45 protein-coding genes, 2 tRNA genes and 1 other RNA gene (2 of these 48 cut by a window edge) are annotated in these 57,671 nt (G+C 67.5%); 32 read left to right on the top strand and 16 right to left on the bottom strand.

All coding sequences use genetic code 11. The features are described from left to right. A protein-coding gene (locus ABUA37_RS12885; RefSeq protein WP_349899608.1) for a patatin-like phospholipase family protein crosses the window boundary here: on the bottom strand, positions 1–161 show its 5' portion. Its footprint begins 793 nt before the window's first position; the window shows 161 of its 954 coding nt (coding positions 1–161); the start codon lies at positions 159–161; its stop codon lies beyond the left edge, outside the window. A 318-nt stretch (positions 162–479) separates the two neighbouring features. On the opposite strand from ABUA37_RS12885, the gene ffs reads away from it, so the two are divergent. Further along, an RNA gene (gene ffs, locus ABUA37_RS12880) (signal recognition particle sRNA small type) lies at positions 480–576 on the top strand. Positions 577–608: 32 nt separating this feature from the next. Here the strand turns inward: ffs and ABUA37_RS12875 are convergent. Genes ABUA37_RS12875 through ABUA37_RS12865 form a run of 3 tightly spaced genes read right to left on the bottom strand, consistent with a single transcriptional unit; the run spans position 609 to position 3,837 of the window. Beyond that, positions 609–1,790 (bottom strand): MFS transporter, encoded by a 1,182-nt coding sequence (locus ABUA37_RS12875; RefSeq protein WP_349899607.1) that lies wholly within the window; start codon positions 1,788–1,790, stop codon positions 609–611. Further along, positions 1,787–3,163, bottom strand: coding sequence for a sensor histidine kinase (locus tag ABUA37_RS12870; protein ID WP_349899606.1), 1,377 nt, complete (start codon positions 3,161–3,163; stop codon positions 1,787–1,789). The genes ABUA37_RS12875 and ABUA37_RS12870 overlap by 4 nt, the downstream gene beginning before the upstream one ends. Further along, positions 3,160–3,837, bottom strand: coding sequence for a response regulator transcription factor (locus ABUA37_RS12865; RefSeq protein ID WP_349899605.1), 678 nt, complete (start codon positions 3,835–3,837; stop codon positions 3,160–3,162). The genes ABUA37_RS12870 and ABUA37_RS12865 overlap by 4 nt, the downstream gene beginning before the upstream one ends. A gap of 118 nt (positions 3,838–3,955) precedes the next feature. Between ABUA37_RS12865 and pta the strand changes: the two genes are divergently transcribed. The 6 genes from pta to ABUA37_RS12835 all read left to right on the top strand — a co-directional run bounded on the left by pta (position 3,956) and on the right by ABUA37_RS12835 (position 15,335). Beyond that, positions 3,956–6,079: a phosphate acetyltransferase gene (pta, locus tag ABUA37_RS12860; protein WP_349899604.1), complete on the top strand. Its 2,124-nt coding sequence runs from the start codon at positions 3,956–3,958 to the stop codon at positions 6,077–6,079. 122 nt (positions 6,080–6,201) lie between these two features. Beyond that, positions 6,202–9,606: an ABC transporter permease gene (locus ABUA37_RS12855; RefSeq protein ID WP_349899603.1), complete on the top strand. Its 3,405-nt coding sequence runs from the start codon at positions 6,202–6,204 to the stop codon at positions 9,604–9,606. Continuing rightward, the gene (locus tag ABUA37_RS12850; protein ID WP_349899602.1) at positions 9,603–12,386 is read left to right on the top strand and encodes an ABC transporter permease; all 2,784 of its coding nucleotides are present in this window, start codon (positions 9,603–9,605) and stop codon (positions 12,384–12,386) included. Before ABUA37_RS12855 ends, ABUA37_RS12850 begins: the two co-directional genes overlap by 4 nt. After that, a complete protein-coding gene (locus tag ABUA37_RS12845) occupies positions 12,383–13,363 on the top strand; it encodes an ABC transporter ATP-binding protein (RefSeq protein ID WP_349899601.1) in 981 nt (326 codons plus the stop codon). Before ABUA37_RS12850 ends, ABUA37_RS12845 begins: the two co-directional genes overlap by 4 nt. After that, complete coding sequence (locus ABUA37_RS12840) at positions 13,360–14,103, top strand: ABC transporter ATP-binding protein (RefSeq protein WP_349899600.1); 744 nt, start codon at positions 13,360–13,362, stop codon at positions 14,101–14,103. Before ABUA37_RS12845 ends, ABUA37_RS12840 begins: the two co-directional genes overlap by 4 nt. A gap of 107 nt (positions 14,104–14,210) precedes the next feature. Further along, entirely contained in the window at positions 14,211–15,335 is a 1,125-nt protein-coding gene (locus tag ABUA37_RS12835; protein ID WP_349899599.1) for an acetate/propionate family kinase, read from the top strand. 170 nt (positions 15,336–15,505) lie between these two features. On the opposite strand, the gene ABUA37_RS12830 is transcribed toward ABUA37_RS12835, so the two are convergent. Then, positions 15,506–16,402 (bottom strand): type IV toxin-antitoxin system AbiEi family antitoxin domain-containing protein, encoded by an 897-nt coding sequence (locus ABUA37_RS12830; RefSeq protein ID WP_349899598.1) that lies wholly within the window; start codon positions 16,400–16,402, stop codon positions 15,506–15,508. Between the two features lie 293 nt (positions 16,403–16,695). Here ABUA37_RS12830 and ABUA37_RS12825 point away from each other — a divergent pair, with 293 nt between their 5' ends. From ABUA37_RS12825 to ABUA37_RS12815, 3 genes are all read left to right on the top strand, one after another. Then, positions 16,696–18,837 (top strand): DNA polymerase III subunit gamma and tau, encoded by a 2,142-nt coding sequence (locus ABUA37_RS12825; protein WP_349899872.1) that lies wholly within the window; start codon positions 16,696–16,698, stop codon positions 18,835–18,837. A 3-nt stretch (positions 18,838–18,840) separates the two neighbouring features. Beyond that, positions 18,841–19,440, top strand: coding sequence for a recombination mediator RecR (recR, locus tag ABUA37_RS12820; RefSeq protein WP_349899597.1), 600 nt, complete (start codon positions 18,841–18,843; stop codon positions 19,438–19,440). Positions 19,441–19,619: 179 nt separating this feature from the next. Then, positions 19,620–20,885 (top strand): aspartate kinase, encoded by a 1,266-nt coding sequence (locus ABUA37_RS12815; RefSeq protein ID WP_349899596.1) that lies wholly within the window; start codon positions 19,620–19,622, stop codon positions 20,883–20,885. A gap of 49 nt (positions 20,886–20,934) precedes the next feature. On the opposite strand, the gene ABUA37_RS12810 is transcribed toward ABUA37_RS12815, so the two are convergent. The 5 genes from ABUA37_RS12810 to ABUA37_RS12790 are packed head-to-tail and all read right to left on the bottom strand — an operon-like array spanning position 20,935 to position 27,532. Further along, the gene (locus ABUA37_RS12810) at positions 20,935–22,296 is read right to left on the bottom strand and encodes an NtaA/DmoA family FMN-dependent monooxygenase (RefSeq protein WP_349899595.1); all 1,362 of its coding nucleotides are present in this window, start codon (positions 22,294–22,296) and stop codon (positions 20,935–20,937) included. Next, positions 22,293–24,014 (bottom strand): ABC transporter ATP-binding protein, encoded by a 1,722-nt coding sequence (locus ABUA37_RS12805; protein WP_349899594.1) that lies wholly within the window; start codon positions 24,012–24,014, stop codon positions 22,293–22,295. The genes ABUA37_RS12810 and ABUA37_RS12805 overlap by 4 nt, the downstream gene beginning before the upstream one ends. Beyond that, positions 24,011–24,871 (bottom strand): ABC transporter permease, encoded by an 861-nt coding sequence (locus ABUA37_RS12800; RefSeq protein WP_349899593.1) that lies wholly within the window; start codon positions 24,869–24,871, stop codon positions 24,011–24,013. The genes ABUA37_RS12805 and ABUA37_RS12800 overlap by 4 nt, the downstream gene beginning before the upstream one ends. Continuing rightward, positions 24,868–25,911 carry an ABC transporter permease gene (locus ABUA37_RS12795; protein ID WP_349899592.1) on the bottom strand — a complete coding sequence of 348 codons (1,044 nt, stop codon included), beginning with the start codon at positions 25,909–25,911 and terminating at the stop codon, positions 24,868–24,870. Before ABUA37_RS12795 ends, ABUA37_RS12800 begins: the two co-directional genes overlap by 4 nt. Continuing rightward, positions 25,889–27,532: an ABC transporter substrate-binding protein gene (locus ABUA37_RS12790; protein ID WP_349899591.1), complete on the bottom strand. Its 1,644-nt coding sequence runs from the start codon at positions 27,530–27,532 to the stop codon at positions 25,889–25,891. The genes ABUA37_RS12795 and ABUA37_RS12790 overlap by 23 nt, the downstream gene beginning before the upstream one ends. Positions 27,533–27,828: 296 nt before the next feature. Here ABUA37_RS12790 and ABUA37_RS12785 point away from each other — a divergent pair, with 296 nt between their 5' ends. Continuing rightward, positions 27,829–28,887: an aspartate-semialdehyde dehydrogenase gene (locus ABUA37_RS12785; protein ID WP_349899590.1), complete on the top strand. Its 1,059-nt coding sequence runs from the start codon at positions 27,829–27,831 to the stop codon at positions 28,885–28,887. Between the two features lie 38 nt (positions 28,888–28,925). Here the strand turns inward: ABUA37_RS12785 and ABUA37_RS12780 are convergent, their stop codons facing one another. Next, on the bottom strand, positions 28,926–29,822 hold the full coding sequence (locus ABUA37_RS12780; protein ID WP_349899589.1) for an endonuclease domain-containing protein: 897 nt from the start codon (positions 29,820–29,822) through the stop codon (positions 28,926–28,928). A gap of 219 nt (positions 29,823–30,041) precedes the next feature. Here ABUA37_RS12780 and ABUA37_RS12775 point away from each other — a divergent pair, with 219 nt between their 5' ends. From ABUA37_RS12775 to ABUA37_RS12740, 8 genes are all read left to right on the top strand, one after another. Continuing rightward, positions 30,042–31,520 carry a malate:quinone oxidoreductase gene (locus ABUA37_RS12775; protein ID WP_349899588.1) on the top strand — a complete coding sequence of 493 codons (1,479 nt, stop codon included), beginning with the start codon at positions 30,042–30,044 and terminating at the stop codon, positions 31,518–31,520. Positions 31,521–31,770: 250 nt separating this feature from the next. Further along, positions 31,771–33,165 carry an HNH endonuclease signature motif containing protein gene (locus ABUA37_RS12770; protein WP_349899587.1) on the top strand — a complete coding sequence of 465 codons (1,395 nt, stop codon included), beginning with the start codon at positions 31,771–31,773 and terminating at the stop codon, positions 33,163–33,165. 324 nt (positions 33,166–33,489) lie between these two features. After that, positions 33,490–35,235, top strand: coding sequence for an ABC-F family ATP-binding cassette domain-containing protein (locus ABUA37_RS12765; protein WP_349899586.1), 1,746 nt, complete (start codon positions 33,490–33,492; stop codon positions 35,233–35,235). 172 nt (positions 35,236–35,407) lie between these two features. Continuing rightward, positions 35,408–37,555: an intein-containing Rv2578c family radical SAM protein gene (locus tag ABUA37_RS12760; protein WP_349899585.1), complete on the top strand. Its 2,148-nt coding sequence runs from the start codon at positions 35,408–35,410 to the stop codon at positions 37,553–37,555. Between the two features lie 279 nt (positions 37,556–37,834). Then, positions 37,835–39,049 carry a sensor histidine kinase gene (locus ABUA37_RS12755; protein ID WP_349899584.1) on the top strand — a complete coding sequence of 405 codons (1,215 nt, stop codon included), beginning with the start codon at positions 37,835–37,837 and terminating at the stop codon, positions 39,047–39,049. Beyond that, positions 39,046–40,206 carry a hypothetical protein gene (locus ABUA37_RS12750; protein ID WP_349899583.1) on the top strand — a complete coding sequence of 387 codons (1,161 nt, stop codon included), beginning with the start codon at positions 39,046–39,048 and terminating at the stop codon, positions 40,204–40,206. The genes ABUA37_RS12755 and ABUA37_RS12750 overlap by 4 nt, the downstream gene beginning before the upstream one ends. Next, complete coding sequence (locus ABUA37_RS12745) at positions 40,190–40,867, top strand: response regulator transcription factor (protein ID WP_349899582.1); 678 nt, start codon at positions 40,190–40,192, stop codon at positions 40,865–40,867. The genes ABUA37_RS12750 and ABUA37_RS12745 overlap by 17 nt, the downstream gene beginning before the upstream one ends. After that, entirely contained in the window at positions 40,867–41,571 is a 705-nt protein-coding gene (locus ABUA37_RS12740; RefSeq protein WP_349899581.1) for a thymidine kinase, read from the top strand. The genes ABUA37_RS12745 and ABUA37_RS12740 overlap by 1 nt, the downstream gene beginning before the upstream one ends. A 257-nt stretch (positions 41,572–41,828) precedes the next feature. On the opposite strand, the gene ABUA37_RS12735 is transcribed toward ABUA37_RS12740, so the two are convergent. The 3 genes from ABUA37_RS12735 to ABUA37_RS12725 all read right to left on the bottom strand — a co-directional run bounded on the left by ABUA37_RS12735 (position 41,829) and on the right by ABUA37_RS12725 (position 45,594). Beyond that, positions 41,829–41,902: transfer RNA gene (locus ABUA37_RS12735), tRNA-Pro, on the bottom strand. Positions 41,903–41,959: 57 nt separating this feature from the next. Beyond that, the gene (locus ABUA37_RS12730; protein ID WP_349899580.1) at positions 41,960–42,928 is read right to left on the bottom strand and encodes a metallophosphoesterase; all 969 of its coding nucleotides are present in this window, start codon (positions 42,926–42,928) and stop codon (positions 41,960–41,962) included. After that, complete coding sequence (locus ABUA37_RS12725) at positions 42,925–45,594, bottom strand: transglycosylase domain-containing protein (RefSeq protein ID WP_349899579.1); 2,670 nt, start codon at positions 45,592–45,594, stop codon at positions 42,925–42,927. Before ABUA37_RS12725 ends, ABUA37_RS12730 begins: the two co-directional genes overlap by 4 nt. 51 nt (positions 45,595–45,645) lie before the next feature. Between ABUA37_RS12725 and ABUA37_RS12720 the strand changes: the two genes are divergently transcribed. The 11 genes from ABUA37_RS12720 to ABUA37_RS12670 all read left to right on the top strand — a co-directional run bounded on the left by ABUA37_RS12720 (position 45,646) and on the right by ABUA37_RS12670 (position 56,176). Continuing rightward, complete coding sequence (locus ABUA37_RS12720; protein WP_349899884.1) at positions 45,646–45,807, top strand: hypothetical protein; 162 nt, start codon at positions 45,646–45,648, stop codon at positions 45,805–45,807. Beyond that, complete coding sequence (locus ABUA37_RS12715; RefSeq protein ID WP_349899578.1) at positions 45,807–46,268, top strand: RidA family protein; 462 nt, start codon at positions 45,807–45,809, stop codon at positions 46,266–46,268. Before ABUA37_RS12720 ends, ABUA37_RS12715 begins: the two co-directional genes overlap by 1 nt. 343 nt (positions 46,269–46,611) lie before the next feature. Next, on the top strand, positions 46,612–47,661 hold the full coding sequence (locus tag ABUA37_RS12710; protein WP_349899577.1) for a TadA family conjugal transfer-associated ATPase: 1,050 nt from the start codon (positions 46,612–46,614) through the stop codon (positions 47,659–47,661). Beyond that, on the top strand, positions 47,654–48,631 hold the full coding sequence (locus ABUA37_RS12705; protein ID WP_349899576.1) for a type II secretion system F family protein: 978 nt from the start codon (positions 47,654–47,656) through the stop codon (positions 48,629–48,631). Before ABUA37_RS12710 ends, ABUA37_RS12705 begins: the two co-directional genes overlap by 8 nt. Positions 48,632–48,751: 120 nt before the next feature. Continuing rightward, entirely contained in the window at positions 48,752–48,937 is a 186-nt protein-coding gene (locus ABUA37_RS12700; protein ID WP_349899575.1) for a DUF4244 domain-containing protein, read from the top strand. A 31-nt stretch (positions 48,938–48,968) separates the two neighbouring features. After that, entirely contained in the window at positions 48,969–49,301 is a 333-nt protein-coding gene (locus ABUA37_RS12695) for a TadE family type IV pilus minor pilin (protein WP_349899574.1), read from the top strand. A gap of 8 nt (positions 49,302–49,309) precedes the next feature. Next, on the top strand, positions 49,310–49,702 hold the full coding sequence (locus ABUA37_RS12690; RefSeq protein ID WP_349899573.1) for an Rv3654c family TadE-like protein: 393 nt from the start codon (positions 49,310–49,312) through the stop codon (positions 49,700–49,702). A 218-nt stretch (positions 49,703–49,920) separates the two neighbouring features. Continuing rightward, on the top strand, positions 49,921–52,740 hold the full coding sequence (gene topA, locus ABUA37_RS12685; RefSeq protein ID WP_349899572.1) for a type I DNA topoisomerase: 2,820 nt from the start codon (positions 49,921–49,923) through the stop codon (positions 52,738–52,740). Between the two features lie 5 nt (positions 52,741–52,745). Continuing rightward, the gene (gene tmk / locus ABUA37_RS12680; RefSeq protein ID WP_349899571.1) at positions 52,746–53,384 is read left to right on the top strand and encodes a dTMP kinase; all 639 of its coding nucleotides are present in this window, start codon (positions 52,746–52,748) and stop codon (positions 53,382–53,384) included. A gap of 45 nt (positions 53,385–53,429) precedes the next feature. After that, positions 53,430–54,635, top strand: coding sequence for a DNA polymerase III subunit delta' (locus tag ABUA37_RS12675; protein ID WP_349899570.1), 1,206 nt, complete (start codon positions 53,430–53,432; stop codon positions 54,633–54,635). Next, positions 54,632–56,176, top strand: coding sequence for an alpha/beta hydrolase (locus ABUA37_RS12670; protein ID WP_349899569.1), 1,545 nt, complete (start codon positions 54,632–54,634; stop codon positions 56,174–56,176). The genes ABUA37_RS12675 and ABUA37_RS12670 overlap by 4 nt, the downstream gene beginning before the upstream one ends. Before the next feature lie 25 nt (positions 56,177–56,201). Here ABUA37_RS12670 and ABUA37_RS12665 read toward each other — a convergent pair whose 3' ends face one another. Then, on the bottom strand, positions 56,202–56,417 hold the full coding sequence (locus ABUA37_RS12665) for a helix-turn-helix domain-containing protein (protein WP_349899568.1): 216 nt from the start codon (positions 56,415–56,417) through the stop codon (positions 56,202–56,204). Positions 56,418–56,589: 172 nt separating this feature from the next. Between ABUA37_RS12665 and ABUA37_RS12660 the strand changes: the two genes are divergently transcribed. After that, a tRNA-Thr gene (locus ABUA37_RS12660) sits at positions 56,590–56,662 on the top strand. Between the two features lie 40 nt (positions 56,663–56,702). Here the strand turns inward: ABUA37_RS12660 and ABUA37_RS12655 are convergent. Continuing rightward, the gene (locus ABUA37_RS12655; RefSeq protein WP_349899567.1) at positions 56,703–57,296 is read right to left on the bottom strand and encodes a TetR/AcrR family transcriptional regulator; all 594 of its coding nucleotides are present in this window, start codon (positions 57,294–57,296) and stop codon (positions 56,703–56,705) included. Positions 57,297–57,459: 163 nt separating this feature from the next. Between ABUA37_RS12655 and ABUA37_RS12650 the strand changes: the two genes are divergently transcribed. Beyond that, positions 57,460–57,671, top strand: the beginning of a protein-coding gene (locus ABUA37_RS12650) for an aldo/keto reductase (protein WP_349899566.1). Its footprint extends 814 nt past the window's final position; only the first 212 of its 1,026 coding nucleotides appear in the window; it begins with the start codon at positions 57,460–57,462; its stop codon lies beyond the right edge, outside the window.

The following is a 57,671-nucleotide window of genomic DNA, read 5'->3' as shown; positions in this document are numbered from 1 at the left end:
AGTCCCGCGTCGAACAGGCCCGCGACGATGCCGATCAGCCAGGCGTTGCCGGTCGATCCGCCGCCGCCGAGGACGAGTGCTCGCGCTCGAGGTGCGTCGCCGTGCTGCTCTGCGGCAGCAGATGACGTGGGGTGCTGAGGTGAAGAAGGTGTTGTGTTCATGGGAGTCGCCTTTCGCGATGCGCGTGGGTGCGACGCTCCCGGTGACGACTACCTCAGTCGCGCGATCGTGGACTGCAGGGGAGCGCCCACTCTGAATACTGCGTACATGGGTCTCACCTCCTGTCGAAAGATCACGATCGCGGGAACGCTACCACGCTGTCACCGGCGCCGCCACCTCTACAACAGGACGAGGCGCGACTCGCCGTGCCACGTGGCGGATCCGCGCGGCGTGTTGCACCGCATCCTGTTAGGCGCACGGCTGGCGCGGCCCGAGTCGCGCGTGGGGCTCGAGCCGGGGCGGATGTCCGGTAAACTATCCGAGGCTCCTCGCGTGGCGCCATCCAGGCCAACTCCCCCAGGACGGAAACGTAGCAAGGGTAACCGGGCTCTGGCGGGTGCGCGAGGGGTCCTTTTCGTTTTCGGAGCAGGCGACGAGCTCGCGACGGCTCAGCGATCGCCCGCGCGCCCGGAGGGCAGCAGGATCGCGCAGAGGATGCCGACGGCTCCGGCCACAGCCACGAGCGCACCGAATCCCGCGGCCAGCCCCGCACCCGCCGCTACGGTGCCCACCAGCAGCGGGCCACCCGCGTCACCTAGCTCACGACCGAGCTCCGCCGTGCCCATCGTCCTCCCCATCCGTTCAGGCGGGGTCGTCGCAGCGAGGTGCGCGAACCCGAGCGTCGTGGTCGCGCCGATGCCCAGCCCGAAGCAGAGCGCCGCGACGTACAGCACAACGGGCGACGGCAGGAAGCCCACGAGCGCGATCGCGCAGACGATCAGCAGGATGCCCACCACGATGCCGGGCCTGACGCCGAGCGTTCCCGAGTCTCGAAGCGCGCCGATCACCGGCTGGATGGCCGAGGAGGCTACGGCCATGACCGTGACGGCGGCAATGCTGGCAACCGTGTTCATGCCGAGGTTCGTGCCCAGCAGCGGCAGAAATCCGACGGCGACGCTCAGCGAGCCGGTGGCGACAGCCAGCGCCGAGACGGGCAGGAGGAAGCCGCGATGGCTGAGCTGGCGCGCGAGGTCCGCCACCGTGTAGCGAGGCCGGGCCAGCACGGGCACGGTCGGGATGCTGAAGGCGACCCAGACGGCGGTGGCCGCGGCCGAACCCGCGAGCACGACGAAGAGCAGGGGAAAGCCGCCGAGCCAGATCAGGCCGGCACCGAGCAGCGGGCCGAGAGCGTAGCCGAGGCTCTTCCACGAGCCGTATCTGCCGAAATACCGGCCAACCGTGCCCGGACCGGCCAGCCGCGCGACCGCGGAGGACGAGGCGGGCGAGAATGCGGATGCCGCGGCCCCCTGCCCGAAGCGAGCGAGCCCGAGAAGGAGCGGGTTGTGTGCGAGTACGCCGAGGAGCGACATCGCCGCGAACGCGAGCAGACCGCCGATGATCACCGGTTTCACCCCGATGCGATCGCTCAGCGTGCCGAAAATCGGCTTCAGGATGACCTCGGCCACGTCGTACACCGCGAGCAGCACGCCGAGACCGAGCAGGGACAGGCCGAGGTCGTGGGTCTCCACGCCGAGCCCGACCGCGATGCTGTGCGCGCCGAAGGCGGTGACGAAGCCCGCCGCGTACAGCGCGCCGAGCGGCGGCGTCCGCGGTACCGGCCGCGTGGTCACGACGGGTTTCCGGGCGCGGACTGCGGAATCGTCACCGTCACCGAGAATCCGCCCTCCGGCCGGTTCGCCAGCCGCACCTCGCCCTTTGACCGCGACACGATCGTGGAGACGATCGACAGTCCGAGTCCGCTGCCGCCCGTGGCCGCACCCCGCTGTCGATCGGGTCTGGTGAAGCGGTCGAGCGCCACGGCGATGAAGTCCGGCGGCATCCCCGGGCCTGAGTCGTCGACCGTCAGCGTCATCTGGTCGTCGGCCTGCAGCACCGCGGCGTGCACCCGGCCCGAGTGCGGCACCGCGCGCAGGGCGTTGCTGATGAGATTGTCGATGACCTGGGCGAAGTGGGTCGTGGAGATCTGATATTCGGCGTCGCTCGCCCGGTCGTCGATCTCGAACTCCACGCTGATCGCTTTGTCTTGCGCGAGCAGGCGCGCCCGATCGGATGCGTCGACGAACTCGGCGACGAGCGCCGGCCACGGCGCGGACTGGCTCTCGTGATCAGCCTCGAGTGCGGACAGCGCGAGGAGATTCGTGGCCAGCCGGGAGAGCCGGTTCACGGAGTCCTCGGCGAGCCGCAGGTCGGCAGCAAGTGCGGTCGCGTCTCCCTCGCTGAGGTGCGCGAGCTCCAGCTGGGCCTTCAAAACCGAAAGCGGTGTGCGCAGCTCGTGGCTCGCATCCGAGACCATCTGCTTCTCCCTCGCCGCGGTTTCCCGCAGGCTCAGGATGAACTCGTTCAGCGTCGTGGCAAGTTCTGCGAGTTCGTCACGGGCGGGCCCCACCGGCAGCGGCTCCGGCGATCCGCTGGCGATCAGCGATTCGGCGCGACGCCTCATCTGCGTGACGGGACGCAGCGCAGCCGTGGTCAGCAGCCACGAGGCGAGCCCGAATCCGGCGAGCAGGATCAGGGCGCCGATGATCAGGATGTTCGTCAGGTTGCCGAGAACGAAGGCGGTTGTCGCCTGGTCGCGGGTCGCAATGATGTGCCACTGCCCGGCGTCCGTGTCGACGATGCGCACGATGACCAGATAGTGGGTGCGCCCGTAGGTCACGAAGTTCGATCCGGAGTTGAGCGTGCGCAACTCGGTCATGCGCGCCTCGAGCGAGTCGGGCAGATTGCTCGCAACGATCGTGCCGCCCGGGTTGACGACGGCGACGTGTTCCTCTCCCGCCGGGCGATCGATCTGGGCCGGATGATTCTGGATCTGGGCGATGTACGGCGTGCTCGCGCCGTACAGGAGCTTCTTATCGGAGTTGATCTGCACCTGTTCGATCTGAGCTCGAAAGGCATAGGCGACGCTGGTCAGGAGCACGGCGCCGACGGCGACGCTGCCGATGGTGATCCGCCACCGGATGGAGAGACGCCTGAACCAGCTCACTCGTCGACCCGCGCCCGGTATCCCACGCCGCGCACGGTGACGATCGAGACCGTGCTTCCCTGCGCCGCGAGCTTCTTGCGCAGCGCGCTCACGTACTGGTCGACGATGTTCGGATCGACGTACTGCGAGGTGCCCCACACCGACTGGAGGATTTCCTGCCGGCTGAGCGGCGCATCCGGATGGGTGATCAGGCCTCGCAGCAGGGTGAACTCGTTGGGGCTGAGGGCCAAGGAGCGGTCGTCGACGTGCCCCTTTCGCGACTGCGAGTCGAGGGTGAGGTTGCCTGCGGTGACCTTGGTCGACTGGTCGGAGGGGTCCCTGCGAACGAGGGCCCGGATGCGCGCCGCGAGTTCCGCGAAGTTGAACGGCTTGGTGAGGTAGTCGTCCGCGCCGGAGTCGAGCCCGGTGACCCGGTCATCGATCGCGTCGCGCGCGGTCAGCAGCAGGATCGGCAGACGGTTACCGGTCTCGCGGATGTGGCGGCAGATCTCGAAGCCGGTCATCCCCGGGAGCATCACGTCGATGACGGCGGCAGAGAATTGCTCGTTCGCCACGCTGATCAGCGCGTCCACCCCATTGCCCACGCACACCGTCTCGTAACCCTCGGCGCGAATGCCGCGCTCGAGCACGCGAGCCATGTCTTCGTCGTCCTCGACGATGAGAATCGACTTCACCGGCGTCCTTCCCGAGGGCCGCGATCCGCGCCCCCGTCACGAGCCTACAGAGGCATCGGATGCGGGCCGACGACCGCGCGCATCCGCTATTTCCCGTGGCACGACGTAGGCTTGGCACGTGGCCAGAAGCATCTACATCACGTCCGTTGAAGGCCATGCAGGAAAGTCGACGATCGCCCTCGGCGTGCTCGACACCCTCAGTCACGAGATCGAGCGGGTCGGTGTCTTTCGCCCCGTTGCCCGCTCGAGCGCAGAGCGCGATTACGTGCTCGAACTGCTGCTCGGACACGACGGCGTCGGCCTCGACTACGAGGAGTGCGTCGGAGTCAGCTACGAAGACGTGCACGAGGATGCGGACGCCGCGCTCTCCCGCATCGTCGAGCGGTTCAAGGCGGTCGAGCGCCAGTGCGACGCGGTCGTCATCCTCGGCTCGGACTACACGGATGTCGGCAGCCCGACCGAGCTCTCGTTCAACGCCCGCATCGCAGCGAACCTCGGTGCGCCCGTGCTGCTCGTGCTCGGCGGCCAGTCGGACGAGTACGGCGATCGCAGCGCCGACGAGCTTCGCCAGGTGTTCGGCATCGCGATGCAGGAGTTGGATGCGGCGCACGCGCACGTGGTCGGCGTGGTCGCGAATCGAGCCCAGCCAGACAAACTCGACGAGATCATCTCGGTGCTGAGTGCGGCATCCACCGAGGATCGCCACCTGCACCAGACTGCCGTCGGTCACGAGCCGGTTCCCGTCTGGGCGATTCCCGAGGACCCGTTCCTCATCGCCCCGAGCGTCGCAACCCTCATGGCGGCCTGCGACGGCACCCTCATCAAGGGCGACGCCGCACTGCTGCAGCGCGAGTCGCTCGGCGTCGTGATCGCGGGAATGTCGATGGAGAACGTGCTCACCCGGCTCATCGAGGGCGGCGTCGTCATCGTCGCGGGCGACCGCTCCGACGTGCTGCTCGCCATGCTCATGGCCCACGCGGCAGACACGTTCCCGTCGATCGCGGGCATCATCCTGAACGGCGGGTTCGAGCTGTTGCCGCAGATCGAATCGCTCATCGACGGTCTCGACAACGCGGTTCCGATCATCCGTACCCAGCTCGGCACCTACGACACCGCTCGGGTCGTCACGAAGGCCCGCGGGCGCCTCGCCGCCGACTCCCCGCGCAAGTTCGACACCGCCCTCGCGCTGTTCGAGCAGCACGTCGACGGTGCACAGCTGCTCGAGAAGCTCGAGGTGAGCAGGTCGGATGTCGTCACTCCTCTCATGTTCGAATACGACCTGCTCGACCGGGCGCGCTCCAACCAGCGCCACATCGTGCTTCCCGAGGGAACGGATGACCGGGTGCTGCGCGCGGCGAGCACGCTGCTGCGCAGGCAGGTTGCGCGGCTCACGATCCTCGGCGAGGAGACGGAGGTGCGCCAGCGTGCAGCCGAACTCGGCGTCGACATCGCGGCCGCGACCATCCTGAGCCCGTTCGATCCAGAGTTGCGCGAGCGCTTCGCCGTGGAATACGCGAAGCTCAGGGCGCACAAGGGTGTCACCGTCGAGCAGGCGCGCGAGACCGTGACCGACGTCTCGTACTTCGGAACCATGATGGTGCATCTGGGACTCGCCGACGGCATGGTCTCGGGCGCCCAGCACACGACGGCGCACACCATCCGGCCCGGGTTCGAGATCATCAAGACCAAGCCGGATGTCTCGGTCGTCTCGAGCGTCTTCCTCATGTGTCTCGAAGACCGAGTGCTGGTCTACGGTGACTGCGCCGTCAATCCGGATCCCAACGCGGAGCAACTCGCCGACATCGCCATCTCCTCGGCCACCACGGCCGCCCAGTTCGACATCGAGCAGCGCATCGCGATGCTGTCGTACTCGACCGGGGCATCCGGCAGTGGTGCGGATGTCGACAAGGTGCGCACCGCGACCGAGCTCGTGCGATCGCGCAGGCCGGACCTGCTCGTGGAGGGGCCGATCCAGTACGACGCCGCGGTGGACGCATCCGTCGCCCGCTCGAAGATGCCGGATTCGGTTGTCGCGGGCCGCGCGACCGTCTTCATCTTCCCCGACCTCAACACGGGCAACAACACCTACAAGGCGGTGCAGCGCAGCGCCGGAGCCGTCGCGATCGGGCCCGTGCTTCAGGGCCTCAACAAGCCGATCAACGACCTCTCTCGCGGTGCGCTCGTGCAGGACATCGTGAACACGGTCGCGATTACGGCGATCCAGGCCGCCACCTCGTCATGATTCGTCCCGCGGGGAAAACGCGCCGCTAGTATGTCCCGAATGGGCGGCGTACCGGCCGCCTCAGGATGAGGACACCGTAGACCCATGCCCGTTCCCGTCGGCGATCGCAGCCTATGACCCGTATGGGGCCGCCTCGTGCGGGGCTGGCGCTCTGGGCGGCGAGCGTCACGGCGCGAAGGATCCGCGGGGCATGGCGGCTCATCGCGGTCATCCTGGCGATCGCCATCACCTCGTGCACGCTCGTGACCTCGGTGGGTCTTCTCGTCTTCTCGACCGAGCAGGGCGGGCTTCGCTCGGCGCTGTCGTCGATCCCGTCGGTCGATTCCGACATCGATGTCTACCTGCTGCGACCCTCCGTCTCGGTCAAAGACGGGGTTGATCTCTCCGACGCGGCGATCAAGCGCGTGCTCGACGGGGCCGTCACCACGCGGCAGGACACCGTCGCCGTCTCGGAGTTTCTGCCCACTCCTTCTCTCGACCGCGATGTGCCCGCGCTCGGCTACTTCGGCGAGTTCGATGCGGTCAGGAAGCACTCCACCCTGACCGGCGGAGAGTGGCCACAGGCCACGACATCGGCGGATGGTGCTGTGCCCGTCGCGCTTCCGGCAGCCGCGGCCAAGGCCTGGGGGCTGCGTCTGGGCAGCAGCTTCGCGACCGTGAATGGTGCCGCGAAGGTCACCGCGACAGTCGTCGGCCTGTACCGGGCGGACCATCCGAATGACTCGTACTGGTCGCGCGACCCGCTGAACGGCACCGGATACAAGGCGGGCTTTCCGAAGCCCGACGTCGCGATGTATGTGCCCACCAATGGGTTTGGACCGATGCTCACCGCTCCGGGCGCCCTCGCCAAGGCGGAGCTGCCCGGGCATTCCTATGACATTCGCTACCGGCCGGATTTCACGGGCATCACGACCGAGCAGTTCGGTCCACTGCTCGACCGGCTCGCCGAAGCGAACCAGGACGTGATCCTCCACATCGGACTCGTTGCCCGCGGTGTCGTCTACACGACCGATCTGGCTGACGGTGCCAATGCGATCGGCACCTCGCTCGTCGTGACCCGGTCCACGGTGGTGGTGGTGACCCTCCTCCTGCTCGTGCTCACCCTGGCCGCGCTCGCACAGACCGCCAGGCTCTCGAACGACGCCGCGGCAGACGAGCGCCTCATCATGCGGGCGAGGGGTGCATCGGGGGGCCAGCTGCTCGCTCTTGCCGGCGCGGAAGCCGTGCTCATCGGTGTCGTCACCGCCCTCGCGAGTCCGCCACTGGCCTCCCTCGCCTATCGCGCGCTCGCCGCGCAGCCGCCCATGGTCGCGGCGAGGATGCCCGCGGATGCCGGGCTTCCCCCGGTCGCCTGGTTTACCGCGGCCTGGGTCTCGCTCGCGTTCGTTGCGGTGCTCATGGCGCCGCTTCTGCGTCGTCAGGATCGGCTGGTCGATGCGACCGGAACCAAGCATCGACTGCGGCGCAGCAGCGGCCTGATGCGCTCGGGGCTCGATCTCGGCCTCGTCGCGCTCGCCGTTGTCGTCTACTGGCAGCTGCAGTCGTACCGCAGCCCGGTCGACCTGTCGGCATCGCTGGGCGTCGACCCCGTGCTCGTGGCCGGGCCGGCGGTGATGCTCGTGGCCGGCGGCCTCGTCGCGGTGCGCCTCATTCCCCTCGCGTCACGGCTGCTCGAGCGCTTCGGTCGGCGATCGCGCGGAGCCGTCGTGACCCTCGGCGTATGGGAGATCAGCCGCCGCACGCAGAAGATCACCGCGGCCGTGCTTCTTCTCACGCTCGCCCTGTCGGTCGGCACGTTCAGCCAGACCTTTCTCGCGACCTGGCGCCAGTCGCAGACAGACCAGGCCGCGCTCGTGATCGGTGCGCCGGTCCGGGTGCCGTCGGATGGCGCCCTCGGCGCGGCAGAGCTGCCCCTTCTGGTGGACGGCGCGCGCGGCAAGCCGCAGCCGGTCATCCGCAGGCTCGGTGCCGTCGCTCCCGCCGGCTCGTATTCCGACGGAAACCCCTCAACCGGCAGTTCCACCGCGATTCTCGGGCTCACCCCGGCGGACCGGGCGCTCATCGCGCGCGGCCGCCTCGGCAGCGAGGGAGGAACAACCATCAGCACGGCACTGGCCAAGACGCCAGCCCCCGTCGACGGCATCCCCCTGCCCGGTAACGCGGTCGGCGTCGGCGTCACGGTGAGGGCCGGAGACGACACGGCACCGCTGGCGAACACGACCGTCGGCGTCACCGCGATGCTGCAGGATGCTCACGGGCAGTTCACGACGCTCGATCTCGGTGGCGTCGCGGCCGACGGCCAGCCGCATCCGCTCGAGGGGCTCTTGCGCGCCCCCGCGAAGGGCGCCGCCTTCGCGACTCCGTTCACGCTCGTCGGGCTGCAGTCGAGCGTCGCGCAAGCCGGCAGCAGCGAGCCGGCTCCGGACGACGCCTCGCTGGACACGGGGTTCTCCATCAAGCTCGTGTTCAAGGATGTGAGCGCCCTGCAGCCGGCGGCTCAGGGAGCGGATGCCGAAGCGCCGTTGCCGAGAGTCGCGCTGCACCGCGGCGGCATCGTCTGGAACGCGCGCAATCCCGACCCCTTCGATCAAGCGCCGAAGCTGACGGAGGACCAGGACGGGTGGCCGATCGCGATTGACGCCGTGCTGCCGACCTCGCACAACTCCGGGGCGGCGCACCTCGTGCTCACGAGCTGGAATCCCGCCATCTCCATCCCCGCCGTGATCTCCCGCAGCATCGCGGACCGACTACACGTATCGCGCGGCATGACGCTCGAGCTCGAACTTCCGGGGACGCACCTGGTCGTCTCCGTGGCCGGAATCGCGCCACTGGTGCCCGGCAGCATGAGCGGAATCCAGCCGGATGTTGCACCGGACGGAGCAGGAGGACAACCCGACACGATCGTCGTTGATCACGCTGCCCTGTCCCGCGTGCTCCTCGCATCCGGGATGGCCGGCCCGTTCGTCGACGAGTGGTGGATCGACGTCGCCCCTGGCCAGGGCGAAGCGTATCTGCAGGCCCATCCCACCCGCGCCGGTCTCGCACCCGCGGAGTGCAGTGAGGTGCGGGCCGAACAACTGCAGCAGGATCCGATGCGCGTCTCCGCGCAGGCTGCGCTCTGGCTCGCGATTCTCGGCGCAGGGCTCCTGGCGATCGCCGGATTCGCCGTGCACACCTCCGCGAGCCTGCGATCGCGCCGCACCGAACTCGCACAGTTGCGCGCCATCGGTCTCTCGAGACGCATGCTCGTGGGACTGGTCGGCGCCGAGGCCGTAATGGTGAGCCTCGTCTCGAGCGTGATCGGGATTGGGCTGGGCGTTCTCCTGGGCTGGCTCGTCGGCCCGCTCATCGCAGTCTCGCCGAGCGGTGCGCCCACCCTGCCGAGCGTGCAGGTGATCGTTCCGTGGCTCGGCATCGGGCTTCTCGCGCTGATCATTCTCGCCGTGGTCGCGCTCGCCGTGGTGGGCATCGCCAGGGCACAGCGAACCGCGGATCCCGCGAGTATTCTCCGGGGCGCAGACGAATGAGGCGACCGACGGATGGGATGGAACGCCTGAGCAGGCAGTGGCGATCGACCGTGTCGTCGAGCCTTCTGCTCCTGCGCCGAAGGGCGAGGCGCGACCTCATGCTGCTTGCGGCATGGATCGTTCTCGCCGCGTTCGCCTGCGCCATCGCCATTGCCGCACCACGACTCATGGTGCACACGGTCGATGTCGGCGCCCAGGAGGCCGTGGCTGAGGCCGGATCGCGCGCGGACGTGGTGGTGGAATTCCCCACCGGCGTGCAGCGACCCTGGAACCTCGACAAGGTGGTCGCGCCCGGGGACGTGCTGCGCGTCGCGAGCACGATTACGGATCACCTGCCGCGTGCGCTTCGGCAGGTCTGGCAGGGCACGACGGTCACGGTTCTGGGGCAGCAGGCGGATGCCGAAGTGCTCGGCGCTCCATCGCGCTCGAATGCTTCTCGCCTGCGCGTCGCCATCGGGCTGCTCAGCGACAGCGCCGAGCGCGACGTCACCATCGCCGACGGCGAACTGCCGACCGACGGTCCACAGGCATCCGATGGACCGGTCGACGTCATCATGTCGACCGCGGCGGCGGCAGCAAGTGGTCTGAGCGTCGGTAGCGAGTTGAGCCTGCACGATGCCTCGGCCGGACCCGATGCGTCGGGCCTGCCGCTCAGGGTGGTCGGCGTCGTCGATCGCGCGAGCCCGTCCACCGGCCCATCGCCATGGGTGGACCTCCCGGGGATGTGGCATCCCACCGGCGGGGAGGGCGATCTCTCGAGGTATGTCGACATCGTGGTCCTGACGATGCCCAACGGCATCGAGAAGGCCGCCAACTTCTTCGGCGACCCCCTCACCGCGACCGTGCGCGTTCGAGTCGACCCGAAACTCTTCACGCAGAAGCTCGAAGAGCGGGTGGAGTCCGAGATCGAGGCGCTCACGGCCAACAACTCGGATCTCGTTCCTCCGACCGATGCGGCGATCCAGGTGAGTTCAGAATTCGCGGCGGCGACCGCCGCGTACGCGGGGGAGGCGAGGGCTGCCACGGCACAGATGTCTATCGTGCTCGTCGGAGTGCTCAGCGTCACGCTGCTCGTGCTGATACTGCTTTCTCGACTTCTCGTGTCGCGCCGCGTGCCGGAGATCGCGCTCGAGCGAGCGCGAGGTGCGTCGGTCGCGGCCATCGGCATCCGTTTTCTGTTCGAGTCTGTGCTGGCCTGCGTGGTGGCGCTTGGTATCGGTGCCGCGCTCGCGGCGTTCGTGCCGGGTCCGTCGACGGAGTCGCTGCTTGTTGTCGTGCTCGTGGTGGCCGTGCTGTCCGGGCCCGTGCAGGCCATCGCCGCCAGCGGCGCGCGCCTCGGTCGTGCGGCACCCGCGAACCGGCGGGATCGGCTCGATCTGGATCGCCGCCGCGCCACGAGGAGAATCGCGCTTGAAGTGACCGTGGTGGCGCTCGCCGTGGCCGCGATCGCGGGCCTCGGTTCAAGAGGGCTGCTCCAATCGAGAACGGCCGGGGTCGACCCGCTGCTGTCGGGGGCGCCGCTGCTCCTCGCGGCGGTCGTTGCCATCGTCGTGCTCAGGGTGTACCGCTGGCCGGTGCGCTTCGTGGGCGCGCTCGCGCGGCGCACGAGAGGCGTGCTCGGACTTCTGGGTGCGGTGCGCGCCCAGAGGGCGATGGCCGTGCTCCCCGTGCTGGCGCTGACTCTGGCGGTTGCGCTGACGGTTGGCAGCGGCCTGCTGAGCGCAACGGTCAGCTCCGGCCAACAGGATGCGTCCTGGCAACGGGTGGGCGCGGATGCCCGCGCGCAGGGTGCCGTGAGCGCGAAGGGCGTCGCGGGTATCGCTGCGGCTCCCGGGGTCACGGCAGTGACGTCATTCCAGACCTCGAGCAGCGTTCACCTCGACCTCGGCACGTCGACCTCCCTCGTCACGCTCCTGGGGGTCGACGGCCACTACAACAGCGCCCTGCGCTCGCTCCCCGACATTGACGGCGTGGCGAGACCCTCGCCGTCGAAGGTCTTCGCGCGGCTGCTCGACGCGCCGGGCGCATCGGGCAGGGTACCGGTGCTGGTGGACTCCACCGTGGCGAAAAGGCTCGCCTCGAAAGACGTGGCGATCTCGGTGAACGACCTCGACATCCCGGTGCGGGTTGTCGGCACTGCCGCATCCGGTCCGGATGGGTACCTCAGCGGGCCGTTCGTGTACATCGACCTGGGTGTTCTGTCCAAGCGCCTCGGTCAGCCGCTCAGGGCCGACACCACGCTCGTCATGGGACCGGGGGCCGGGAAGGCTCTCACTGCGGCTGACATTCCCGGGCTCCGTATGACGACCCGCACGGGCTGGTTGGCATCCTGGAATGGCAAGGCCATGGTTGCGGGAGTAGGGAACGTGCTCGGGCTGTCGGTACTGGTGCTCGGCGTGCTTGCCGTGCTCTCGCTGCTCGCCACCGTCCTCGCGGGAGCAGCGGAGAGAGCGCGCTCCCTCTCGCTATTGCGCACGCTCGGAATTCCCGCGGGGCTCGGATGGTGGCTCGCACTGTCGGAACTCGCGCCGCTCGTCATCGCGGCGCTGCTGGGCGGTGCCGCCGCGGGACTCGGCGTGGTCCTGTTCCTGGGGCCGTCGCTCGGACTCGGGGTGCTCGCGGGAGGACTCTACGTTCCACAGACCGCGATCTCGTGGTCGTTCATGGGCGCGGTGGTCGGCGCCGCAGCGGTGGTGCTCGCGATCGCCGTGCTCGTCGAGGTTCTGCTGCGTCGTCGCGATCGCTTGGCCGAGGTATTACGGGTAGGAGAAACAGTATGACCAGCACTGCGGATGCGCCGAACGGCGCGCTCAGCACCCGGTATCGAGAGGAATTCGGCTCGGATGCCCTGATCGTGTGCGACAACGTCGTGCGCATCTACCAGGTCGAGAACATCGAGGTGCAGGCGCTCCAGGGCCTCGACCTGCTCGTTCGGGCGGGAGAGATGATCGCAATCATCGGGGCATCCGGATCGGGCAAGTCCACCCTGCTCAACGTGTTGTCCGGCCTCGATACGCCCACCGCGGGCAAGGCCAGCGTCGCAGGCTGGGACCTGCTGCACCTGACTGCGGCGCAGCGCATCCGGTACCGGCGCAGCGTTGTCGGATTCATCTGGCAGCAGACGGCGCGCAACCTCCTGCCGTATCTCACGGCCGCCGAGAATGTTGCGCTTCCGATGTCGTTCAGCGGGGTACCGAGGCGCGAGCGTTCTGTTCGGGCGCTCGAGCTTCTCGATTCGCTCGGCATGGCCGAGAAGGCTCGTCGCCGGCCGGGTGAGCTCTCGGGCGGCGAGCAGCAGCGGGTCGCCATCGCTGTCGCCCTCTCGAACCGACCCCAGGTGCTATTTGCGGATGAGCCCACGGGCGAACTCGATCAGGCGACCGGCGAAGAGGTCTTTGAGGCACTGCGGTCGGTGAACGCGGAATTCGGAACGACCGTCGTGATCGTCACGCACGACGCGGAGGTGTCGAACCAGGTGCAGCGAACGGTGGCGATCCGCGACGGTCGAACCTCGTCGGAGGTCGTGCGTCGCACGAGTGTGAACGAGCACGGCGCATCCGAAACGATCGCCGAGGAGTTCGCGGTGCTGGATCGCGCCGGCAGGCTTCAGGTGCCCGCCGCGTATCGCAAGTCGCTGGGCCTGAAGGACCGGGTGCGGCTGGAGCTTGAGGCCGACCACCTGGGCGTCTGGGCGCCCGAGGTAACGAGGGGCACCGATCCGGATGTCGGCGACGCGGGCGAGGGAGAACGGTCATGAGCACACCAACACTGCTTGACGACGCCGGGCACACGTCGACGGAGACGCCGATGGTGGTCGCGGAGGGGGTCTCGCGCAGCTACGCTTCGGCGGGCGGCGAGGTGCACGCGCTCCAGGACGTGTCGTTCACCGTCATGCCGGGCGCACTGGTCGCGCTCGTCGGGCGCTCGGGTTCCGGCAAGACGACGCTGCTCAACTGCATCGGCGGTCTCGACCTGCCCAGCAGCGGGCGCGTGTTCGTGAATGGCACGGAGGTGAGTGCGCTCGACGAGCCTGGTCGCACCGCCCTTCGGCGCGACGAGATCTCCTTCGTGTTCCAGACGTTCGGGCTCGTGCCGATGCTTTCTGCGGCCGAGAATGTCGGTCTCCCGCTGCGACTGCACCGGATGGCGCCGCGCCTGCGTGATCAGCGCGTCGCCGAGCTTCTGGACGTGGTCGGCCTGGCCGATCACGCGGGCCAGCGTCCATCCGAGCTCTCCGGCGGGCAGCAGCAGCGCGTCGCAATCGCCAGGGCCCTGGCGAATTCGCCGCGACTGCTCATTGCAGACGAGCCGACCGGCCAGCTCGATGCCGAGACGGGTGCGGCCGTCATGGAGCTCATGCGCTCGGTTGTGCGCGCGGAAGGCATGACGGCGATCATCTCCACACATGACCCCAGCATCCAGGCGAAGGCGGATTTCACCCTCACGCTTGCCGACGGAAGGCTGCACTCGGCGCCGCGTCACCTCGCCGCCCCCTGATGTCGCCTGCCCGGAAGGGTCGAAGGACCCTATCCCGGCCGCGTTCCCGCCATCCGGCGCGGGTACGCTCGAGAGTGAGGTTTTACCCCCTCGGCTAAGGACGCAGCGTGACCCAGATCTTCGTCGTCAACTCCGGCTCATCCTCGATCAAATACCAACTGGTCGACCTCGAAACGGAACAACCACTGCTCAGCGGACTGCTCGAGCGCATCGGCGAACCGGGATCCGACATCCCGAATCACGAGGCGGGGATGCGCGAAGTTCTCGCGAGGCTCGGCACCGGTCGCGAGATTGCCGCCGTCGGCCATCGGGTCGTGCACGGCGGGTCGCTCTTCACGAGCGCGACGCTCATCACTGATGAGGTGGTCGACCAGATCGAGGAGCTCAATGAGCTCGCACCGCTGCACAACCCGCCGAACCTTCTCGGCATCCGTGCCGCGAGGATCGCGCTGCCCGGGGTGCCGCACGTCGCCGTCTTCGACACCGCGTTCCACCACACGCTTCCCGCCGCCGCGTACACCTACGCGATCGACACCGACCTGGCCAAGAAGTACGGGGTACGGCGCTACGGATTCCACGGCACGTCCCATAAATACGTCTCGGAGCAGGCCGCGTCGTTCCTCGGTCGCCCCCTGGCGGAGCTCAAGACGATCGTGCTGCACCTCGGCAACGGGGCGTCCGTCTGCGCGGTCGACGGGGGAGTGTCCGTCGAGACGAGCATGGGCATGACGCCGCTCGAAGGCCTGGTCATGGGAACCCGATCGGGCGACATCGACCCGGCCGCGCTCATCCATCTGCACCGGGTCGCGGGTTTCGACTTCGACCAGCTCGACGAACTGCTCAACCGCCACAGCGGCCTGCTCGGGATGACCGGCACCGGCGACATGCGCGATGTGCAGGCGGCCGCGGGCCGGGGTGACGAGGCCGCGGAGCTCGCGCTCGCCGTGTACCGGCACCGTCTGCGCCGCTACATCGGCGCGTACATCGCGCAGCTTCGAGGGCTTGATGCGCTCGTCTTCACCGCGGGTGTCGGCGAGAACAACGTGCTGCTGCGCCGCCGCACCCTCGCCGGGCTCGAGTTCATGGGTATCTCGGTCGACCCCGACCGCAACGAGCTCGCGTCGAAGGAGGCCCGCTACATCTCGCCGGATGGCTCGCCCGTCGCCGTGCTCGTCATCCCCACGAACGAGGAGCTCGAGATCGCGCGCCAGGTGGCGGCCGTCACGGCCTGAGCCCCTCCCGTCTGATCCTGCCGCACGCCTTCGCGTAGCTAACGTCGGAGATTCGGGGACACGCCGCGACTTCTGGCAGTTTTCGGCGGCGTGTCGCAATCCATCCTGCGTTATCGATGTTCGCAACGCGGGCTGGTGCAGAGACACAACCACACGCTGGCCGCGCGGCACTAGAAAGCCTCTGCGACGCCCGCGATTACTCGCCCGCGGCGCCGCTGCGCATTCCCTGCCGCATCGGCGGCCGCTCGCTCGATCACCGCGAGCGTGACCGGCCAGCTCGAGTGGATGTGGGACGGCAGGATGCGGATGGTCGGCCGCCCGAGCCCCGCGGCATGCAGATCCCGGTCGTAGTCCACAACGCGCTGCGCGTCGTTGTCGTGCCAGGCGCGGCTATCGATTTCCAGCCCGAGGCAGTCGTTCACCACGAGATCCTGGTGGCCCAGACCGGGAACAGTACCCTGCGGTACCACTCGGTGTCCCACGCGCTGCAGCCGCAGCCGCACGAATGTCTCGTTGCCCGAGCCGCTGATCAGTACGAGCTCGTCGCAGTACTCGTGCAGGCGGCGGGGCGCGAGTTGCCATAGCCGCAGTATGTCTTCGATGGGGAGAAAGCCGGTGTGGATCGCGGACTCCAGCGCGGCAATGGCATTTTCCTCGTCCAGACAGCGGATGGCCTGCCAGAGCGCTTGCATTCTGGTCACCCGCCAGGCCGTCTCCATCCCGAACCGCGGCCGTTCCCAGTGAAAGCGCGCGGCGAGGCCATCGGCGTCGAGGAGCCCGTGCACCACGTGCGATGCCTTGGGCGAGATTTGGATGTGAGCGCGCGTTCCGTGCCCCGCCCATACACCGAATTCACGCAGCAGCGACACGCACGTAACCGCACCGCCCGCCCGTGCGGCAGTGGTCGCCAGCGTCTCGAGGTGCGCGCATCCGTAGGTGCCGCGCCGCAAGCGCACGATCTCGCCGCGCCTCGTAGCCGCGCGCACCCGGGCCTCCGTCAGACCGTTCTCACGCAGCTGCGGCACGCTCGCCACGTGGCCAAGCCCGCAAAGAAGGGAGATGGACATCCGCCCAGTGTGACGACGCCGCCACGAAAGCTGGCCGGTTCATTCCGTTGAGGGGGAAACCCGCAGACCCACGGCCCTGATGAGGAGTAGACCGGATGCGCAGCTAACGTCGGAGATTCGGGGACACGCCGCGAGAGCTGGCAGTTTTCGGCCGCGTGTCGCAATCCGTCCTGCGTTGCCGTCGGCTGGCGACGCGAGGACGGCGCACTGGCCGCAACAGAGGAACCGTGCGCAGCGTCAACGGGGACATCCCGGGCACGCGGCTGTCAGCCGCCGCCGGTACGCTGTACTGCGTGGTCACCGCCCTATATCGCCGCTATCGGCCAGAGACATTCGCCGAGCTGATCGGGCAGTCCCAGGTCACCGATCCGCTCCGCACCGCACTGCGCAACGACAGGGTCAACCACGCCTATCTGTTCAGCGGTCCGCGCGGCTGCGGCAAGACGACATCCGCCCGCATTCTCGCCCGTTGCCTCAACTGCGCGGAGGGCCCGACCGACACCCCGTGCGGCAAATGTGCGAGCTGCGTCGAGCTTTCCCGCGAGGGCAGCGGGTCGCTGGATGTCGTGGAGATCGACGCCGCGAGCCACAACGGCGTAGACGACGCCCGTGACCTTCGCGAGCGAGCCGTGTTCGCTCCGGCCCGCGACCGCTACAAGATCTTCATTCTCGACGAGGCGCACATGGTGACGCCGCAGGGATTCAACGCGCTGCTCAAGATCGTCGAAGAGCCGCCGGAGCACGTCAAGTTCATCTTCGCGACGACGGAGCCCGAGAAGGTCATCGGCACGATCCGCTCGCGCACCCACCACTATCCGTTCCGCCTCGTGCCGCCGGCGCAGATGCTCGAATACGTGCAGCAGCTCGCCGAGAGCGAGAAGGTCGAGGTCGAGCCCGGCGTTCTGCCGCTCATCGTGCGCGCTGGCGGCGGCAGCGTGCGCGACACGCTCTCCCTGCTCGACCAGCTCATCGCCGGTTCAGAGGGCTCGAGCGTGCAGTACGAGCGGGCCGTCGCGCTCCTCGGTTACACGCACGGCGCCCTGCTCAGCGACGTGATCGAAGCACTCGGCACCGCGGATGCCGCTGCCGCGTTCGCCAGCGTCGACCGCGTCATCCAGACGGGGCAAGATCCACGCCGCTTCGTCGAGGACCTGCTCGAACGCCTCCGCGACCTCATCGTCGTGGCGGCGACGGGCGAGGGCGCCGCGGCCGTGCTGCGCGGCGTGCAACAAGACGAACTCGACCGCATGGCAAAGGAGGCGGCGCTGTTCGGCGTCGCCGAGCTCTCCAGAACCGCGGATGTCGTGGGCGCCGCGCTCACGGAGATGACCGGCGCGACGTCGCCACGCCTCCATCTCGAGCTCATGATCGCCCGGGTGCTCGTTCCGGCGAGCGACGACTCCGAGCGCGGAACGCTGGCCCGAGTCGAGCGGCTCGAGCGCCGCATTGGCGTGACCCCGGCTGCGGAGACTGGCCAAGCGGCCACCCGGGTCCCCGAGCCTGCCCCGACACGCACTCCGGTCGCTGAGCCTGCCAGGACGCCCACCCCTGCGGCTGAACAAGCCGCGGCCCCGGCCGCCGAGCCCGCTCGGCCCGAGGAGGTCGCTTTGCGACCGTCTCGAGGGGTCGAAGCACACCCGGCAGCCACCCCGCCCACCGCACCCGCCGAAGCGCGCGCGACGGCCACCCCGCCCACTCCGCCCGCCCCCGCTCCATCCAAGCCGGTCGAAGCGGCCGCGGCATCCGAAGTCACCCTCCAGCAGGTGAAGGACGCCTGGCCCGAGGTGCTCGAAGCCGTGCAGAAGGCCAAGCGCACGGCGTGGATGGTCGTCTTCACCGCGAAGCCGCTCGAACTGCGTGACGGCGAGATCCTCGTGCTCTCGTTCCAGAGCCAGAACGACGTCGACACTCTCAAGCAGCAGTCCACCCCGGGCGAGGGCGTGGGCGACTACCTCAAGAAGGCCGTCTTTGACGTGCTCGGCTTCACGCCGAAGCTGCTCGCCAGGGTCGAGGCGACGCGCTCGACGCAGGCGTCGGCATCCGCGCAGTCACAGGCGAAACTGCCGGCACCGACGGCGACTTCGGCGGGTGCTACGTCCGACACCGGCCCGGTGCCCGACGACGCGCCCGAACCGACCGAACCGGATGTCGAACCACCGACCCCGGACGGCAACAGCTGGTACACGGCGCCGGTCACCGACGCCGAGCCGGAGACGCGCCCCGTCGCACCGCCTCCCGCGAAGAAGCCGGCGGTGCAGCCGCCCAAGGCGACCGCGACGGAGCCCGAGCCCGAGCCCGAGCCGGCGAAGCCCGCGCGCGAGAAGCCCGCCTACGAGAAGGACCGATACGGCGAATCCGTCGTGCGCGAGATCCTCGGCGCGAGCTTCATCGAGGAGCAGACCATCGCGCCCCGCGTCGCTCCGAGAGAGGGCTAGCCCGTGTACGACGGCATCGTGCAGGAGCTCATCGACGAGCTCGGTCGCCTCCCCGGAATCGGACCGAAGTCGGCGCAGCGCATCGCGTTCCACATCCTGCAGACCGAGACCTTCGACGTCACGCGCCTCGCCGAGGTGCTCATGGAGGTCAAGGAGAAGGTGCGCTTCTGCGAGATCTGCGGCAACGTCACCGAGCAGGAGCACTGCTCCATCTGTCGCGATCCGCGCCGTTCGCCGTCCACCATCTGCGTCGTCGAAGAGGCGAAGGATGTCGTGGCTATCGAGCGCACCCGCGAGTTCCGCGGCCTCTACCACGTGCTCGGCGGCGCCATCAGCCCGATCGACGGCATCGGACCGGACGACCTCCGCATCCGCCAGCTCATGCAGAGACTCGCGGATGGCACGGTCACCGAGGTCATCATCGCCACCGACCCGAACCTCGAGGGCGAGGCGACGGCCACCTACCTCTCGCGCATGCTCATGCACCTCGACCTCAGGGTCACGCGTCTGGCATCCGGGCTCCCCGTCGGTGGCGACCTCGAATACGCCGACGAGGTCACCCTCGGCCGTGCCTTCGAGGGTCGCCGACTCGTAGAGAACTGACCCACGTTCCCTGAGCTCGCAGAAGGTGCCTCCACGAACTCACGCACCCCCGAACGTCATCTTCCCGCCCAGTCGGTACAATCAACTGTTCGATCCGATGCGGGAATGGGTCGACGCGGGCAGCGCGGCCCGAGGCAATTCAGCCGGCCCCAGCCCCAGTACCAGTCCCCGGGAGATTCATGAGCTTGATCGTGCAGAAGTACGGTGGCTCCTCCGTAGCCGATGCGGAGAGCATCAAGCGCGTCGCCAAGCGCATCGTCGAAACCCACAAGGCGGGCAACGAGGTCGTCGTCGTCGTCTCCGCCATGGGCGACACCACCGACGAACTCTTCGACCTCGCTCTCTCCGTTGCCCCGCTGCCCTCCGGTCGCGAACTCGACATGCTCCTCACCGCGGGCGAGCGCATCTCGATGGCACTCCTCGCCATGGCCATCAAGAGCCAGGGTCAGGACGCCCGCTCATACACCGGCAGCCAGGCGGGCATGATGACGGATGCGAAGCATGGCTCCGCGCGCATCGTCGAGGTCAATCCTTCGCGCATCCGTGCCGCGCTCGACTCAGGTGCCATCGCCATCGTCGCGGGTTTCCAGGGCTTCAATCGCGGCACGGGAGACATCACCACGCTCGGTCGCGGCGGATCGGACACCACGGCCGTGGCGCTCGCCGCGGCCCTCGGCGCCGACGTGTGTGAGATCTACACGGATGTCGACGGCGTCTTCACTGCAGACCCCAGGGTCGTGCACAACGCGCGCAAGATCGACCGCATCACGAGCGAGGAAATGCTGGAACTCGCGGCATCCGGCGCCAAGGTGCTCTATATTCGCGCGGTGGAATATGCGAGGCGCCACGGTGTGACCCTGCACGTCCGCTCGTCGTTCAACAACAATTCGGGCACCCTGGTGGTGAACCCCAAGGATGGAGACAACGTGGAAGAGGCAATCATTGCGGGCGTGTCCGCAGACCTCAGCGAGGCCAAGATCACTGTCGTCGGCATCCCCGACGTTCCGGGCAAGGCCGCGCAGATCTTCACCATCGTCGCCACGGCCGAGGCGAACATCGACATGATCGTGCAGAACGTCTCGACCAAGTCATCCGGCCTCACCGACATCTCGTTCACCCTGCCGATGTCGGATGGCGCCCGCGTGCTGCAGGTGCTGAACGCGCACAAGGATGAGGTCGGTTTCGACTCACTCCAGTACGACGACCAGATCGGCAAGCTCGCCCTGGTCGGCGCGGGCATGCGCACGAACGCCGGTGTCTCGGCGAAGCTCTTCACCGCTCTGTTCGAGGCGGGCATCAACATCGAGATGATCTCCACGAGCGAGATCCGCATCTCGGTCGTCACGCGCGCCGACACCGTGAACGACGCCGTGCGCGTGGTGCACAGCGCCTTCGGCCTTGACGGCGAAGAAGAGGCGGTCGTGCACGCGGGCACCGGCCGCTAAGCATCCGTTGGTCGAGTAGGTCTCGCGCGCTACTCGACCAAGGTCGGGCTTAGCCCGCGAACGCACCGCGGTACGCCGCAGCGGGGTGTCGCTCGTTGAGCCGGGGAGCGCCGAACAGCTTCTCTCGCAGGGGGCCATCCGTGTACTCGGCCTGTGCGAGACCGCGCTCGCGCAGCACGGGCAGCACCAACTCGGCGAACTCGGCAAAGGATCCGGGGATCACCCAGTTGATGACGTTGATGCCATCGACTCCCGCGTCCTGCCACTCCTCCAACCGGTCGGCGATCTGCTCGGGCGTGCCGACGATCCTCGTACTGCGCGACTGATTCCTGGCGAGGTCGGCCACGGTGGGCTCGCGATCCGTGATGAACTTCGCGGTCCACTCGAGAAAGCCCTTGGCCGTGTTCGTGTCGACGTCTTTGAGGAGAGTCTCTGGCGGATAGACGCGGCCGGTCTTGTCGACGACGGCGGAGTGCGCGAGGTATCCGTCGACGCTCACGTACTTCTCGTACTCGGCGGCCTTCGCCTCTGCTTCCTCTTCCGTCTCTCCGATCACGAAGCTCAGCCCCTGGAAGAACTTGATGTCCTCTGGCCGGCGACCGTTCTCCACCGCGAAGCGCCTGGTCTCCTCGATCTGCTCCTTCGCGAGGGCGGGCGACGGGGCGACGATGAACACGGCCTCCGCGTGGCGGGCGGCAAAGCGCCGACCCGAGACCGAGGATCCGGCCTGGTAGAGCACGGGCGTCCGCTGCGGTGACGGCGACGGCAGGTGCGGGCCCTCGACGCGGTAGCGCTCGCCGACGTGGTGGATCTTGTGCACCTTGGACGGGTCAGAGTAGTAGCCGCGCTCGCGATCCTTGATCAGGGCATCGTCGTCCCAGGACCCCTCCCACAGCTTGTAGACGACGTCGACGTACTCCTCGGCCCAGCGGTACCGCTCGGTGTGGTCGGTGAGAGCGGTGAGCCCGAAGTTGCGCGAGCCGTTGTCCTGCATTCCCGTGACAATGTTCCAGGCGATGCGGCCCTGCGAGATGTGATCGAGGGTCGAGATCTGACGGGCGAAATTGAACGGATGGTTCTGCATCACGTTCGAGGTGAGCGCGAGACCGATGTGGGTGGTGTTCACCGCCAGGGCGCTGAGCAGCACCGTCGGGTCATTGCTCGGGATCTGCAGCCCTTCGCGCAGGTAGACGTCGAAGTCCGCATCCGAGTCGCCGTAAAGTCCGCTCACGTCGGCGAAGAACATGGCGTCGAATTTCGCGTCCTCGAGGAGACGGGCCAGGTTGATCCAGGTGTTCACGTCATTGAACTCGGTCTGTCCGGCGTCGGAGCGCCGCCACTGGCCGTGATGGATGTGCGACGAGGTGTTCATCACGAAGGCGTTGAAGTGCAGCGGGCGTCGCTCGGTCATGGGTGTCTCCTTATGGTGGGGCCGGATGTTTCGGATTCGAGACTCGGTAGCGAGCCGATGAGCTCCCGGGTGTATGCGTGCTGGGGGCTGTGGAAGATCTGCTCGACCGTGCCATGCTCGACGACCGCGCCATCCTTCATCACGAGCACGCGGTCGCTCAGGTGGCCGATCACTCCCAGGTCGTGCGAGATGAAGAGGTAGCTCAGGCCGAGTTGTTTCTGCAGTCCGGTGAGCAGGTCGAGGATCTGGGCCTGAACGGACACGTCGAGTGCGGAGACCGCCTCGTCGAGCACGATCACCGAGGGCGACGGCGCGAGGGCGCGAGCGATCGCAATTCGCTGGCGCTGGCCACCCGAGAGGCGGAAGGGAAAGCGCTGCAGCACGTCCTCGGCGAGGCCCACTTGCTCCAGGAGTTCCCGCACCCTCGAGCGCTTGCCCTCCGCGGTCGGATAGGCCTCGTGAGGCACGGCGTCGATCAGGATGCGCTCCGTGTTCCAGCGCGGATCGAACGAGCCGAGCGGGTCCTGGTAGACCACGGAGATGCGCGAGCGGAGCCGGCGTCGCCGCGGTTCGGACTCGGACGACCAGTCCTGACCGAGCAGGCGCACCGCTCCGGCATCCGGCTTCGTCAGGGCAAGCGCGATGCGGCCGGTGGTCGACTTGCCCGAGCCGGACTCTCCCACGATGCCGAGGGTTTCGCCGCGGGCTAGGTCGAACGACACATTGTCGACCGCGAGCTGGGAACCGCCGCCCGGCGTGCCGAAGCGCTTGACGAGGCCGGTCGCCTCGAGCACGGGTCCGCGGTAGTCGCGCAGTTCCCCAGCGAGCTGCTGCGGATGCGGCGTCGCCACGATCTCGACGTCCGGTCCGAGGCGCTTTCCCCTGGTATCCTCGCCCGGCACCGCGGCGATGAGACCGCGCGTGTACGGATGACGCGGTCGCTCGAGGATCTGCCGCGTGTCACCCTGCTCGACGATGTGTCCACCCTTCATCACGAGGATGCTGTCGGCGAGCTGCGCCACCACCGAGAGGTCGTGGCTGATCAGCACGATCGAGACCCCGCGGCGTTTCGTCTCCTCGAGGAGGCCGAGTACCTGCGCCTGCACTGTGACATCGAGCGCGGTGGTCGGCTCGTCGGCGATGATGACCTCGGGGTCGAGGGCGAGCGCTGAGGCGATGAGCGCGCGCTGCCGCAGCCCGCCCGAAAGCTCGTCCGGCCGCTGCTTCGCGCGCTGTTCCGGCAGCGGCACCCCCACGCTCGCCAGCAGTTCGATGGCCTTGCGCTTACGGGAGGCCCGATCACCCCAGCCGTGCAGCGCCAGGGATTCCTCGATCTCCCTGCCGACGGGACGCAGGGGGTCGAGCGAGACGAGCGCATCCTGCAGGATGAACCCGATCCGCTTGCCGCGGATGCCCCGCCACTCGCGCGACGAGAGGCTCGAGATGTCCTGCCCGCCGAGTCGGAGCGCGTCGGAGGTGACGTGCGAGCCGTCGCCGGCGAGGCCCACGATGGAGCGCGCGGTGACGCTCTTGCCCGAGCCCGACTCTCCGACGATCGCGACGCACGCTCCGCGCGGCAGCTCGAAGGAGAGGTCATGCACGACGTGATGCCGCTGCCCACCCCTCGTGAACGAGACGTTGAGACCCGACACGACGAGCGAGTCGGCGTCGCGCTCGGTGGAGGCATCCGGGCGCTCGACCTCGGTGATGGCGGTCATTTTTCACCCTTCTCGAGAATCCGCTGGATGTGCTGCCCGAGGGTCGTGGCTGCGAGCGCGAGCACCACAATCACGAGGCCTGGCAGCACGATGAGCCAGCCGGCCTGGGTCACGTAGCCGCGCCCCGCATCGAGCAGCGCTCCCCATTCGGATGCCGGCGGCGCGACCCCGAGACCGAGGAACGCGAGACTCGATGCCCACACGATCGACTGCCCGATGGACAGGGTGATGATCGCGACCAGCGGCCGCACAGCGTTCGGCACGATGTGGGCACCGAGGATGCGCCGGCGACTGTGACCGAGAGCCACCGCGGCCTCCACGTATCCGGAGTCCTTTGCCGACAGCACCTGGGCCCGGATGATGCGCGCATAGCCCGGTGCGGTTCCGACCCCCACCGCGACGATCTGCGTGAGCGCGGACTGGCCGAGTACGGCGACGAGCAGCAGGGCGAGCAGCAGGGTGGGAAAGGCGAACAGCACCTCGATGACGCGATTGACCGTACCGGCGACGAAGCGACCGGCGAGGGCGGCGACGGAGCCGAGCACGAGGGCTATGGAGATGCTCACGGCCGTCGCGCCGATGCCGATCGACAGCGAGTCCCTCGTGCCCCAGACGATGCGGCTGTAGAGGTCGCGGCCCGACTCGTCGGTGCCGAACCAGTGGAACAGCGAGGGGGCGTGCAGCGCGCTGCCGAGGTCGAGAGCGGTTGGGCTGTGGGTCGCGAGCACACCCGGTGCGATCGCGGCGACGGCGAAGAAGGTGAGGACGGCGATCGATACCCAGACGCCAGCGCCTCCCGAGACGAGTGGGCGCGCGCCGCGCCGGGTGGCGGCGAGGGGACTGATGGTGGAGGTCATGCGTTCTTCAGCCTCGGATCGATGAGCACGTAGACGACGTCGACCACGAGGTTCGCGATCACGTAGAGCGCGGCGATCAGCACGACGACCCCGGTGACGACGGGTAGGTCTTGGGTGTTCACCGCGGTGGTCAGAACCTTGCCGATGCCGGCGCGCGTGAACACGGTCTCCACGATGACCGCACCGGAGATGGTGGCGCCGAGCGCCCATCCGGAGAGCGTGATCGCGGGCAGCACGGAGTGGCGCAGCGCGTGGCGCAGTCGCACCCCGGTCTCGCCCATTCCGCGCATCCTCGCGGAGAGCACGAAGGGCTGGTCGAGAGATTTCTCGAACTCCGTCCTCGTCGCCTGTCCCATGAAGCCAGCGAGGGGAATCGCCAGGGTGAGGGCGGGAAGGAAGAGCCCGGGCAGGCCGCTTCCCCCGATGACCGGGAACCAGCCCAGGCCGAGTGCGAACACGAGCAGCAGGATGATGCCCAGCCAGTAGTGCGGCAGTCCGGCGGCCACCGTGTCGACGAACGCTCCGATGCCGCTCACCCTGCGGCCGCGGCCGGCGGTGAGCGTGACCCAGGCGACCATGATCACCCAGGAGAGCACGAGCGTCGTCAGGGTCAGCATCATCGTGGGTGCGAGTTGCTCGCCGATGATCGCCGACACCGGCCGGAACTGCTGATACGAGGTGCCGAGATCACCCCGGAACAGGCCACCGATGTAGTGGAGGTACTGCTGCACCATCGGGTCCTGCAGGCCGTACTGCGCGTTGATCTGTGCCAGCTCGGCCGGAGTGCGCTCGATCGCCTGCCCAGCACGGGTGTTCAGGATGACCGTGGCACGGTCTCCGGGAAGCATCGCCTGTGCCACGAACGCGACGGAGGCGGAGCCCCACAGCACGATGGCGGCGTTCAGCGCCTTGCGGCCGACGAGTCGCAGCCTGGCCACGGCGATGCCGCCGCGCAATGGGGCGCCCGGCTGTGCGGTCGTGGGCTGCTCTGTGGGCGGCGCCGCAGCATCCGCTCGATCACTTGACAAGGTAGGCGTCATGGAAGACCGGTCCTCCCTGCGAGGCTTCCTGCCACACGCCCTTGAGCCTCGGCGACACGGCGAGCGTGCTGAGCCGGTCGTAGACGCCGATGGCGAGCGCGTGCTCGGCTATGTAGTCCTGCGCCTGCTGGTAGAGGGCGTTCTGCGCGTCGAGGTCCGCGGTGGAGTTGGCCTTGACGATGAGACCCTCGAGCGTGGCGTCGTTCAGAAAGGCAGCGTTGTTGTAGTTCGGCGCATCCGCGGTGCTCTGCCTCCAGTTGATATAGAGGATGCCCGCGTTCACGGCCGTCCAGTACCCGACGGCGAGGTCGCGCTCGGCGGGCTTGGAGTATGCCCCACCGAAGAACGCGCTCTGCGGCACCGGCACGAGCTTGACGTTGAAGCCCACCGCCTTCGCCTGTTCCTGCACCCCCTGCAGAATGGATGCGCCGTCGGCGTTCACGATGGAGCCCGCGCCATACGGCAGCACCACCGTGAGCGGCTTGCCGTCCTTGACCCGGTAGCCGTCGCTGTTCTTCTCGGTCCAGCCGGCCGCATCCAGTAGCGCGTTCGCCTTCTTCGCGTCGTGGCTGTAGTAGTCCGCGGCCTTCTGGCTGTAGCCGGGTGTGGTGCGGCTCACGCCGCCGTTCCCCTCGTAGGGGATCACTCCCCGGCCGATCGCGTCGACAATCTTCTCGCGGTCGAGGCTGTAGGCGAAGGCCTGTCGTACCTTTTCATCCGTGAACGGACCCTGGGCGGTATTGAAGGTGATCTGCTGCGGGCGGCCAGGGGTCACGTACTTGAGCTCCTGGAAGCCCTGGTCCCTGAGGTTCTTCCACTCGATGGCGGGAACGTCGTAGATCGCGTCCGTCTCCGCCGAGCGCAGCGTCGCCACGCGGGTGGTCGGATCGGAGACGAACTTCCAGTCGACCGTGTCGACGTAGGCGGCACCCTTGTGCTTCGCATTGGCCGGTGCCGAGGTGTAGTTCTTGTTCCGCTTGAGAATGATGTCTTCGCCGCGATTCCACTTCTCCACGGTGAACGCTCCCGAGCCGATCGGCGCCTCGCAGTTCTGCTTCTTGGTGCGGGTCTTCAGCGCCTTCTCCGACTGGATGCCGAAGTAGCTTTGCGTGAGGTTGTCGTCGAGGTTCGGGTAGGGCTTCACAAGATCGATCTTCACGGTCGTGGCGTCGACGGCTTCGGCCGACTTGTAGTAGCCCTGCAGCCAGACCTGGGCCGTGCTGTTGCCGCCGCCCAGCCAGTAGTCGAAGTTGTACGCGACTGCTGCCGCATCCACCGGGGTGCCGTCGGTGAAGTGCACGTTCTTCTTGAGCGTGAACGTCCAGCTCAGCTGGTCGGCCGAGGTGGTCCAGGATTCCGCGAGCCAGGGCACCACCCTGTGGTTCTTGTCGAGCGAGACGAGGTTGTCGATCACCTGGTACGAGAGGTAGGCCTGCTCGATCCAGCCCCCGAAGACGCAGGCGGGCTCCTGCTGGTGGCCGTACACAATGGCCCCGCCATCCACTCGTTTCGCGTTTGCGCCCGGTGCCGCGGCGGCGCCACCGGAGCATCCGCTGAGCCCCGCGGTAAGGGTGATCGCCAGTGCGATCGAGGATGCGATGAGGGATTTCGAGCGAAGCATGTGCGCCTCCAGCTGGTGGGCGAGGTTGGTGGCACAACTGTAAGGAGCCTCGGCGAGCGCTGCGCGGGACGGGGTAACACGCTGTAGAGAAACGTCGCACAAGGTGACATTCCGACGACCGCTCTGGACTGTGCTATGGTCGCCGCTCCCGCGTCCGCCTCGCCGGCCGGTTCGCCGTGCGAGCGGTCGGCGCTCGGCGGGCGGTGAATAGTATCCTGTGATATTCAGGCCAATGGGATGTCGAGCCACAGCCATCCGGCCACACGAGCAATCGAGCCACACACGAGCGGATGGTCATGAGCACAGCAGGAGTACGAATCGGCGTCGTCGGCGCCACTGGCCAGGTCGGCGCTGTCGTGCGTCGCCTGCTCGAGGAGCGCGACTTTCCGGTCGCCGAGATCCGCTATTTCGCCTCGGCTCGCAGCGCCGGCACGACCCTGCCGTGGAAGGGCGACGACATCGTCGTCGAGGATGCCGCGACCGCGGACCCCACCGGCCTCGATGTCGCGATCTTCTCGGCCGGCGCCACGACATCCAAGGCTCAGGCGCCGAGGTTCGCCGCGGCAGGTGTGCTGGTCATCGACAACTCCTCCGGCTTCCGCATGGACCCCGACGTGCCGCTCGTCGTGAGCGAGGTCAACCCGCACGCGATCGCCGAGGCGCGCAAGGGCATCATCGCGAACCCCAACTGCACCACCATGGCGGCCATGCCGATCCTGAAGGTGCTGGATGCCGAGGCCGGCCTCGAGCGCCTCATCGTCAGCACGTACCAGGCCGTATCCGGTGCGGGTCTCGCCGGTGGCGAGGAGCTGCTGGCGCAGGCGAAGGCGGCCGTCGAGCAGAACACGATCGGCCTCGTGCACGATGGCGCAGCCGTCGATTTCCCCGAGGCGAAGACGTTCCCGAAGACGATCGCGTTCGATGTCGTGCCGTTCGCGGGCAACCTCGTCGACGACGGCCTGTTCGAGACCGACGAGGAGAAGAAGCTGCGCAACGAGAGCCGCAAGATCCTCGAGCTGCCGAACCTCCTCGTCAGCGGCACCTGCGTTCGCGTGCCCGTGTTCAGCGGCCACTCGCTCTCGATCAACGCAGAGTTCGCCTCGCCGCTCTCGGTCGAGCGCGCGAAGGAACTGCTGCAGGATGCCCCGGGCGTCGTGCTCACGGATGTTCCGACCCCGCTCGAGGCGGCCGGCACCGACCCCAGCTACGTCGGCCGCATCCGGCAGGACGAGGGCGTGCCGAACGGCCGCGGACTCGCCCTGTTCATCAGCAACGACAACCTGCGCAAGGGCGCGGCGCTCAACGCCGTGCAGATCGCGGAGCTCGTGGCGTCGCAGCAGCTCGCCACCGCGTAGCCGTTCCGTCAACAGGAGAGATTGCGCGGCCGCTGTCTTCAACAGGAGAAATCCGGCGCCTCACGCGCCCTTCCTCCTGTTGAAGCAGCGGAGGGCGACCCGTCGCGCAGGCGCCGTTCGACGACGGCGAGGCACCAATCCATGCGCTCACGCACCTGTTGCCACACGAAACGCTCGTGGCCGTAGCCTTCCATCACGGCGTTCCCGTCCCGCGTTCGGTCACGCAACTGGTTGTCCGCGCCGCCGTGGTACCTGCGGCTGTCGAGTTCGATGATCAGCCAGCCATCGACCAGGAGGTCGACGATCCCGATCCCGGGCAGGCGCACCTGGCTGCGTACCTCGTATCCCGCGCGACGTAGCGCGAGCCGCATGCGCGTTTCGGTCCCGGACATCGCGAGACCATCGAGTTCGCGCGCTATTCCGCGCAGGCGCCTCGGCAGTGCGCGCACCAGCGATCTCAATTCGCCGCGCGTGAGCTGGCGCAGTTGGATGGCGCTGTCGACGGATGCGATGAGCGAGTCACGTGGCGCGGTGCGGCTCAGCTGGAGCAGCGCATCCGGTACCGACACCCGCCACCGCTTGTCCGCGATTACCGGGAAGACATCGTCCGCCCAGAGCCTGTGTTCGCCTGCGGCGACGGGCGGGAGCCTGCTCGCGGTGGATGGGCACGCGACGATTTGTCCGCCATCCTCATCGATCCAGATCCCATAGGTGGCAAGCGCGCTGCTCCCTGCCAGTCTGCCTCCGAGCTGGATGGCGCGCACCGCATCCGGATTCGCGTCGGGAGTCGCGACCCAGCCGCGTCGTGGGCGCCACAGCTCTGTCGTGCGCACGGCGTTCGCGATCTCCGCGCGGGAATGGCCTCGTTCGATCAGCTGCGCGGAGGTGGCGAGGTTGCCCGCCGCACCGAGGTGGAGCGCAAGCGCGGGCATCATGCTGCCAGCGTCCCGGATCGTGCTTGCGCTCGCCGGAGTTGGCGCGGATCTCTGCATCCTGGTCGATGCCCCGCGGCTGTGGGGGAGCGGTCGCGTGCGCTCAACAGGAGCGCACCGCACCGCGTGGCCACCCTGCTCCTGTTCAGGCCGCCCAGCATCCGGATTCTCCTGTCGAGGAACCGCGCCGGGCCCGCTGTGCGCTGCGACTAAACTGGTGCGGTGAATTCATCCGCTACCCCCATCGACGTTGCGCTGATCGGCGGTGGCATCATGAGTGCCACACTTGGCGCGTTCCTCAAGCAGTTGCAGCCCGACTGGACCATCGAGATCTTCGAGAGGCTGTCGGATGTCGCCCTCGAGAGCTCAAATCCCTGGAACAACGCGGGCACCGGGCACTCGGCCCTCTGCGAGCTCAACTACACGCCGGAGAAGCCCGACGGGACCATCGACATCACGAGCGCCGTCAAGGTGAACGAGCAGTTCCAGGTCTCGCGCCAGTTCTGGTCGTTCTTCGTCGGCAAAGACCTGTTGCCAGACCCGCAGGCGTTCATCAACCCGGTTCCGCACATGAGCTTCGTCACCGGCGATGCCAACGTCGAATACCTGCGCAAGCGCTTCGAAGCGCTCAAGGGGCATCCGTTGTTCGCGGGCATGGAATACAGCGAAGACCCGGCCGTCATCCACTCCTGGGTTCCCGCCATCATCGATGGCCGCAACAAATCGCAGCGCTTCGCCGCCACCCGCATCGACGCGGGCACGGACGTCGATTTCGGCGCGCTCACCCACGGCCTCATCAGCTACCTGCGAGGCAAAGGCGCGAAGCTGCACTTCGAACAGCGCGTCATCAAGATCGGTCGCGACAGCGAGGGCCTCTGGAACCTCCGCGTGAAGCACGAGGTCGGCATGACCAGGCGCACGGTGCGGGCGCGATTCGTCTTCGTCGGCGCGGGCGGCGGCGCACTCTCCCTGCTGCAGAAGTCGGGCATCCCCGAGGCCAGAGGCTTCGGCGGTTTCCCCGTCAGCGGCGAATTCTTGCGAACAGACAACCCGGATGTCGTGGCCAGGCACCACGCGAAGGTCTACGGCAAGGCAGCCGTCGGTTCGCCGCCCATGTCGGTTCCGCACCTCGACACGCGCGTCATCGACGGCAACGCGAGCCTCATGTTCGGACCGTACGCCGGCTTCAGCCCCAAGTTCCTGAAGACCGGTTCGTGGTTCGACCTGTTCGCCACCATCCGTTTCCACAACCTCATCCCGATGATCGCGGCCGGTGCATCCAACCTCTCGCTCGTGCGCTATCTGATCGGCCAGCTCGTCGCGAGCAAGGCCACCAAGTTCAAGGAACTGGCCGCGTTCATGCCGGATGCCGACCCGGACGACTGGTACAAGATCACGGCGGGCCAGCGCGTGCAGGTGATCAAGAAGGATGCCAAGAAGGGCGGAGTGCTGCAGTTCGGCACCGAGGTGGTCTCCTCCGCCGACGGCAGCATTGCGGGCCTGCTGGGAGCGTCGCCCGGCGCATCCACGGCTGTGCCCATCATGCTCGACGTGCTGAAGCGCTGCTTCCCCGACCGCATCGACGGATGGCAGCCGCAGTTGCAGGCGATGATTCCGAGCTACGGCAAACCGTTGGCGCCGGAGCCGAAGCTCGCGAAGAAGACGCTCACCGCGACCGGCAAGGCTCTGCAGCTCAGGTAACTCGCGGGTCGAGCCTGTCGAGACCTCCTGCCTCCCCGTGGGTCGGGTGGCGAGCCACGAGCCTGCGTATCGAGACCCCGTTGACCGAGTCGAGTGCTCGCGCACGTACGCGGGTCGAGTGCTCGTGCAGCGAGTGTATCGAGACCTCCGGCGCAACCAGAGTTCGTCCTCTCCTCTCTGCGGCAAATCTGTGGAGAAGAAGTTATCCACATTTTGGTCGAACATACGTTCGAATGTGGGAGAATTGGGCATGGCCCGATTCACCGATTCCCTCGCCGCAATGGCTGCTGCAGCCGCGGCGTTGCCGCGGGATTCGGTGACGCTCGCGGCTCTGTCCGACGAGGAGTTGCTCGGGATGTCTGAAGCGCTCGCAGACATCGGCCGCAGGGTCGGGCCTTCCGCGGCTGCTGTCGCGGGGGAGATCGCACGCCGCTCCACCCGGCAGCACGGGTTCGACGGTCTGGCGCAACGCACCGGGTTTCGCACTCCGGAGCACCTGGTGCAGAGCTTGACTGGGTCGACCAGTCGTGAGGCGGGAAGGCTGGTGCGCACCGGGCTCATCATTCACGAAGCCGAGCTGGTCACTACCTGCGAGAAGACCGGGGAGGTTCCGCCGGAGTTGACTCGCCCGTGGCTGGTGACGGTAGGCCAGGCTATTGCGGCAGGGAACATCTCGATCGACGCGGCCGAAGCGATCCGTGCCGGCCTCGGGGAACCCGGCGAACACATCAGTGCGGATGCTCTGGCTGAGGCCGCCACAAGTTTGGTTGACACTGCCACCCGGCACGTCGACGATACCGCCAGTGCGGGCGGCACCGCAGGCACCCTGAATGCTGACCAGCTGTTGATCCGTGCTCGGGCTCTGCGTGATGACCTGGACGAGGTCGGTATCGCCGACCGGGAACGAGCCCGTCGGCAGGCACGTTCGTTCCGACGGTTCCGCAGGCCCGACGGGATGACCGCATACAGACTACTCGCTGACCCGGAGAACGCGGCCTACCTGGATGGCATCTACGACGCTCTCACCTCCCCGCGTCGTGGTGGGCCGCGCATGGTCGACCTCAGCGATACGACCCGCAATCACGCGATCGAAGCGGACCCGCGCACGCTCGAGCAACTCGCCTTCGACGGCATCATGGCCGTCCTCCGGATTGGCGCCAGCACTGACGAGAAGACCGCCGCACGCAACGTCCTCGGCTCCCGCCGCCCCGCCGTGCGGATGCTCGTCACCCGAAGCACCCTCGAGTCCGGCACCGGTCACGGTCGAATTGAAGGCCAGCACGCCCCGGTCTCGATCGAAACCATCGACCGGGCCGTGTGCACCAGCGGTGTCGTGCCGGTGGTCTTCGACAGCGACGGACAATGCGTCGACCTTGGCCGGGAGCAACGCCTCTACACCGCCCGGCAACGCATCGGCTTAGCCGCCCGAGACGGCGGATGCCGCTGGCCCGACTGCGACCGCCCCGCATCCTGGAGCGAAGCCCACCACATCAACCACTGGGCCAGAGACCACGGCGAGACGAACATCGCCGACGGAATCCTGCTCTGCCGGTACCACCACCTCCTAGAAGAGCGCAGCTCTTCACGACCTGCAACACGAACAACTCCAACGCACTGGGTAGAACGGATCGAGCGCAGTACCTGACACGCCGCCTCGGTCTCGACAGGCTCGACCCACGAAACACGCGTTGGTCGAGTAGCGAGGCACGAGCGTTATCGAGACCCCCGCGGGGCAACAGTTTCCGAGCGATGAGTGCCGCCCGTTCCGGTCTCGACAGCTAACCAACCCGACACGCGCCCAGAGCCCCTGTGCTACTCTCGTTCACGCTATGAAGCTGTAACGACCCTTCCATCCCGCGCCCGAGGCGCCCATGGACCGTAGCCGGCTCTTTCTCGCGTCATTCGGCGCTTGGCTGCTTCATGTGCACACGCCCGGCGGGAACGCTCGTTCTCGAGAAGGGCGGCCGCAATGGCTCAGCACCCCACTACGCATCAGCACGCCGACATCAATCACCTCCGCGTCGACGGAGTCTCCCACAGCTACGGTGAGCGCCGCGTGCTCACCGACGTCTCGCTCGTCGTCGACGCCTCCCATCGCCTCGGTCTCATCGGGGAGAACGGCGTGGGCAAGTCCACGCTGCTGCGCATCCTGGCCGGAGGTGAGCGCCCGGGCGCAGGCAGCGTACGCACGCCGCAGCGCACCGGCTTCCTCTGGCAGGAGGTGCAGTTCGCTGCGAGCGCGACTGTTGCGCACCTGATCGAAGACGCGCTCGCCGAGGTCAGGGCGATCGAGCGCGAACTCGAGGATGCCGCTGCCGCGCTCGCGACACAGGGTGACGACCGCGGGCAGGCGGCCTCGACGCACGGCGCCGTCGACCCCGCGGCCGCATCCGATCGCTACGCCCGGGCACTCGATGCCGCGGAGCTCGCCGAGGTGTGGTCGGTAGAGGCGAGACGCGACGAGATTCTCGCCGGGCTCGGGGTGGAGGGCATCCCGTTCGACCGCAGGCTCGACCAGGTCTCCGGCGGCCAGCGTTCGCGCTTGGCGCTGGCCGCGTTGCTGTTGCGCCGCCCGACCGCCCTGCTGCTCGACGAGCCCACCAACCACCTGGATGACGAGGCCGCAGGCTTCCTTCGCGAGCAGCTGTTGGGCTGGCACGGGCCGGTGGTGTTCGCGAGCCACGACCGCGCGTTCCTCGACGAGGTCGCGACGGAGCTCGTCGACCTCGACCCGTCGCGGCGCGGCACCACGCGATTCGGCGCCTCAGGCTCGGGGGAAGCGGCTTCTGCGGGCGACCCGCCCGCTGAACCCGGCGGCGTCTACATCGCGTATCTCGCGCAGAAGTCGGCGGAACGCGCGCTGTGGGAGGCGCAGTTCGCGGACGAACAACAGGAACTCAAGCGGCTCAGGTATTCGGTCGACGTGACCTCGCGCGACATCAATCACGACCGGCCGATGCGCGACAGAAACAAGATGGCGTTCGGCGTGCGCGGCGACAAGGTGCAGGGGCAGATCGCCCGCCGGGTGCGCAACTCGCGCACCCGGCTGGAGGAGCTCGAGGCGACCCAGGTGCGCAAGCCGAGCGCCGTGCTCAGCTTCGCGGGCATCCCGCACGGTTCGCAGGTGCTCGGTGACGAGCTTCTGCTGCAGCTGACGGATGCCGTGGTCGGCTCCCGACTGACCGTGCCGGCCTTCAGCGTCGCGTCGCAGAGCTCCATCCTGGTGACCGGAGCCAATGGCGCAGGAAAGTCGACCCTGCTCGGAGTGCTGGCCGGGCGACTCTCGCTCGACTCGGGCATCCTGAACCGTCGCAGGGGGCTGCGGGTCGGCCTTCTGGAACAGGATGTGCGCTTCGCCGACCCCGCGGCGTCGCCGAGGTCGATCTACGAGTCGACGCTGGGCGAGCGGCGTGCGGATGCTCTGCCGCTCTCGGGCCTCGGACTCATCGCGCCGAGGGACCTCGACCGCCCGGTTGCAGCGCTCTCGCTCGGTCAGCAGCGGCGCCTGGCGCTCGCGCTGATCATCGCGAAGCCGCCGCACGTGTTCCTCCTCGACGAGCCGACCAACCACCTCTCGCTGTCGCTCGCCACCGAACTCGAGGATGCGCTGGGCGGCTACCCGGGGGCGGTGGTCGTCGCGAGCCACGACCGCTGGTTGCGCCGCCGGTGGCAGGGCGAGCGGGTCGAACTGCGCGCGGGCGCCCTCGTCACGTGACCCGCCCCATCCGACCACTTCGTAACTCAGGCAATTCGATGCCGATCCGACGCGGACGCACGTGATCGCCGGCGTCGCGCCGTCGGCATCCGCGTTGTGCCTGAGTTATGCAGCGGAAGCCAACGATGTAGCGCGCCTTGACAGAGATTCGAACGTATGTTCGACTATCGGGATGAGGTGGAGCGGGCAGGAACTGGCAGCGGAGCAGCCCTCCGCTCTGCCGGGGCTCGCGAAACTCTCGAACTTCGTCCGCTCCGTGAAGACTCCCGAGTTCGCCGGAATCACGTTTCACGAAGTGCTCGCGAAGAGCGCCCTCAACCACGTGCCCGGCTCGAGCAACGCGATGCCCTTCGGCTGGACCATCAACCCCTATCGTGGCTGCAGTCATGCCTGCGCCTATTGCCTGGGCCCGGAAACGCTCATTCTGATGGCGGACGGGCGCCAGAAACCGCTCTGGGATGTGCGAGTTGGCGATGAGATCTATGGCACCGAGGTGCGCGGTGCGTACCGGCGCTACGTGCGCACAACCGTCCACGCGACGTGGAGCACGCGCAAGCCTGGATATCGTGTGTCCCTCGCGGATGGCACAGAGATCGTCGCCAGTGGAGACCACCGCTTCCTCTCCAATCGCGGGTGGAAGCACGTCACCGGTGCGATGAGCGGTCCTGCAACGCGCCCCTATCTCACACGGCGGAACAAGCTCATGGGTTTTGGCGCCACTGGTCTCAGAGAGAGCGAACAACCGCAGTATTTTGCGGCGGACTATCGCCGCGGATATCTGTGCGGGATGATTCGCGGGGATGCACACATCGGTCATCACCCCTACATCCGTTCATCTGGTCGACCGGGCGTGGTCCACCAGTTTCGACTGGCGCTCGCCGACGAGGAGGTCCTCAACCGCAGTCGCTTGTACCTCGACCAGGAAGGAGTCGCGACGACCACGTTCGACTTCTCAGTGAAGACGGATGTGCGCCGTGCCATGAAGGGGATCCGTGTCGCCAGCAGGGCGGCGGTCGAGCGCATAGAGGGAATCATCGCCTGGACCTCGCAGGCATCGAACGAATGGCACGCGGGCTTTCTGGCGGGGGTATTCGATGCCGAAGGCAGTTGTTCCGGCGGCGTCCTTCGCATCAGCAACAAGAAGGAAGAGATGCTTGCGCAGATTGCCGAGTCGCTCGATGAGCTAGCCATCGACTACACGCGGGAACCCGCCAACTCGATCGGGGTGGCGAACATCCGAATCACCGGTGGGCTCGCCATGCGCCAGAGGTTCTTCAGACTGACCGGGCCCGCCATCTCGCGCAAGCTGAATATGGACGGCCTCGCCGTGAAGTCGAATGCGCGGCTCGAAGTCGTCTCCATCGAGGATCTCGGCGAAGTCATGGACATGATCGACATCACGACCGGCACGGGCGACTTCATAGCCAACGGGGTGATCAGTCACAATTGCTTCGCCCGCCCCACCCACCGCTACCTCGAGCTCGACGCGGGCAAGGACTTCGACAGCGAGATCATCGTGAAGGTGAACGTGGCCGAGGTGCTCGCGAAGGAGCTGGCGAAGCCGAGCTGGGCGAAGCATCCGGTGGCGCTCGGCACGAACACCGACCCGTACCAGCGGGCGGAGGGCCGCTACCGACTGATGCCCGGCATCATCGCGGCGCTCGCCGATAGCGGCACGCCGTTCAGCATCCTCACCAAGGGCACGCTGCTGAGGCGCGACCTTCCGCTGCTCGCCGAGGCGAGCGAACTCGTGCCCGTTGACCTCGCCATGTCGATCGCCATCTACGACGACGAACTGCAGCAGTCCGTCGAGCCCGGCACCCCGAGCACCGCGGCGAGACTCGCCACGGTCACCGCCGCGAAGGAGCACGGCCTCGGCTGCTCCGTGTTCATGATGCCGATCCTCCCGTACCTCACCGACACGCGCGCGCACCTCGACACCGCCCTCCGGCAGATTCGGGATGCCGGCGCCGACTCGGTTCTGTACACCGCGCTCCATCTCCGCCCCGGCGTCAAGGAGTGGTTCATGCTCTGGCTGGCCGACGCGCATCCCGAGCTTGTGCCCCGCTACCGGGAGCTCTACGCGGGTGGCGCCTACGCGCCCAAGGAGTACCGCAAGTGGCTCGCCGCGAAGATCAAACCGCTCATCCGCAGCCATGGCCTCGAGCGCGGTCGCGCCGATCCCGCAACCGGCGCCGTTCGCTCGTCCGCACTCGGCAGGGGGAGTGCGCGCGTCGACGGTGGCTCCGCTCCGCGGTCCCTCATCGCCGAGGAGCTGCCCGCCGGCCCCGGTCTGTCGAGCACGCCCACCCTCTTCTAACGCGGAAATAGCGACGCGACGGATGCCCTGTCACCGACCGCGAAATGTCGCGACAGTCTCCCCGATAGCGACGCGGCAGTTCACTCGATTTCGCCCTGGATGTCGCCCACTCACGCGCTGATCGCATCCGCATGCGCGCGCATATACCCTCAGTTCGGGGGTAATGGGGCACAAAAACCGCGAAGAAGCGGGGAAGACGCGCGATCTGTGCGTAAATCGGGGTACGTCACGGAGTGAAAGGATGTCATACTTTCCCCACGAGCGCGGGAGGGGGAGTCCATGTCACTCGGCATTCCCGCCCATCTGGCGCCACAGGCGCTGAGCCGCGCCTTCGCCCGCGGCCAGCACGCAGCGGCGCTGACCTGTCTCGCCGGTTCGCTGCTCGTCGTGCTTGTCTTCCAGTGGTGCGACGTCGACGCGGTGCTCTGGCCCGCCGCGCTCGCGCTCGTGCCCGTCGTCATCCTCCTCTGGCTCAACGACCGCTCGCGCACGAGCTTCTCCTCCGCGAGTTATCTCATCGTCGGCGGAGCCGGCGTGTACTGGTACGCCGTCACCTTCGCCCTGCAGACCGTGCCGATTCTCTCCGTCGACGCGTTCTCGACGACCCTCCCAAAGATCGCGCTGATCATGGTCGGGGGATCCGGGGCCGGGCTTCTCGCGGGGGTGCTCTGGGCCACGGCAGGCTACCTCGTCGCGGAGTTGGCGGCGGCGGTCGCTCTCCTCCAGGCCGGTCGGCCGCTGACGTTCGACCTCATGACCTTTCTCACCCTCATCGCCCTTTTTGCCATCCTCGTGCTGGTTGATGTCGGGCGGCGCAGCTCCTGGCGCACGCAGCCGCGGCTGCACCGCGCGGCGCGCGACGAGCAGATCGACGCGCTCCGGTACCGCATCGAGGCGAAGGCCGCGGCACTCATGCACGACACCCTGCTGAGCCACCTGGCAGCCATCGCCAACTCCAACCCCGGCCCGCTGCACCCATCGCTGCAGTCGCAGATGGAACGCGACCTCGAGATCCTCATCGGGGAGGAATGGCTGAGCGAGGACTCTGCCGCGGTGGATGCCAAGGCTCGCACCGATTGGCGCGCCAGTGGGCTCTACGCCGCCATCCAGGAGAGCCGGCTGATGGGCCTCGAGGTGGAGTCGACCGGTGACCTCGCGGCCGTGGCCAGGCTCGACCACGAGAGCTCGGTCGCCCTCGGGCTTGCGGTCAAGCAGTGCCTCGTCAACGTGCTCAAGCACTCGGGAACCACGCAGGCCGAGGTGGCCGTGTACGGCTCAGAGTCGGATGTCTCGGTCATGGTCGTCGACACCGGCAAGGGCTTCATGGAGGCCGAGACGGGCGCCGACCGGCTGGGCCTTCGCAACTCCGTTCGTCGCAGGATCGAGGCCATCGAGGGAACCGTACAGGTCTGGTCGACGCCCGGAAGGGGCACCTCGATCATGATCAGGGTGCCGGTGGATAGCGCCTCAGAGCAGTCGGAGGAGCTCGCATGATCGTCAAGCGCGAGCGCACCAGGCAGCAACTCGACCCCGCCGGTGTGAGCGGGATGCGCCCGGTCACCATCGCCGCGGCGGTGGCAGCCTTCCTCTACGCGCTGCTGATGACCCTCGTCGTCGAGGAGCCCGCCGGGCATCCGCTGCTGGCCGCGCTGTCGCTCACCCTGCTCGGCGCAGCCTGCAGCATCGTGATCGTTCAGTCGAGTGCGCTCAGGGCACCGCTGTCGGCGACGACGCACTTGCTCGTTCAGTTCTTTGCGCTCGGGGCCGCCACGCTCTCTGTTGCGGCGTACTGGGGAGTCAACCGTTTCATCCACGACGACTGGGCGCCGGTATCGATCGGCATCCTTCTGCTCGCGCTCTCCTCCTACCGACCGAGCAGGGAACTCGCGGGCGCCGGCGTGCTCATGGCGATCTACCTCGGCTTCCTCGCCATGCTCGAAGCGCCCATGCTGGCCGCACGCGCTCCCTCGGTCGCGTTCGTGGTCGCCGCCGTCACGCCGATGCTCGCGCTCTGCTTCGCTGCCGCGATGTTCTCCTCGAGCTTCATCTCCTCGCTCGAACACTGGCACCGACGAGCGGAGAGCGCCACCAAGAAGCTCGCGAAGCAGATGCAGGCGGGAATAGCTCGATCCGTGCAGCAAGACAGGGTCACCATCCTCAATAAAGAGGTGCTGCCCTTCTTCGCGGATGTTCTCGCCCGCGGTGACATCACCGTCACGGACCGCGATCGCGCGGCCTCGATTGCCGATTCCATCCGCAGGCTGATGGTGGCCGAGTCGGATCGCAGCTGGCTCGAACAGGTGGTGGAGCAGGCGCTGCACGGGCGTGGTGAGGGCGTCTCCGGATTCGTGAACGACCCGCAGCGGCTCGCCCCGATGATCACGACCGACCAGCGCACCGCGCTCCGAGCGTTTCTCGTCGCGCTGTTCGACGAACCCACCTTCGATCGCCAGAGTCTGCGCTTCGAGTTCGAGCGCGCCCGGGGCGGATGTCTGGGCACGCTCACCGCCCACGTCGACGGCTCCGACTTCGCGATGCGAAGCGCCCTCGCCCCCTACCTCGCCGTGATGCGAGTCGTCTTTTGTGAACTGCACGTTGAACTGAACCAGTCCAAGCTGGAGATAAGGATGTCGTATGAGCAGCAGCGTTAACACCACGGATGCAGAAGTCGGCCGCCGCATCCGCCTTGCCCTACTCGATGACCACGAGGTGCTGCTCGACACCCTGAGCAGCTGGATCAACGCCAATGCACCGGACTTCGAGCTGGTGTTGAGTGCGAACACCTGGCTGCAGCTCGTGCACAGCAACAACTTTCCGACCGAGCTGGTCTTCATCGATTTCCAGCTGAAGGAGCCGGTGTCGATCGAGGCGCGCGTGCGCACCTGCCGTGCAGCAGGTGCGAAGGTCATCGTGCTCAGCAGCCTGGACACGCGCGAGGCACGCGACCGGGCGCTCGCGGCCGGCGCATCCGTATTTCTGTCGAAGTCGATGCCGATGCGCGAGGTGATGGATGCCGCACGCAAGGTCATGGGTGTCGAGTCCGGCGCCGAGCTGCAGAAGGATTGGCGCCCGCTGCCGGTGGGCGCCACGACCGAGTCGCGGCCGAAACTCAGCCCGGGGGAGGCCGACGCACTTAGGCTATACGTGGCGGGTTCGAGCACCATCGAGGTCGCCAAGCAGATGAACGTGCAGTACGAGACGGCGAAGACCTACCTTCGGCGCGTGCGCGAGAAATATGCCAAAGCCAACAGACCGGCAAGCAAGAAAGCGGATCTCATCCGCAGGGCAGCCGAGGACGGATACCTGCAGTAGTGGCCAAGCTTTACTTTCGCTATGGGGCGATGAACAGCGGTAAGAGCACCAACATGCTCCAGGCGGCATTCAACTATGAGGAGCGTGGCCAGCAGGTGCTTCTCGCCAAGCCGCAGGTCGACACCAAGGGCGATTCGGCGATCGTGTCGCGACTCGGCGTGAGCCGCGAGGTCGACTTCGTGCTCGAACCAGAGGCGGATGTGCAGCTGGAGTTCGCGAAGCAACGCGAGCGGGTGCGCCGCGAGACCGGTCTCGAGGTCAGCTGCCTCCTCATCGACGAGGCACAGTTCCTCTCGGAGACCCAGGTCGACGACCTGCTGCGCATCGCGATTCAGGAGAACGTGCCGGTTCTCGCTTACGGCATCCGCACCGACTTCCAGACCGTGGCGTTCCCCGGAAGCCGGCGGTTGCTCGAGATCGCCCACTCCATCGAGGAGCTCAAGACCATCTGCCGCTGCGGCCGCAAGGCGGTCTTCAACGCGCGCAAGGTGGGCGACCGCTTCATTTTCGATGGCGACCAGGTCGCGATAGACACTTCGAGTGACCTCAGTGCAGGCGGCGCCACGGATGTCACCTACGAGTCGCTCTGCGGTTCCTGCTACCTGGAGGAGAGCGGTGGCGTGCTGGGCAGCGGTCGCCGCCGGATGCTCGTGGACGCCCCGGAAAGCGCGTACAGCTCGGGCCCCGACGCCGACTTCTCCTGACCGTCCTTCCCTGAGCCCGTCGAAGGGAACTGCCGCGCGTCGACAAGTTCGGCGACCGCACCCGGATGCCGGCGGGCAGCCGTTCGGCTCTACAACAGGACGACGTGCAACCCGCCGCCCGAAACGGCCCTTCGCTGCGGCGTGTTGCACCTGATCCTGTTGGCGGACCACCGCGGCGCTTCGCCAAGCGGACCGCAGCAATGAAAGAAGCCCTCACCGTGACGGTGAGGGCTTCTTTGTCTTGCAATAACACAGTGTCGGGGTAGCGGGATTTGAACCCACGACCTCTTCGTCCCGAACGAAGCGCGCTACCAAACTGCGCCACACCCCGATCGCCCTGTTTCCAGGACCTGCTTCGAATGAATCCTGCGACGCATCCGAAACCTCATCAAGAATAGCTGATTTCTCGACCGATGAATGTCAGCAGGCTCGCTTCGGGCGGGCAGGCGAAGCGAACCGGCGCGTAGATCGACGTTCCGACTCCCGCAGAGACGTTGAGGTAGGCGGAACGCCGGCCGTGACGCCACACGCTGAGGCCGCGCACCTGCTCCCGCGGGATGTCGCAGTTCGTGACGAGAGCACCGTAGCCCGGCACGCACACCTGGCCGCCGTGGGTGTGTCCAGCGAAGATCGCCTCTGCCCCGTGGTTGATCAGCGAGTTCAGCACCACCTGGTAGGGCGCGTGCGTCAGTCCGATCGTGACCGGATTCGGGCCGTCTGGCTCGTCTTGCCAGCCCACGTTCTCCCGCATCTCATCCATCGCCCCCGGCAGCGCCTCGAGCTTCGCCCAGCCGATGTGCGCGTCGTTGACGCCCACGAACTCCAGGCGCGAACCCTTGATCGACATGGCCCGCGCTGTGTTATTGAGGTTCAGCCAGCCCAGCGACTCGAAGAACGCCTCCAGGCGACGGGTGTCGAGATTCTCCGGCTCGTGATGCTTCTCCGACGGACCGGTGAAGTAGGTGAAGGGGTTCTTCAGCACCGGCCCGTGATAGTCGTTGGACCCGTTGACGAAGACACCCGGGATGCCGCGGAATGGCTCGAGGGCATACTCGACTCCCTCGATCCCGCGTTCGTGCCCCAGATTGTCACCCGTGTCGACGATCAGGTCCGGCTCGAAGACCGCGAGACTACGGATCCACTCCTGCTTCGCCCGCTGCCACGGCGCCATGTGCAGGTCGGAGAAGTGCAGTACGGTGAGCGGGCGTGCGCCCGGCTCCAGGACCGGCACCGTCTCACGCCGCAGCGTGAACCGATTGCGCTCCACGAGGGTTCCCCAGGCGAGCGCGCCGAGGCCCACGGCCGCTACCGCAGCGAGTGCTGTGGTAGCGGCGCGCGCGGAGGAAGGAGCGCTCACGGGTTACAGCTGGGGCCCGGCCCCGACGGTGGCTTCGTGGCGCCGGGATCGCCCGCGGGCTTCCCGGTGCTGATGTTCAGCGTGATCGCATCGGATTTCGATGCGGCCGCGTTCGCTGCGGGGTTCGAGGCGAGCACCGTGCAGTAGTCACCGAGAAGACCGCCTCCGCCCCCGCCGCCACCGGTGCTCCCGCTCGCGACCCACACGACCTGAATGTTGTTCGGGTCGAAGCCCTTGCTCACGATCAGCTGGGTCGCGTCGTGGCGGTTCTTGCCTATGACATCCGGCATCGTCGTCGCGAGGCTGCCGTCACTCGTGTAAACGGTGACCGTAGCGCCGACGGGTGTCTTCGACCCGGGTGCGGGATCGGTGCTCGCCACCCTGCCGGCAGGCAGAGCGGATGGGACCGGCCCGCCGTCGGCATACTCGTAGTTCAGGCTCTCGAGGAGTGCCTTCGCCTGCTCGGGAGATTGACCGATCAGCGAGGGTACGGTCGCAGAAGTACCGCCCAACATCGCAGCGGATGCAGCGGGGAAGGGACCGCCGCGTAGGGCAGGGTTAGCGTCGGCAGGCTTCATGATCGCCTTGAACACATTGAAGCGCGCATGCGATGCGTATGTCTGCCTCGTCACGGGGTTGGCAAGACGTCTCAGGCTCTGATGCCCGACGATATTGCCGGTCCACACCGTCGTCGACACCTTGGTCGTTGTGCCCATGATCCAGACGTGGTCGGCCACGTCTCCGGTGCCGGTCTTGCCGCCGATGGGCACTCCGTCCTTGGGATTGCCGGGGTAGCTGGTGCCGCTCGCCATGCTCAACTGCATCGCGTTGGCAACTCCCGCGGCGACTTCTGCGGTGAGCGACTGCGAGCAGTTCTTCGGTTGGCCGGGCAGTTCCTTGCCGGAGGGGTCCACCACCTTGTCAATGATGACGGGTTCGCAGTGGAGCCCGTTCGCGCCAATCGTTGCCGCAGCGGCCGCCATCGTCAGTACCGCCTGCTCGTTCGAGCCGAGGATCGTGTTGGGCACCACCTCGAGCTGCTTGCCATCGGCGCGATGGGCGCCCATGCTCGCGGCGGTGTCGCGAATTGCGCACAGGTCGGACTGCTGGGCCATGTGCATGAACGAGTTGTTCACCGAGTCCCGGAACGAGTTGCGGACCGTCATGATACCGCCGCCACCACTGTCATTCTTCAGCGGGAAGTCCGGTCCACCGAGTGCGCCGGGATCGCACGGTGCGGTGAAGCTCGACATCTTGTACCTCTGCGGCGATCGGCCGTCGACCAGGTCATTCAGTCCGTGGCCGTTCTGCAGCCAGTTGGCGAGGTCGAACATCTTGTACGTCGAGCCCGTAGGGAATCCACCCGAACCGCCGTAGGGGTAGTCGGTGCTGAAGTTTACGGCTCCGCTCGTCTGCGGATTGGCGTCCGGCGCGTCGTCAAATATCTTGTTCTGCGACATCACCAGCACTCGACCCGTACCGACCTCGACGGTGTCTGCAGCAGCGCCCAGAGCGAATCTGGTCTCGCTTGAGGGTGCCTCCACCGCCATGGCGGCATCGGCTGCATTCTGCAAGTCGAGGTCGATGCTCGTATAGATCTTGTAGCCGCCCTTCTCCCAGTTCGCCCTGCGAATCTCTGGCGTTGCTCCCAGCGACGTGGGGATCGGGTTGTGCTCCGTGAAAATCGGGTTGGTCGTCGAGGCCGTGATGAGCTTCGACACGTAATCGCACGCCCACTTGGCGTCGGTAGCGTTGCGGCACCCGTTCGTCGGTGCGCCCGGGTGCACCTCATCCTCGATCTTGGTCGCGATTGCTTCGTCGTGCTGCTTCTGGGTGATGTACTTCTCCCGCAGCATCGAATTGAGGATCTGGTCGCGTCGGATCTTGTTGGCCGGGTAGAACTTTGGGTTGCTGAGGTTCTGCGCGCTCGGACGCTGCACGATCGCCATGAGGCTCGCAGCCTGCGCCAGCGTGACGTCTTTCGCAGACACGTTGAAGTACTGTCGTGCCCCGGATTCCACACCGTAGGTGTTGCCGCTGAATCCGATGATGTTGAGGTACCCGAGCAGGATCTCCTTCTTCGTGTACTTCTTGTCGAGGCCGATCGCGAGCTTCATCTCCTTCAGCTTGCGGTCGGTAGTCTGCTGCGTTGCCTCTTTATAGGCGGCCTTCTGCTCCTTGAGGGTCGGCTTTGCGAGCGCCTCCTGCATCAGGATGTTGCGCACCAGCTGCATGTCGAGAGTCGAGCTTCCGCTCTGGATCTCGCCGGCCTGTGAGTTCTTGATCAGCGCTCGGGCCACAGACGAGAGGTCGACGCCGCCGTGCTGATAGAAGCGGCGGTCCTCACCGGCGACCGCTGCATCCTTCAGGAACTGCGAGACATCCTTCCAGGCGACCTCTTGGCGGTTCTGCTTGAAGACCGTGGCGATCCGCACGGGCGCGCCGGCGCGGTTCGCATAGATGGTGTTCTGCTGGGACTGCTCGCCGATCCGGATGAAGTCGGGAAGATTTTCGAAGACGCCAATGGTGTTATTCGCTGCGACACTAGTGACCGCAAGGGCGGGGGTGACCATCGCGGTCACGAGCACCCCGGCGAGCACGCTGAAGCCGAGGAAACCGGCCAGGCCTCCGAGCACGCCGGAGGGCTTCAATTTTTGGGCAGACATAGCGTCTAGGGTAATGGGTGAAGAGGCCTGCCAACCTGAACGGATGCCGTAATGCCCACCTGGGAGTACCTGACCACGCCGCTGATCGTGCACAACACGACTGCGATCCTGAATAACTGGGGGTCCGAGGGGTGGGAACTGGTGCAGGTCGTGACCGGCCCCGAGGGCGGACTCGTCGCCTACTTCAAGCGCGAAAAGAAAGAGGATGCCTGATGTCGAAGATTGATGACCGTCTCGCCGAGCTTGGTCTCGCCCTACCCGAGGTTGCCAAGCCGGTGGCGGCGTATGTTCCCGCGGTGATCAGCGGCAACCTCGTCTTCACCTCCGGGCAGCTGCCGTTCACGAACGGTGAACTGCCCGCGACGGGCAAGGTCGGCGCGGATGTCGAGGCCGAGATTGCGAAAAGTTACGCACGCACGTGCGCGCTCAACGGGCTCGCGGCCGCGGCATCCGTTATCGGCTCGCTGGATCGAGTGACGCGCGTGGTCAAGGTGGTCGGTTTCGTCGCCTCGGACCCCGCTTTCAGCGGGCAGTCGGGCGTCATCAACGGCGCATCCGAGTTTCTCGGCGAGGTGTTCGGCGACGCGGGTGCGCACGCCAGAAGTGCCGTCGGAGTGGCCGTTCTCCCCCTCGATTCGCCGGTGGAAGTCGAACTCATTCTCGAGTTTGCGTGAAGTAAGCGCTTGCTCGGCAAACTCGCATAATTCAACCGTTGTGCTCGACCTCCCGTGAGGTACACTGAATCGCGTTGAATGCGAATTCGACTAGCAGCGCGCAGTGATTCCCCCCAATCCAGCGCTGCTGTGGCGGCGCCGGTTCCCCCCAACAGGCGCCGCCCCTCTCTCTTTAAGCGGTAGTTTTCGCTGACCGTTCGCTGGCAATAGCGGGCCGCCGTGCCCGCGTCAGCCCTCCGCCCGGATGCCGAGCCGCTCCTCCACAGGAGCGTCGCCTTCCGTCCCGTCCCCGGCGTCGACCGCGGTCCTCGTTCGGCTTCCGCCGCCGGGTTAGCCTCGCCGAGTGTCGTCCTTCGAACCACCCCAGGAGCGCTTCGTCGCCCGCGCGCCGGGCTCCACACGGGCGCAGCATCCGGGTCCTCCGACAGTCTCACCGGGCTGGCGGCGGGAGCCGATTTCGCGCGCGGGCCTGTCTGACTTCGCCCAGCTCTCCGCGCTCGTCGCGGAGCCCGGCGTCACCGACGTCTTTGCCAATGGGCCCAATGAGCTCTGGGTCGATCGCGGCCGCGGGCTCGAGCGGCGCCCACCGACCGAACTGGACGAGGAGGGGCTGCGCTCGCTTGCCGTACGCCTGATCGCGCTCGGCGGCCGACACATCGACGAGGCCACGCCCTGCGTCGACGTGCGCTTGCACGACGGCATCCGAGTGCACGTCGTGCTCCCGCCGATCTCGACGACGGGAACCCTGCTTTCCATCCGGTTGCCGTCCACCCACCGGCTGAGCCTTGACGAGCTTGGGGCCGCCGGTTTCTTCTCCGCAGTACCGCTCGAGCGCGTGCGCGAACTCGTGTCCACGCGCCAGAACCTCTTGATCTCGGGCGCGAGCGGGAGTGGCAAGACGACGCTTCTCGGCGCGCTCCTGGGGGTGGCCGACCCGAGGGAACGGATCGTCGCCATTGAAGACGTCGCCGAGTTGCGGGTGGTGCATCCGCACTTCATCTCGCTGGAGTCGCGGCAGGCCAATCTCGAGGGAGCCGGCCGGCTCGGGCTGGAGCGACTCGTGCGTGAGGCCCTGCGGATGCGCCCAGACCGGCTCGTGCTCGGTGAATGTCGCGGTGCGGAGATTCGAGAGCTGCTCGCCGCGCTCAATACCGGACACGATGGCGGCGCGGGCACCCTGCACGCGAACTCCCTCGGCGATGTGCCCGCACGCATCGAGGCGCTCGGTGCCCTCGCCGAGCTCGGGCCCACCGCGATCGCGCGGCAGACCGTGAGTGCGATCGGAGCCGTGCTCCACCTCGAGCGAGTCGATGGGGTGCGCAGGATCGCGCGGGTGGGCCGCTTCGCACTCGATGACCGAGACCGCTTGCGCATGGTCGAGTCGGATGCCTGATCGCCACGCCGGCACCGCGTCGGGGCTCGAGCGCGTCGCCTCTCTGGTGCAGCGCCTGGCCGTGCTGCTGGCGGCGGGCGTCGCACCCGGCGCGGCGTGGGGCTACCTTGCCGAGGATGCGTCCGACGGCATCCTGCATGCGGTGGCGGACGACGCCTCTCGTGGCGTCCCCATTGCCGAGTCGCTCGTGGCCTTCATTGGTGACGAGTCGCAACTCGCGTCGCCGAGCAGCACTCGCGCATTACCGGGGGAGGCCCCGGGCGTGCAGGCGTGGCGCGGGCTCGCGGCGGCCTGGCAGGTCGCCACCGAGGCGGGAGCATCCCTCGCACCGTCGCTGCGCCAGTTCGCCGGATCGCTCCGCGACCTCGCACAGACCCAGCGCGATCTCTCGGTCGCGCTGGCAGGCCCCGTGGCAACCGCGCGGATGGTGATGGTGCTGCCCATCATCGGTGTGCTGTTCGGTCTCGCGCTCGGCTTCGATACTCTCGGCACGCTCTTCACGACCGTGCCGGGGTGGGCCTGCCTCGTGCTCGGCGTCGTGCTCATGGTGGGTGCGCGTCTCTGGAACCGGCGGCTCGTGGCGCGAGCGCAGCCCAGCATCCTCACGCCCGGTCTCGGCCTCGACCTGATGGCCATCGCCGTCTCCGGTGGCGCTTCGCTCGTGCGTGCGTCCGCGGCCGTCAAGGTTGCGCGAGAGAGCTGTGGGCTGGCCTCCGCCGATGACGAGACCGCGGTCATCGAGAGCGTGCTGTCGCTGTCACGGCGGGCCGGTGTTCCCGCAGCAGAATTGCTGCGCAGCGAGGCGGAGGAGGTGCGTCGCAGGGTGCGCAGCGAGGGCCAGCGCGCGGCCGCAACGCTCGCGGTGACGCTCATGCTGCCGCTCGGTCTCTGCATCCTCCCCGCGTTCATGCTTCTCGGCGTCGCACCGCTCATCATCTCGATCATCACGTCGACGGTCGGGCTGGTCTGAACCTGGCGATCATCTCGTCCACAGCGGGGCGCCTCGACCGTGATTCCACCGATGTTGCTGCGCGCGATTCTGCGTGCTCGACGCTGGCGAGACTGGGGGCTCACGAGAGAGAGGAACACCATGATCCACAGCAGGCGCTGGGCGCAGAAGCTCAGAGACGATCGCGGCGCGGCGACCGCGGAGTATGCCATCACAATTCTTGCGGCCGTCGGATTCGCGGGCCTGCTCGTCGTCATCCTGCGGTCGGATGCCGTGCGGCAGACGCTGACCAACCTGGTGCAGCATGCCCTCAGCTTCGCGGGGTGAGCGCGGGCCGCGCCCGCGGGATGAGCGGAGGATGAGCGGCGATCGCGGCAGCGTGACCGCGGAGTTCGCCACCGTCATACCCGCGGTGCTGCTCGTGCTCGCCTGCTGCCTCGGCGCGGTGCAGCTCGCAGGCACGCAATTGCGATTGCAGGATGCCGCCGCCGCGGCCGCTCGAAGCATCGCCCGCGGCGATAGCGCGGCCGTCGCAGCCGCGCGCGCGGCTCAGCTCGTCGCGGGAGCCACCCTCACGAGGATCGACCGCGGCGGCATGACGTGCGTGCGCCTGCGCTCGCGGGGACCGGCTGGGCCCTTCGCCGCGATCGCGGTGACCGCCTCGAGTTGTGCGCTCGCGGCCGGCGAATGAGCAGCGCCATGGTCAGTCGCGTGCCGTGGCCCGCGCTCGGGCCCATGGCGCGGCGTACGGCGCGCGGCAGCGACCACGGTTCGGGCTCCATCCTCGCCGTCGCCATCGTGGCCGCCATGCTCGCGCTCCTCGTCATGTCCGTACCTCTATATGTGGTGCTGTCGGCGAAGCAGCGCGCGGCGTCGGCGGCAGATGCGGCAGCGCTGGCCGCATCGAGCGTCGCCCTCGGAATCGTGCCGGGCGCTCCGTGTGCGGCAGCGGCATCCGTCTCGGCGGCCAACGGCGCGATGCTGCAGCGCTGCGCGCCCGACGGCGCCATCGTGACCGTGCGGGTGAGCGTGTTCGCTCTCGGCTTCGAGGTGCCGGCGACGGCGACCGCAGGGCCCCGCGACGCCGCGTGACACGGGTTAAAGGGGAGCACGGCACCGTTCCGGCGTCGAGCGCCGGGGGTCCGCCGCGATACACAATTAGGGGTGCATGCCGATTCTGTGTGTATGGTGTGCCTGTCGGTGCATCATCCCGACACACCCGGTAGCGCGGGACGGGTGGGCGGCGAACATACGCTGAACAAAGTTTTGCTATGCCATGAATCATCATCACGAAAGACACGAGGAGTCAGGTGCCAGGCACGAAGAAGCTGGTCATAGTCGAGTCGCCGGCCAAGGCGAAGACGATAGCCCAGTACCTGGGGGACGGCTACGAGGTGCTCGCCTCCGTCGGCCACATTCGTGACCTGATCGAACCCAAGAACCTCCCGCCGGAGCTCAAGAAGGGCTCTCTCGGCAAATTCTCGGTCGACGTCGAGAACGGCTTCGAGCCCTACTACGTCGTCTCCGACCAGAAGAAGAAGACCGTCGCCGAGCTGAAGCGAGCGCTCAAGGGCGCCGACGAGCTCTACCTCGCAACTGATGAGGACCGCGAGGGCGAGGCCATCGCGTGGCACCTGCTGCAGGAGCTGAAGCCGAAGGTTCCCGTGAAGCGCATGGTGTTCCACGAGATCACCAAGGAGGCGATCCAGCGGGCGCAGGAGTCGCCGCGCGACCTCGACACGGCGCTCGTTGACGCGCAGGAGACCCGTCGCATCCTCGACCGCCTCTACGGCTACGAGATCTCACCCGTGCTCTGGCGCAAGGTCGGACCTGGCCTCTCGGCCGGGCGAGTGCAGTCCGCGGCGACGCGCCTCGTCGTCGACCGCGAGCGCGAGCGACTGGCATTCACCGCCGCCAGCTACTGGGACCTGTCTGCGCTGCTGGCGGCATCCGACTCGGCGAAGTTCGACGCTCGGCTCGCCCGCGTCGACGGCGTGCGGGTTGCGACCGGTCGCGACTTTGATGACCACGGCAAGCTCAAGCCAGCAGCATCGGGCAAGCCGGATGCGATTGCTCTCGACGAGCAGGCGGCCAACGCCCTCAGCGAGGGACTGCGCGACCCTGCCGTATCGATCACCGTCAGTTCGGTGGAATCGAAGCCCTACACGCGTCGCCCGGCGGCGCCGTTCAGCACCTCCACGCTGCAGCAGGAGGCGGCGCGCAAGCTGCGCTTCTCCGCTCGCCAGACGATGAGCGTCGCGCAGGGGCTGTACGAAAACGGCTACATCACTTACATGCGTACCGACTCGCTCAACCTCTCGAAGCAGGCGATCACCGCCGCTCGGTCGCAGGCGAGTTCCCTCTACGGCGCCGAGACCGTGCCCGAGAAGCCTCGCACCTACGCCAGCAAGAGCAAGAACGCGCAGGAGGCGCACGAGGCAATCCGGCCCGCGGGAGACACCTTCCGCACGCCGTCGCAGCTCGAGGGTGTGCTGCGCGGCAACGACTGGAAGCTCTACGACCTGATCTGGAAGCGCACCATCGCCTCGCAGATGGCGGATGCGAAGGGCTCCACGGCATCCGTCACCATCGCCGCCGGCCCGCTCGCTGACGGGCGGAAGGTCGAACTCGCCGCCAGCGGAACGGTCATCACGTTCCGCGGCTTCCTGCAGGCCTACGAGGAGGGGCAGGACGAAGAGCGCAACGAGAGCGCCGAGCCCACCGAGGCGAAGCTGCCGCCGCTGACCGAGGGCCAGACGCTCACGGTTGCGGAAATCGACGCCAAGGGCCACGAGACCAGCGCCCCGCCGCGCTACACCGAGGCGAGCCTGGTGAAGAAGCTCGAGGAACTCGGCATCGGCCGGCCCTCGACCTACGCGGCGATCATCTCCACCATCGTCGACCGCGGCTACGTCACGCCGCGCGGCCAGGCGCTCGTGCCGAACTGGATCGCCTTCTCCGTCGTGCGACTGCTCGAGGAGTACTTCGGCGACCTCGTGGAATACGACTTCACCGCCGAGATGGAGAACGACCTCGACCGCATCGCCGGGGGAGACGCCAACCGGGTCGAGTGGCTCAAGGGCTTCTACTTCGGTTACGAGGGTCACCGCGGCCTGCGCACCGTCATCGACAACCTCGGCGAGATCGACGCGCGAGAGATCAACTCGATCAAGCTGAGCGACGAGATCACACTGCGCATCGGCAAGTACGGCCCCTACCTCGAGGTCGTGGATCCCGCGGCGCCCGTCGTCGAGGGCGCTACCCCGCGCCGCGTGAACATCCCGCAGGACCTCGCACCCGACGAGCTGACCGCCGAGCGGGCGCAGCAGCTCGTCGACGCTCCCGTGGTCGTCGATCGGGTGATCGGCGTCAACCCCGAAAACGGCAAGAACGTCGTCGCGAAAGACGGCCGCTTCGGGCCCTACGTCACCGAAGTCGACCCCGAGCCGGAGGCGTCGGCCGAGGAACCTGTTGCCGTCGACACCGCAACCGGCGAGGTGACGGATGCGCCGGCGGCGAACAAGAAGCCCGCCAAGAAAGCGGCCGCACCCAAGCAGCGCACGGCATCCATCTTCAAGTCCATGGACCTCGCCACTGTCGACATCGACACGGCACTGCGGCTGCTCAACCTGCCGCGCGTGGTCGGCCAGGACCCGGAGTCGGGCGAAGAGATCACCTCGCAGAACGGCAAGTACGGGCCGTACCTCAAGAAGGGAACGGACACCCGCTCGCTCACCGAGGAAGACCAGATCTTCGAGATCGATCTCGCCGGTGCGCTCGAGCTGTTCTCGCAGCCGAAGTACGGCGCTCGCCGCGCCTCGAGCGCTCTCAAGGAGTTCGAGGCCGACCCCGAGAGCGGCAAGCCGATTCGCATCAAGGACGGCCGCTTCGGCGCCTACGTGACGGATGGCGTGACCAACGCGACGATTCCGCGCGGCGAGACGGTGGAGGAGATCGACTTCGATCGTGCCGTGCAGCTGCTCGCAGACAAGCGCGCGAAGGGACCGGCGAAGCCGAAGGCCAAGGCCGCTCCCAAGAAGAAGCCTGCCGCTAAGAAGCCAGCCGCTAAGAAGACGGCAACGAAGAAGCCGGCAGCCAAGAAGGCCGCGCCCAAGAAGCCCGCGGCCTAGAACGCATGAGCGGCGCAGCGCATCCGGGCCTGTTCATCACCCTCGAGGGCGGCGACGGTTCGGGCAAGTCCACCCAGGCCGGGCTGCTCGAGGCGTGGCTGACGGATGTCGGACACACCGTGGTGCGCACGCGCGAGCCGGGCGGCACCGACCTCGGCAACGAGCTGCGCGAGATCGTGCTGCACCGGCGCGGAGACATCGCCCCGCGAGCGGAGGCGCTGCTCTACGCCGCGGACCGCGCACATCACATCGCGACCAAGGTACGACCGGCGCTGGAACGCGGCGAGGTCGTCATCCAGGATCGGTATCTCGACTCCTCCGTGGCCTACCAGGGGGCGGGCCGCGTGCTCGACGGCACGGAGGTGCGCGACCTGTCGCTGTGGGCGGTCGAGGGTCTGCTGCCGGATGTGACGATCCTGCTCGATCTCGACGAGGAGGTCGGGCGCGCCAGACTCGATCAGGCGCGCACCAGGTACGACCGGCTCGAGGCCGAAAAGCGCGACTTCCACGCGCGGGTGCGTGCCAGCTACCTCAAGCTCGCGGCCGCGGAACCGCAGCGCTTCCTCGTGCTCGCCGCCACGGACTCCGTCGAGTCGATCGCCGCCGCCATCCGTGCCCGGGTGGAACCCCTCCTCGCCCGCTGACGCGCGCGCGGCCCACGGTCAGTCGCGACCTTTATGCTTGCCCATGTGACCGTGTGGGATGAATTGACCGGCCAGGCCGACGCCATCGCGGTGTTCAAGGCCGCCGCAGCCGACTCGTCCCTCGGCGACGCCGCGATCAGCGAGTCGGCCATGACCCACTCCTGGCTCATCACGGGGCCACCCGGCTCCGGCCGCTCGAATCTGGCCTACGCCTTCGCGACCGCGCTGCTCAGCCCCGCCGGGCCGGAGGGTGACGAGGCGACCGCGCGTCAGGTGGCCGCCCGCACACATCCGGATCTCGCCGTGCTTAGCACCGAAGGCGTGATCATCAAGATGGATGACGTGCGCAAGATCGTCTCGAGCTCACAGTTCTCCCCGTCGCTGGGCCGCTATCGCGTCATGGTCATCGAAGACGCCGACCGCATGCAGGAGCGCGCGTCCAACGTGCTGCTCAAGGCACTCGAGGAGCCGCCGCCGCGCACCGTGTGGATCCTCTGCGCACCGAGCGAGGCCGACCTCATCCCCACGATCCGCTCGCGCGTGCGCACGGTGCGGCTGCGGGTTCCCGCCGTCGAGGAGGTGGCCGAACTCATCTCCCGCCGCGACGGGGTAGACCTGCCGACGGCGATCCGCGCCGCGCGCGAGGCCCAGAGCCACATCGGAATGGCGCACCGCTTGGCCACCAATGCCGAGGCGCGCGATCGACGCCAGAAGACGCTCGAGACGGCCCTCGACATCCGCTCGGTCTCTGACGCCGTGATCGCCGCCGCGACCCTGCTCGAACTCGCCGGCGCCGACGCCAAGGCGATCACCGAGGAGCGCGACGCTGAGGAGCGCGAGGCCACCCTCCGCTCGCTCGGCATCGCGCCAGGCGGCACGATTCCGCCCGCGCTGCGCAGCCAACTCAAGTCGCTCGAGGAAGACCAGAAGCGCCGGGCAACCAGGAGCCTGCGCGACGGCATCGACCGCATCCTCGTCGACCTGCTCTCGCTGTATCGGGATGTGCTGCTGCTGCAGTTGGGGTCGCCGCTCGAACCGATCAACCTCAGCATCCACTCGCGGCTGCTCGCCGCAGCGGACGCAACCGTGCCCGCGGCCACGCTGGCCACGATGGATGCGATTGCCACGGCTCGCCGCCGCATCGACGGCAACGTCGCGCCCGCGCTCGCTCTCGAGGCCATGCTCATCTCGGTCGTGAACGCGGGCACGGCGAAGGCCCGTCGCGACGCAGCACCGAACGGAACCAGATGAAGTCGCGCCTGAGAGTGGTGCTCGTCGCCGCGGCGCTCGCCGTCGTGCTTCCGCTCACCGGCTGCGTCACGGCCTTCCTGCCGAAGCAGGCGCCGGCGACGTCAAGTCCGGTCAAGGAGAAGGTCGCGGCCGAGCTCACGCCCTTCTACAGCCAGGTACTCAAGTGGTCGAGTTGCGAGAAGGGCGCGTTTCAGTGCACCCAGGCCACGGCCCCGCTCGACTGGAAGCACCCCGCCGACGGCTCGATCAAGCTCGCGCTGATCCGCCACGTGGCATCGGGTGACCGCCTCGGCTCGCTGCTCGTGAACCCCGGCGGCCCCGGCGCATCCGGGTACTCGTTCATTGCCGACAGCCTCGACTACGCCGTCGACGCGAAGCTCAAGTCGCAGTACGACGTGGTCGGCTTCGATCCGCGCGGCGTCAACAGGTCGTCCGCCGTCAAGTGCTACCCGAACCCGAGCGACATGGATGCCTTTCTCTACGACATCACGCCAGGCAAGATCGGTTCGGATGCGTGGCTCGCCGCCCAGAACGCGGCCTCGAAGAAGTTCGGCGAGGCCTGCCTCGAGCACACCGGCAAGCTCCTGGGCTTCGTTGACACCGTGAGTGCGGCACGCGACCTGGACCTGCTGCGCGCCATCCTCGGCGACAAGAAACTCAACTACCTCGGGTACTCGTACGGCACGCTGCTCGGCTCCACCTACGCGGAGCTGTACCCGAAAAAGACCGGCCGACTCGTCTTCGACGGTGTCGTCGACCCGGCAACGACCGACTTCGACGTCACCTCTGTGCAGGCCCAGGGTTTCGAGAACGCACTGCGGGCGTACATCGCTGACTGCCTCACCGGCAAGGATTGCCCATTCTCCGGCAGCGGCACCAAGGCCGTGAACAGCGCCATGGGCGAGGTGCGCGCGCTGCTCGACAGTCTGAATGCCAGCCCACTGCGGGCCAAGGACGGCCGACAGCTCGGTAGCTCCACCATGTTCAACGCGATCATCCTGCCGCTCTATAGCCGCAGCAACTGGAGCGCGCTCACAGAGCTGTTCACCGATGTGATGAACGGCGAGGCCGACTTCGCGTTCCAGCTCGCTGACAGTTACAACGATCGCAAGCCGAACGGCAGCTACGCCGACAACCAGACCGAGGCGTTCATCGCCATCAACTGCCTGGACTACAAGACGGATGGCAGCCAGGCCACCCTGCGCAGCCAGGCGCAGCAGCTGGCCAAGCTCGCTCCCGTGTTCGGCCCGCAGATGGCGTACGGCGACACCTGCAGCCAGTGGCCGATCCCGTCCACGCGCGAGCGCGGCCCGATTGCCGCCAAGGACTCGGCACCGATCCTCGTCGTCGGCACCACCAACGACCCTGCGACGCCGTACCAGTGGGCGGTCAACGTGTCGAAGGAGCTCGCCAACGCGCAGCTCGTCACGTACGAGGGCGAGGGCCACACCGCGTACAACAAGTCGAACGCCTGCGTGAACAACACGGTCGACGACTTCCTCCTGCACGGCAAGGTGCCCACATCCGACCCGCACTGCTGATTGCGGCGTCGGGGCCGGTCTGGCGTCAGTGGGCCGCCATCATCTTCTGAATGGCCTGGCGGCTCACTCCGAGTTCACGCGCAATATCGGCCTGCGAGAAGCCTTGCGCGAGGAGTTCGTCAATCATGGCACGCCGCTGGACCGAGAGTTCTCGGGCGAGCCGGGCGTGCTCGATGGCCTTGCTGCGGATGTCGATGAGTCGGTCGAAGGTTTGGCGTTGCGACGGGGTGATCTCATTCATGCGTACAGTGTGTCAACCCTGGGTTGTCAGTGTCAACCCGTGGTTGTCAAGTCACCATCGGGTGCGTCGCGCGTGAGCGTCCCGACCGGCATGGGGCGGCCGGCCGATCGGTGACGGTATACCCGCCGTCATCGGCTAAGCTTTCTTGCTGTGCGCTCGGCAACGGGCACACGCCGCCTTAGCTCAGTCGGTAGAGCATCTCACTCGTAATGAGAAGGTCGTCAGTTCGATTCTGACAGGCGGCTCCCCAACGCTGGTTCTGGCTGCCGGCCCGCGCCGCGCCGCCTAGGCGCGCAGCCCCGCGAGCAGCAGCCGCACCATCCGCTCCGCACGTCCCGAGTCCTCGGATGCGCCGGGTCCGGCGCCGTGGCAGAGATTCGCGACGGCGCCGAGGAACTCCGCGGCGTCGACCCGCTCGACGATGTCGCCAGACGCTCGTGCCGCGCCGAGAAGTCGATCGAGCGTGGGCGCGAGACGCGTGGAGAAGTACTCGGCGAGTGGCTCGTAAGCGGAGTCCCCGGAGTGCAGCGCGGCCGCGAGGCCGCGCTTGGCGGCGACGAACTGGGTGTAGCGCATGATCCACCGGTCGAGCGCCTCGCCGGGCGGATACTCGGCTTCGAGTGGGGGAGCGGCATCGACGCAGGCGTCCATCTCGCGCCGGAACACGGCCGAGATGAGGTCTGAACGCAGCGGAAAGTGTCGGTACAGCGTGCCTACGCCGACCCCCGCTCGCTCCGCAATCGCGCGCACGGGCGCATCCACTCCCGACTCGGCGAACGTCGCCTTCGCGGCCTCGATCAGCGCGTCGACGTTCTGGCGCGCGTCGGCGCGAAGGCGGCGCGGTGCGGCATCCGTCGTGTTCTCGGTGCTCGTGGACATGCGCTGAAAGATCTCCTGTTGTATCCGGAACAGTGTTCCGTATAGAGTGGCGATAAGCGAAACAATGTTCCGCTTATCACAAGAGTACACGGAGCGACGTTCCGGTTCTACCCATCGTAGGTCCCGAGCTGTCCGATTCCACTACAAACGCGAGGAGCACACCATGCAGTACCGCACACTGGGCCGCACCGGAATGAAGGTGACCCCGTTCGCACTCGGCGCGATGATGCTGGGAGCCATGGGCAATCCGGAGCGGAGTGATGGCATCGCGATCATCCACCGCGCGCTCGATGCCGGCATCAACTTCATCGACACGGCGGACCGCTACGGCGACTCGGAGGAGGTCGTCGGCGAGGCGATCAAGGGTCGTCGCGA

This window comes from Parafrigoribacterium soli (genome assembly GCF_040227235.1).
Taxonomy (GTDB): Bacteria; Actinomycetota; Actinomycetes; order Actinomycetales; family Microbacteriaceae; genus Parafrigoribacterium_A; species Parafrigoribacterium_A soli.
Note: the sequence above shows the minus strand (reverse complement) of the source record. Positions and strands in the feature narration are given on the sequence as shown.

Coding starts and splice junctions, on each gene's coding strand:
- ABUA37_RS12855 (WP_349899603.1), top strand. CDS start 6,202: ATGGGGCCGCCTCGTGCGGGGCTGGCGCTCTGGGCGGCGAGCGTCACG.
- ABUA37_RS12850 (WP_349899602.1), top strand. CDS start 9,603: ATGAGGCGACCGACGGATGGGATGGAACGCCTGAGCAGGCAGTGGCGA.
- ABUA37_RS12845 (WP_349899601.1), top strand. CDS start 12,383: ATGACCAGCACTGCGGATGCGCCGAACGGCGCGCTCAGCACCCGGTAT.
- ABUA37_RS12840 (WP_349899600.1), top strand. CDS start 13,360: ATGAGCACACCAACACTGCTTGACGACGCCGGGCACACGTCGACGGAG.
- ABUA37_RS12830 (WP_349899598.1), bottom strand. CDS start 16,402: ATGTCCATCTCCCTTCTTTGCGGGCTTGGCCACGTGGCGAGCGTGCCG.
- ABUA37_RS12815 (WP_349899596.1), top strand. CDS start 19,620: ATGAGCTTGATCGTGCAGAAGTACGGTGGCTCCTCCGTAGCCGATGCG.
- ABUA37_RS12810 (WP_349899595.1), bottom strand. CDS start 22,296: ATGACCGAGCGACGCCCGCTGCACTTCAACGCCTTCGTGATGAACACC.
- ABUA37_RS12805 (WP_349899594.1), bottom strand. CDS start 24,014: ATGACCGCCATCACCGAGGTCGAGCGCCCGGATGCCTCCACCGAGCGC.
- ABUA37_RS12800 (WP_349899593.1), bottom strand. CDS start 24,871: ATGACCTCCACCATCAGTCCCCTCGCCGCCACCCGGCGCGGCGCGCGC.
- ABUA37_RS12795 (WP_349899592.1), bottom strand. CDS start 25,911: ATGACGCCTACCTTGTCAAGTGATCGAGCGGATGCTGCGGCGCCGCCC.
- ABUA37_RS12790 (WP_349899591.1), bottom strand. CDS start 27,532: ATGCTTCGCTCGAAATCCCTCATCGCATCCTCGATCGCACTGGCGATC.
- ABUA37_RS12785 (WP_349899590.1), top strand. CDS start 27,829: ATGAGCACAGCAGGAGTACGAATCGGCGTCGTCGGCGCCACTGGCCAG.
- ABUA37_RS12780 (WP_349899589.1), bottom strand. CDS start 29,822: ATGATGCCCGCGCTTGCGCTCCACCTCGGTGCGGCGGGCAACCTCGCC.
- ABUA37_RS12770 (WP_349899587.1), top strand. CDS start 31,771: ATGGCCCGATTCACCGATTCCCTCGCCGCAATGGCTGCTGCAGCCGCG.
- ABUA37_RS12765 (WP_349899586.1), top strand. CDS start 33,490: ATGGCTCAGCACCCCACTACGCATCAGCACGCCGACATCAATCACCTC.
- ABUA37_RS12760 (WP_349899585.1), top strand. CDS start 35,408: ATGAGGTGGAGCGGGCAGGAACTGGCAGCGGAGCAGCCCTCCGCTCTG.
- ABUA37_RS12755 (WP_349899584.1), top strand. CDS start 37,835: ATGTCACTCGGCATTCCCGCCCATCTGGCGCCACAGGCGCTGAGCCGC.
- ABUA37_RS12750 (WP_349899583.1), top strand. CDS start 39,046: ATGATCGTCAAGCGCGAGCGCACCAGGCAGCAACTCGACCCCGCCGGT.
- ABUA37_RS12745 (WP_349899582.1), top strand. CDS start 40,190: ATGAGCAGCAGCGTTAACACCACGGATGCAGAAGTCGGCCGCCGCATC.
- ABUA37_RS12725 (WP_349899579.1), bottom strand. CDS start 45,594: ATGTCTGCCCAAAAATTGAAGCCCTCCGGCGTGCTCGGAGGCCTGGCC.
- ABUA37_RS12720 (WP_349899884.1), top strand. CDS start 45,646: ATGCCCACCTGGGAGTACCTGACCACGCCGCTGATCGTGCACAACACG.
- ABUA37_RS12715 (WP_349899578.1), top strand. CDS start 45,807: ATGTCGAAGATTGATGACCGTCTCGCCGAGCTTGGTCTCGCCCTACCC.
- ABUA37_RS12705 (WP_349899576.1), top strand. CDS start 47,654: ATGCCTGATCGCCACGCCGGCACCGCGTCGGGGCTCGAGCGCGTCGCC.
- ABUA37_RS12700 (WP_349899575.1), top strand. CDS start 48,752: ATGATCCACAGCAGGCGCTGGGCGCAGAAGCTCAGAGACGATCGCGGC.
- ABUA37_RS12695 (WP_349899574.1), top strand. CDS start 48,969: ATGAGCGGCGATCGCGGCAGCGTGACCGCGGAGTTCGCCACCGTCATA.
- ABUA37_RS12690 (WP_349899573.1), top strand. CDS start 49,310: ATGGTCAGTCGCGTGCCGTGGCCCGCGCTCGGGCCCATGGCGCGGCGT.
- tmk (WP_349899571.1), top strand. CDS start 52,746: ATGAGCGGCGCAGCGCATCCGGGCCTGTTCATCACCCTCGAGGGCGGC.
- ABUA37_RS12670 (WP_349899569.1), top strand. CDS start 54,632: ATGAAGTCGCGCCTGAGAGTGGTGCTCGTCGCCGCGGCGCTCGCCGTC.
- ABUA37_RS12665 (WP_349899568.1), bottom strand. CDS start 56,417: ATGAATGAGATCACCCCGTCGCAACGCCAAACCTTCGACCGACTCATC.
- ABUA37_RS12655 (WP_349899567.1), bottom strand. CDS start 57,296: ATGTCCACGAGCACCGAGAACACGACGGATGCCGCACCGCGCCGCCTT.